Genomic DNA, 57,671 nt, shown 5'->3' on the forward strand with positions numbered 1-57,671 from the left:
TTTCTGTAGTCAGGATTTTCATGGTTCCTGGTAGAGACCCTCTAGCCATATTCTAGAAGTTATACAGGTAATATATAGTTTAATATAATCAACTTGATAATTTTACTACGCTTTATTTTTTTTATCAAGTGTAAAATTTTGATATATGAATAGCATAAAAATTATCTTTAGTGTAAATTCCTCGTGTCCATTATAACCACAAGCCTTTATCCATATAATAAAAAGGTATGTAGTAAATATGAACTCCAAGCCTTTTTTTAATTAGTCTCGTGAAGTTTTTTTCGAAACATGTTGCACTGATTCAATTTAGGGGATAGACGGATTTGAAAAGGGGGAAGCCACGATAGGAGCTTTCCTCCTTTTTTATTTTGGAAAAATGAATTCTATCCATTTTTCTGATGCATAAGATTTGAATTAGTTATGCTAAAATAATAAAAAACACGAGAGTAGGTACTTAAATGCTGAAAAAACTAACAAATAAAGTGTATTTTATGCCGCATTATTCGGAAACGGATCGTCCGGCATTAGGTTTAATTTGTGGGGATGACTTTAGCGTGGTCGTTGATTCAGGGAATTCGCCTGCACATGCAAAGGATTTTCTCAATTTAGTCGAAAAAATGGATATCCCGCCGGTCAAGTTCGTTGTTATTACACATTGGCATTGGGATCATATCTTTGGCATAAAAACGATGGGGTTATTAACGATTAGCCATGAGCAAACAAAAGAAAAAGTAGAATATTTGAAAACTCTAAAATGGGATGATGCTTCATTAGATGCACGAGTAGAGACTGGTGAAGAAATAGAATTTTGCAGTGAGATGATTAAGCGTGAAATGCCTACACGGGATCATTTAGAACTGCAGGTGCCAGATTTAACATTTAGTGATAAGTTTGAAATGGATTTGGGCGGGGTAACTTGTGTAGTTGAACATGTTGGAGGCGTCCATGCACAGGATTCTTCCATTATTTATATTCCTAATGAAAAAGTGATGTTTCTAGGAGATTGCATCTATCAAGATTTTTATAGTGGCGAATGGAGCTATGATCTGAACGAACTCACCATTTTATTAGAAAAAATCAAAAAATATGATGTCGATACCTATGTGACTGGACATCAAGATCCGAAAACAAATGAAGAAATGTGGAGCTTCTTGGGTGATCTCGTTCATATAGGGGAAATTGTAAGTGAAGAGACATCTCTTGATAATGCTGTTACTAAGTTTAACGTGGTTCGAGGAACAAAGCCAAACGAAGAGCAGCTTGAGTTTATACAAAACTTTGTAAGTGGCAATCAAAAGAAAATGTAGAAGCAATGACATTGACCCCCAGTAAGTATCTTACTGGGGGTCATGTTTTTTACTCAGGAATTGTTTTATATGCTAACTTCTTAATTATATCTTTATAAGCAGGATATTTTGGCAAAAGGTCGTCTTGTGTAAACAATTCAAAGTCCTGAAATTCAAAACCTGGAGAAACCATACAGCCTACTAAGGAGAAGGTATCTTCTTCCATAACAGACGATCCGAAAATAGCATTTTTCGGAACTAAAGCTTGAGGGACTTCTCCTTTATCCAAATTTAATCCTAATTTAATCTCTTCATATTCTCCGTTTTCGTGAATAATATGAATCGTTAATGAACTGCCAGCATGATAATACCATAGCTCATCCGATTTTAACCGATGAAAATGGGATACGTCATTAGAAGTTAATAAAAAGTAAATACTCGTATAAAGCTTTCGTTTTCCTTCAAAATTCACTGTTAATTCTTGATCAGAAGTTTTTTCATTCGATTCAAATGTTCTTTTATAATATCCGCCTTCTGGATGTGGTTCTAGTCCAAGTTTCGATACAAAATATTGTGCATCACGATTGTTCAAAGTAAAATACCTCCAAATAATTCAAATCCCTACAGCTTACCAAACAAATAATCCTACGACCATCGCAGTTAAACTAGAATCAAGAATCCTGCTGATTAGCAATAACCAAGCTTGCAGACCCTATCCCTGTGACTATATGAGTAAAACTAGTGGTTTTAAAATGAACTAGTGAATTATATCAAAAAATATCCCACTAATAAAGTTATTTTAATATGATAAAAAATCTCGGTGTTCCTGCCATTTAAAAGGCTACTAAATGCATAGCAATGACTTTCTCCGATTTAAATGCCTGATAATTGATGCAGTGGAACTTAAATTATAACAGAAACTCTAATACACCGGTGAAAGCATCCTAAACCATTATCTTTATTAAAACTTATTGTCTGGTAACCTCTCTAAAATTATTTACTCAGCAATTTCACATTTTATTGTTGCATTATTCTGATATTTGATTATATAATCAAACCTGAGAGGTGATTCATATGTCAGAAAAAGTGATAGCTGAGGAAAAGGTTTTGACACAAAAAGGATTGGAAACGAGAGAAAAACTTTTACGAGCGGCAGAAGAGGTATTTGGACAAAAAGGTTATTATGAAGCTTCTATTGTGAATATTGCACAAGAAGCAAAGGTAGGACAGGGAACATTTTATAATTATTTCCCATCTAAAAAGGACATATATGATGAGTTAATTCGCATGTATAGCCGCGAGTTGCGCTTAGCGATAAAGGAGGAAATGGCTAATGCAGCTAGCTATGAAGAGGCACAGCGAAAAGGATTTCAAGCATTTTTTAATTGGGTGAAAGATCGTCGTAATTTATACAGTATCGTTCAGCAGGCGGTAGTAGTGGACCAAGAGCTGTACCGGTGGTATTACGACAAACTTGCAGCTGGATTTTTAAAAAGCTTGTCAGAGGGGATAAATGCTGGGGAATTTAAAGAAATTGACAAGGAAACGGTTGCTTATTGTTTAATGTCTATTGGTCAATTTCTTGGTATGCGCTGGGTGTTCTGGGAAGGGAAAGATGTTCCTGAGGAGGCATTTGATGCTGCAATGACACTGATTTTTAAAGGTTTAAAAAAATAATAGAGGAAGGGGATCCTTATGCAAGGCATTGCCTATTGGATAGAAAAACGAGCAAGCATCAATCCGGATCGCATTGCCATCATCACAGAACATGAACAGATCACTTACAAAGAACTGGAGCAGCAGATAAATGCAACCGCTTCTTTTTTAAAAAGAGAGCTTCGAGTAGAGACGGGGGATCGCATTGCCATACTGTCGCAAAATAGAGATGAGTATATCATCTTGTTATTCGCGATCGCGAAAATTGAATGCATCGCTGTCCCTCTGAATATTCGATTAACCGAAAGTGAACTTAACTATCAGCTAAAAGATAGTGGAACAAAACTATTAATTGTAGAAAAGCCGTTTCAAGAATTATCACTTTTACTTCAAGGGGAAACTGGGATCGAAGAAGTAATTGAAATTGAAAAAGTAAAGAGTTTACAAAATCATCCAAATGAAATATTTGATCCTATCAATGAAAACGCTTCCTATATTATTTGTTATACTTCGGGAACAACTGGGAAACCAAAGGGGGCGGTATTAACACAAAAAAATATGTTTTGGAATGCGCTTAATAACATGCTTTCAATTGATTTAACGTCAATTGACCGTTCGCTGGTTTTGCTTCCACTCTTTCATATTGGTGGAATTGGTTTGTTTGCTTTTCCAACTTTATTTGCGGGTGGGACAATTATTATTCCTGATAAGTTTGAACCTTTTAAAGCTCTTTCCATGATTGAAAAACATAAAGCTACCATTGTCATGGGAGTACCTGCTATACATCAAGCGTTGTTAACTTGTCCGACTTTTGAAACAACGAATTTACAATCTGTTCGCTGGTTTTATAATGGGGGTGCCCCATGTCCTCATGAACTTATCCGAGCGTTTTTAGAAAAGGGATTATTATTTGGGCAAGGGTTTGGGATGACTGAAACATCGCCAACTGTGTTTATGCTTTCTCGGGAAGATGCCAAACGAAAAATTGGGTCAATTGGAAAGCCAGTTCTTTATTGTGATTATAAACTTGTAGATTCCGAGGGGGCTGTTGTTGGTGCTGGGGAGATTGGTGAATTAGTCGTACGTGGCCCTAATGTGATGAAAGAGTATTGGAATAAACCAGAAGCAACAGATGAGACAATTCGTGATGGATGGCTTTACACTGGAGATTTGGCAATAGTTGATGACGAAGGCTTCTTATATATAGCAGGCAGAAGAAAAGATATGATTATTTCAGGCGGGGAAAATATTTATCCTCTTGAAGTAGAACAGGTAATTGGACAAATATCAGATGTAGTTGAGGTAGCTGTTGTAGGCGTTCTGGATCCTAAGTGGGGGGAAGCAGCTGCAGCTTTTGTAGTAAAAAAGAAAGAAAGTTTACTAACCCAAGAGGAAATTATCGAATACTGCAATAAATTTTTAGCAAAATATAAAATTCCTAAAAAAGTAGAATTTCTCGAGGAATTGCCGAAAAATGCGACAGGAAAGATTCAAAAAAACCGTCTAGTGACTATGTAAAAAGCAGGTGAAGATATGGCTGAGCTTTATATTGGGCAGCAGGCATCATGCAGTAAAACAATAACTGAAACAGATTTTGTTTTATTTGCGGGGATAAGCGGTGATTTCAACCCAATTCATATTAACAGTGAATATGCAAAGAAAACAAGATTTAAACAGCGTATTGCCCATGGTTTATTAACCTCAAGTTTATTATCGCAATTATTAGGAGTACATTTGCCAGGGAAAGGGTCTGTATATATGGAACAGACGATACGCTTCAAGTTCCCGGTTTTTATCGGGGATACAATTACTGCGACAGCCACTGTTCAGGAATTCATTGAAGAGAAGAAAATTATTAAGTTATTAACGGAATGCCATAATCAAAATGATGAACTTGTGCTAACTGGATCAGCAGTAATGATGGTACCGGCAAAAGGAGAGCTGATATGAAGGCGATTGGAATCGAAGCAACCAGCGTTTATTTTCCAAAGGGGATTGAAACAGCAGAAGCATTAGCCTCCAAGACTGGTATTCCCGAAAAAATTATTATTGAAAAGTTTGGTTTATACCAGAAACATGTAGCAGATGATACGATGCACGCTTCGGACTTAGCAATTGCTGCAGCAAGGCCAATTTTATCAAAAGTAGATCCTTTATCTATTGATGTTGTTATTTATTTTGGAAGTCCGCACAAAGACTATTATGTTTGGTCAAGCGCACCAAAGATACAGTATGAGCTTGGAACGAAAAATGCGTATGCATTTGAAATGATGAATGTAAGCTCCTGCTTCCCGATTGCTTTAAAGGTCTCTAAAGATATGCTAATGGCTGACGAGTCTATTAAAAATATTTTACTAGTAGGCGGATGTAAAGAATCACAAATTATTGATTATGATAATCCTCGCTCGCGTTTTATGTTTAATTTTGCCGATGGAGGAACTGCCGCTTTAGTAAAACGAGATGCAACTATGAGTGAAATTTTAGATAGCGTCATCATCACAGATGGATCATTCCATGAAGATGTACGTGTTCCAGCAGGGGGATCTAAGCACTTTGCAAGCTTGGAGTCGGTTCAAAACAGACAGCATTATATTGATGTTGTTGAACCGGCTAGCATGAAAGAGAGACTAGACCCTGTGTCCATTCCAAATTTTGAGAAAGTTATACTTCAAGCATTACAAAAAAGCGGATTAGCACTTCAAGACATTAACGTTCTCCTGCCACTTCATTCGAAACGCTCCATGTTTAGAGAACTCCTTCAACGATTAAACTTACCAGAAGAAAAAGCAGTGTATTTAGATCATCATGGTCATATGTCTGCACTTGATCCATGTATTGGACTGCATTTTGCAAGTCAACAAGGAAAATTAAAAACCGGCGATATTGCTGTAGCGGTCAGTGCTGGCACAGGGTATACATGGGCAGCCACAGTCATTGAATGGAAAGGAGGAAAAGGATAAGTATAAGGTTGTGTTAGTAATCTTATTTTTACAATAAATTAGCAATTACAGGGAGATGAGGATTATGTTCAAGAAAAAATCTTTTGGTAAAGTATTGTTTCTATTTATGTTAACAGTGCTTATGGTTTTTACATCAGCTTGTAATTCAGAATCGGCCAGTAAGAAAGAGAATAATTCCGGGAGCTCAAACAATTCAGATGAAGAAAAAAAGGATCCAATTAAAATTGGGGTTCTCGCTTCATTAAGTGGAGCTCTTGAATCATATGGAAAGCAAACAGTTAATGGCTTTAAGCTCGGTCTTGAGTATGCAACAGATGGAACAATGGAAGTAGGAGGCCACAAAATCGAGTATGTCATTGAGGATACAGAAACAAAGCCTGAGGTTGCGATCCAAAAAGCAACGAAAATGATTGAAGAAGATAAGGTCGATTTCTTAATTGGATCTTCAAGTTCTGCCGATACATTAGCTGTTTTACCACTTGCTGAAGAATATGAAAAAATTATGGTCGTCGAACCAGCAGCAGCGGATAGCATCACGGGAGCTGATTGGAATAAATACATTTTCAGAACAGCACGCAACTCATCACAGGATGCGGTTGCTGGTGCTGCAGCTATTGCAGGCAAGGGTGTAAAAATTGCAACGCTCGCTCCTGATTATGCCTTTGGCCGAGATGGGATAGCTGCATTTAAAGAAGCTGCGGAGAAACTAGGGGCTGAAATTATCCATGAGGAATACGCCGACCCGGCTGCAACTGATTTTACCTCCAATATTCAAAAAATAATCGAAGCAAAGCCGGAATACTTATATGTTGTTTGGGCTGGAGCAAACACTCCATGGAACCAAATTGCCGATATGAAGGTTCAAGAAAAGGGCATAAAAATTTCAACAGGTACCGCTGATATTGCAACTCTTGCGACAATGGAAGCATTGATTGGAATGGAAGGGTTTACAGTCTATTTTCACGCTCTGCCAAAAAATGATGTCAATGATTGGTTAGTAGCTCAGCATAAAAGTGCGCATAACGGGGAAGTGCCAGATTTATTCACGCCAGGTGGCATGAGTGCAGCCATTGCTATTGTTGAAGCGATAAAAAAGACAGAAGGCAGCACAGATGTTGATAAGCTAATTAGCACAATGGAAGGAATGAGTTTTGATACGCCAAAAGGGAAAATGACATTCCGGAAAGAAGATCATCAGGCACTACAAACATTATATGCGATTCGTTTAGAAAAAGTGGATGGGATCGATTATCCTATTCCGGTGCTAATGCGGGAATTAACACCAGAAGAAACAGCACCGCCTGTTCGGAACTAATTGATTAATTAATAGTAAGCTTCGGTAGCTATCGTACCGAAGTTTACTATTCTAGCAAAATCGCAAGTGCTAGGACAAAAAATTCGACAGGTGACTGGTACTTGTTGAAAAAAGAGGTGAAATAAATGATGACTCCTATTATCGAAACTAGGGACTTAACGATTACTTTTGGTGGACATGTTGCAGTCGATTCAGTAAATTTTTTTGTCCCATCAAACCATTTTAAGTCCATTATCGGGCCTAATGGCGCAGGTAAAACAACCTTTTTTAACTTGTTAAGCGGTCAGCTTTCCCCTATAAAAGGGCAAGTATTTTTAAAAGGAGAAGATATCACAAAACTGTCTCCAACAGAAAGAACAAGAAAGGGGATTGGACGCTCTTTCCAAATAACGAATGTATTCAGCAATTTAACGGTTTTAGAGAATGTAAGACTAGCCGTCCAATCTGCAGCAGGAGTTCGCTATCAAATGTTGAAGCATTTCCGAAAATATCGTCCATTCGAAGAGAAAGCATTAGAAATATTAACGCTTGTCCTCCTTGATAATAAAGCAGATGCGGTGGCAAAAAATCTTGCTCATGGAGAAAAAAGAAAATTAGAAATTGCTATGCTTTTAGCGCTTGAAACGGAGGTTCTTCTTTTAGATGAACCAACTGCCGGAATGTCACTTGAAGAAGTACCGGCTATTTTAGATGTTATAAAAAAAATCAAAGAAGCGGGTAATCGGACAATCATTTTAATCGAACATAAAATGGATATGATTCTCGATCTCTCGGACAGTTTAATGGTTTTATTCAATGGAAGATTTCTAGCAGATGGTACGCCTAGAGAAATTATGAATAATGAAACAGTTCAAACTGCTTATTTAGGAGGCCTGTATGATGACCACGCATCTTAAATTAGAGGGGATTGAAACATATATTGATCAATTTCATATTTTACAAGGTGTTTCATTGGAGGTTAAAAAAGGTGAAGTAACTGTATTATTAGGCAGAAATGGAGCAGGAAAGACAACGACACTTCGATCAATTATGGGTTTAAACCCGCCGACAAAAGGCAGGATTGAATACAAAGGTGAGAACATTACAGGACTCGCAACCTATTTAATTGCCGCTAAAGGAATTGGCTATGTTCCCGAGGATCAAGGAATATTTGGTGAATTGACAGTGGAAGAAAACATGAAGGTTGCTATGAAAAAAGAAAATGAGCAAACGATGGAGCGGCTGGATTACATTCTGAACTTATTTCCTGATTTAAAGAAGTTTTGGAAGCGAAAAGGGGGTCATTTAAGCGGAGGTCAAAAACAAATGCTATCTATTGCAAGGGCATATGTGAATGATAATGATCTGCTGCTAATTGATGAACCAAGTAAAGGCTTAGCGCCAATTGTTGTTGAAAAGGTGATGGAGTCGATTCAGGAAATGAAAGCAAAAACAACGATTGTTTTAGTGGAGCAAAACTACATGATGGCAAGCACGATTGGCGACCATTTCTATATTATTGATGATGGCCGAACGATTCTTCATGGAGAAATGAGAGAGTTGAAAGAAGATGAAAAAGTTCGAAAACAATATTTAGGTATAGCGTAAGGCAAGTCATTGCGACACTGATTGACAAATGGGAATTTCAATAGGAGGGCTAGTACGTGATACGTATCGAAGAGAGGAGGAACTTGATTGGATGTATTAATTAATTTATCTATTAATGGACTTGCAACAGGAATGTTAGTTTTCCTTTTGGCGGCAGGGTTAACGCTGATTTTCGGGCTTATGGATGTATTGAATTTTGCCCACGGCGGATTGTTTGCTTGGGGAGCATATGCAGGTATTTGGACATATACATCGACTGGAAGCTATTTAATTGGAATGATATCTGCCTTACTGACAGGACTTATTTTGGGTTTATTTATGGAGAGAATCATAATAAAACCCGTCTATGGAAACCATATTCAACAAATATTAATCACACTGGGGGTCATGATTGTACTCTCAGAAATGTTAAAAGTGGTATGGGGGCCAAACCAGCTTAGTGCAAAAACACCTTCTTACTTAGCAGGAAGCTGGGAGTTTGGCGGAGTCATTATGATTAAATATCGCTTGTTTATCATCGCTATTGGATTCCTTGTGTTTTTTATCGTTTATTATATTTTGAAAAATACAAAGATCGGTTTAATTGTACGTGCCGGTGTGATTAATAAAGAAATGGTGCAAGCACTTGGAGTAAACATAAAGAAAATCTTTATGCTAGTGTTCATGGTTGGTTCAGCGATGGCTGCACTAGGCGGAGTATTGCTTGGGCCGTACTCTGGCGTTATTTATGCGGAAATGGGAATGGAGTTTGCAATTTTGGCCTTTATTGTTGTTGTCATCGGAGGAATGGGAAGTATTACAGGGTCATTATTCGCTGCTATATTAGTGGGATTGTCAGGGGCATTCATGGCTTATTACGTTCCGGACTTATCACTTGCCGTAAATATGCTGCTTATGGCTGTTGTATTAATTTTTAGACCACAAGGATTATTCAAAGTAAAGGGGTGAGAAGATGAAGCTTCCTATGAATTCCTCGAAGGCGAATATTATTTATAGTGCAGTTGCATTTCTATTAATTTGTTTTCCATTTTTGAATGATACAAAAAGTATGCTGATTTTGTTTACGCAAGTCTTTATTTTTGCCGTATTTGCTATGAGCTATGATATTTTACTAGGTTTTACAGGCATAGTTTCATTTGGCCATGCGATGTTTTTCGGAATTGGTGCGTATACGACAGGAATATTTTTAAAAAGATTTGACCAAACCATCTTAGTCCTACTCCTTTCAATCTTAGTGGCTGCCATTATAGCAGGCGCAGTTAGCTATATCGTTGGACTTCTTTCTTTACGATTGAAAAGTCATTTTTATGCCATGTTAACACTTGCCTTTTCAGGATTGTTTTTAGTGGCTGCTGAAAAATGGCGTTCCTTAACGCATGGGAATGATGGCTTTACCTTTCAGATTCCAGATGTACTTAAAGATCGAGTAATACTTTATTTTGTCACACTGTTTCTTATGATCTTTATTTTTCTTGCGTTAAGACGATTTACAGAATCTCCTCTTGGCCGCGTCCTGCAAGCCATTCGAGAAAATGAACAGAGGGTAGAGTCTTTAGGATATACTGTGATTCATTATAAAATTATTGCTAGTGTTGTTGCAGGGGTAATCGCAAGCTTTGCTGGCTCCATGTATGTGCTGACACTTCGCTTTGTCAATACGTCTGTATTTGCTATTGATGTGACATTGGATGCACTGCTAATGACAATTATTGGCGGGGTTGGGACTTTAGCGGGTGCGATTATCGGTGCTGGATTAATAGAATTTGCGCATCATTGGTTAACAGGTCTAGCTAAAGTCCATTGGATTTTTGAAAGGTGGATGATCTTCTTTGGAATCTTATACATTTTAGCAGTTATGTTCTTCCCATTAGGAATTGTAGGCACGATTAAATCTTGGTCATTTAAACGAAAAGGGAAGAATTCTAAGGTAGCTGATCATGAAAAAATAGCTAGCTGAAGGGTGAAAGTATATATAAAAAAAATAAAGGAGGGGGCAAGCTTAAATATGAAATCTTTTTACTAATGATTAGAAATTCATCCACAGAATATTGGGTGCCCGCCCTCCAATAACGGTATTGCTCTCATATATCAGGCACCCTAATCCAGAAGCAAGAGATCCGTCCCTGTGTTTTTCCATAAGATACGAGCTACTTTAAGGGAATAGTCACAGTAGCGGATCCCTTTAAATAATTTTCGTAGCTATTGAAATAAATTCGAATTGGATTTGTTTTATTGCTTGTGTCAAATGTGTAGGTTGATTCAACCATTCCATTACTATTTGTATTAGTAGAACCATTAGTATCAACAGTTTCGCCGTTTGCATCGACCGCTTGGAAAAACATTTGATAGAAATGATTTTCTTCTTTTGACTTATAGGTAGCACGAATTGTATTATTACTTTCAATCTCAATATTTACATTTACATTGTCGGGAATATAGAAGACTTTCTTCTTTAGAAAATCGACTTCGATATAATCCTTTCCTTTTGGCAATGCCTGCACATCATTGATTTCCAACGTCAAGCTTTTGGGTTCTCTAAAATAGTTGCTTTGAAAGAAGAGAGCTGCATCTCCGTCTCGCATACCTCCAAAGCCTGATACTCCATTTGTAATTGTGCCCCATACTTCGCCTTTCTCATCCAATAAACGCATGCTTTTTATTTGCAAAATTTGCATGGTGTTTGCAGAATCGACTGCGATATCAAGCTTTGCCCGAAGTGGAGAAATCCTCAGTGATTTTACGGTCAATTTTTGATCATCGATTTCTACAGTTTGATCCAATTTGTAATTTTTACTTTTTGCGATTTCCTTTTGCAAAGAAAAAGGGATGTTGAATGTTGTCTCATGTTCGTCTTTAAATGTAATGGATAATTCGAAATTCGGATTTGTGAAATCGATATTTTTACTAGCGGTTACCTCTATAGTATCTTCTATATGATTTGTCGGCTCCTTGGCATACCAACTAAATGTTAATCCAGCTTCCAGCCCTTTTTTATTTTGTTTAATCTCAACACCTTTTGTGTGGAGGTCATGAATCTCGAAGGGAGCTTCAAGCTCATAGTTAATAATCATTCCTGATTCATCTGCAATAATGCCGAGCAATGTAAATGTTAAATTATTCTTTGTTTCTGTTATATTAAGCTCTTCATAATAATCATTTTTTAATATATCCTCAATTCCTTTGTCATAGGCAATCATCTCAACGAGCGGAGCAAAGCCTGGTATTTTCGCAACTGCTTGTGCAAAAGCAGGAGATACGCGAATCGTTGTAATCAGGATTAAGATAAGAGCGGCTGTAATTGTTAACATTCCTGTCCATTTTTTGCGGCTATGTCTTTCATTTTGTACTCTCTTTAAACCGTTTGTCCTAGCATAGGAGAGTGCTTCTTTCGGAACTGGAATCGAATTAAGTTCATCTTTTAAAGCGGCATATTCTTTTTCATTCATTTAAAATTCCCTCCTCTCGCTAAAATAATGGCGCAGCCTCCGTAGTACTGTGTGCAATCTGGATTTAACTGTTCCTTCGGGAATATTTTGCGCGCTCGCAATCTCATTGTTTTTCATATCCTGAAAATATTTCAAATAAATTAATTGCTGCTGTTCATGTGGCAATTGCGAAATCGCTTCAAAAATCTCTAGATTAGGAGAATCATAATACTGTCCTTCGACCTCCAACGTTTCCCTCAGCTCAATACGACTTTTTCTCTTATGCATATCGTGGCAAACATTGAGCAATATTCGAACGAGCCATGTTCCGACATAACGCGGCTCTTTAAGCGTATGAATTTTTTTATAGCTTCGGTAAGTCGTTTCTTGGATGGCTTCAATCGCATCGTGCTCATTTTTTAAATAAGCAAACGCTGTCCGATACAATACATCTTCATATGCTTCCAGCACTTGTAAAAGAGCGTGTTCATCCCTTTTTATTGCTTTTTTTATAATATCTATCTCAACCACAGCGTTGCCTCCTTCCCCCTGCTACTTATTAGACTTAGCAGCAGGTGAAAACGTTCATCTTCTTTTTTGTAATTAATAATGGTCATTAGTGGGTTCCTAATTCTAATTGAAGTTAAGAAAAAGGTTTGATAAAAAGGAATTGATTGGAATACTATTAAATACCAATTTTAACATGTAAAGTATTTATAAATACTTGGAGGCGCCTAAAATGTATGCGAAGCGTCCCTAGAACGGAAGGAGTTGAGGTTTGATAAATGTTCACATACTTATTTCTCTTTTGTGTAGTTTTAATTTTAAACTTAATTATTGGTGTTTTATTGGGAATGTCAGGAATATCAGGCTTTTTGCTTCCTTTAATTTATGTAGGTTTTTTAGTAATGCCTGTGCATGATTCCCTTGCGCTGAGCTTTCTATCGTTTGCAGTTTCCGGTATTATTGGTGCATACTCCTACTGGAAATCTAAGAACATGGATCTAAAATTAGCACTATACTTGAGTATTGGCAGCCTGCCTGGTGCATTTATGGGTGTCCAAATCAATGTGCTAATTTCTGACTTTCTAGCAAAACTTCTCCTTTATATTTTTATTCTTATAGCTGGCCTATCCATTTTGCTTAAGAAAAACAATAGAAATGGAGATAGGCAATCGAAAATACTAAATAACCATTTAGTAGTTATTTTGATTGGATTAATAACAGCAGCGGTCTGCTCATTAACCGGAGCGGGCGGCCCTATTTTACTCGTTCCGTTATTAGCAAGTTTGGGGGTAAATATAAGGGTAGCCGTTGGAGTGAGTTTGTTAAACTCAGTTGTTATTGCCATCCCATCTGTATTTGGGTACTTTGCTCATGCAAGTATGGGAAATCTCACCATGTTAATTATAGCAAGTTTGATAGGTACGATTGTTGGGATATTAATAGGGGCACACTTTGCAAATAAGGTACCTATTCATCATTTGAAACTATTTATTGCTATCATAACTATTCTATCTTCTATGTATATGCTTATTTCTTTAGTTTTATCTTTTTGACATTTGTCATTTACATAGCACATTGAAAGCTGACCGAAATGAAAAAATAAGAGAGGAGAGAAGCGAAAATACATTTTTTTGGAGAGAGAATCCTTTATTTCCATAAAACCAGCATCTTTAGGGTTTGAATAGGACAGAGAATCTCTTAATTATAAAAACAAGGGAAAATAGCATTCTTTTTCATGCAATAGCGGAAACAGGGTCTGATAACCTCAAGAAAAACAATCGATTCGAATAAATAACGGAATGAGGATCCTCGAAGATAACACCCCCTACTAATGAAATGCAAATGAGTAAAATAGTTTATCCTGACATATGGGCTTAGGTGAAGAGGAGGAAACTAATCATCCAAAATTGCTTTTGATATTCCGGATTGATAAACTAATTTTGTCTATCATGATTTATGAAAAGGAGTTTTTTGGATGATAAACAAAGTTGGAAAAGTGACGGTTTATGTACAAGATCAGGAAGCAGCAAAAGACTTTTGGATCAATAAGGTTGGATTTGTTTTAAAATTTGAACAGCCAATGGGGCCAGATGCGTTTTGGATTGAGGTTGGGCCAGGCGAGGATGAATTTACGACTTTAGTGCTTTATTCTAAATCGGCAATGGAACAACATCAGCCATCTAAGGTTGCACATCCATCTATACTTTTCAGTACAACTGATATCGAATCAGCATATGAGAAAATGAAACAAAATGGAGTACAAGTGGAGGAAATGATGAGACTGCCATTTGGAACGATGTTTTCATTTAAGGACCAGGATGGAAATGATTATTTATTAAGGGAAGATAAGTAAAATAATTGAAAGCAGTGCCTGCTGCATCTTGAATTTTACTTTCCGTGTTCAGGCACCTTTGTTTACACTCAACTATTTTGTATATGAAAATATTCTATAACCCACAATTCTTTGATACTTTGCTAATAGATAAAAATGCTGATAGATAACCCTCGAAAGATCAGGTTCAATATTCAAAAATGATTAAAAATACTTTGGGAGGTTTTATATTATGAAAATTGTTACGATCGTTGGAAGTATCCGTAAGGGTTCTCTGAATAGACAGCTCGCTGAGACTATGAAGGAACGTTATGTCGATAAAATGGATATGTTTATTACTGATATTCGTAGTCTGCCTCATTATGACCAAGATGAAGAAAACAATCCGCCGCTTGCTGTAAAGGAATTTAAAGATACAATCTCAAGTGCAGATGGGGTTATCATCATTACTCCAGAATACAATTGGTCGGTTCCTGGCGTATTAAAAAACGCCTTAGATTGGGCTTCTAGGGTGGACAAGGTTTTCATTGGCAAACCAGTAATGACATTGGGGGCGACTCCTGGAATGCTAGGTACTATTCGTGCCCAAATGCATTTACGTGAAATTCTATCATCGCCTGGTGTTCAAGCTAAGATACTTCCTCCAGGTGGAAACGAGGTATTGATTGGTCTTGCAAATCAGAAATTCGATGAGACAGGTCAGCTTGTAGATGAGGGGACTCTAAAGTTCTTAGATGAAAAGGTTGCCAAATTTATAGATTTCGTAAAGGCAGTATAAGGGAAGGGCATTTTCGTAAAACTGTTTCCGGCATTCAAAAACGTTAATAAAATCAAGAAACTAAGGAGCTCTATTCATATAGGGCTCTTTGACCTATAAGATCATACTTTCCTCTTTTTAAGGAATCATATTCTATACAAATGAAATCAAGCATAGATGTGCGAATAAGATACATATGAGAGGAGGCTCCTGGCAAAGTTAAATGGACAATTATACGAATGACAATACGGCCAGTAAGAGAAAAATTTAAGTTTTATTATTGCTGCTAAATTCATACACTCTTCTTAATTAAGTTACTGATAATAAATAATTGGGAGAGTGGAAAATGAAAGTTAATTTCGAAATGGAAAAAGCGAAGATGCTGGCTAACCAAATAATGACATTTATTAAATATGTTCATAAAAGCTATGAGAATAGGAACACTGTTTATTCAAATTCTGACAAATTGTATCAAATAAAACTTCTCTCAGTTGAGTTTAAGTTCCAAATAATTGCAGAGGAACTACTAAGAATTAATCAGTTTTCATGGGATGAAAAGTACACTCACTATTTAGTGGATGAATTTCAGAAGGGGTTAAATATAATGGAGGAATATGTGAGAAAAAATTATGATGATTTATTCATCTTATCGGCCAGACTATATACATTAAACAGCCATAGTCTATTAATTAGGAGTAAGAAGTAAAAAGCCTGACTTCAGCAGTGATAAGCGAGTCAGGCTTTTAATTTTATATGCAAATGCTCTCAACTAAATTGAGCCTGATGCAGCCTGCTGTATATTCCTTCAGATTCCAGCAGTTCTTGGTGGTTGCCCTGCTCCGCAATTCCATCTTTCGTTACAACGAGAATTCGATCAGCATTTTTAATGGTGGCCAATCTATGAGCAATAACTAGCGTGGTTCTGCCTTCGGTGAGTTCCTCCAATGACTTTTGAATCGCTGCCTCTGTTTCTGTGTCAAGGGCGGATGTAGCTTCATCCAAGATTAGAATTGGCGGATTTTTAAGGAACATTCGGGCAATGGCGAGCCTCTGCTTTTGTCCGCCGGAAAGCTTAACGCCCCTTTCACCAATAATCGTATCAAGACCTTGAGGCTGACTTTGGATAAAGTCATCAAGCTTCGCTTTTTCAGCAGCATCTAAGATTTCCTCATCAGTTGCATTCAATTTCCCATAGGCAATATTTTCGCGAATAGTACCAGAGAATAGAAACACATCCTGCTGGACAATCCCAATTTGTCTGCGCAAGGATGATAGTTTAATATCCCGAATATCTATTTGATTTATAGATATGGAGCCTTCTTGAACCTCGTAAAATCGCGGAAGGAGGCTGCAGAGGGTTGTTTTTCCAGCACCAGATGGGCCAACAAAAGCAACAGTTTCTCCGGGTTGAATGGATAGATTAATATTATTAAGCACAGGTTGATTTCCTTCATAACCAAAAGAAACATTGTTGTACTGGATTGTTCCAGCGAGTTCCATCTCAATAGCATCCTCGGAATCTTCAATATCAGGCTCCGTGTCGATAATTTCTGTATATCGCTTAAATCCAGCAATTCCCTTCGGATAACTTTCAATAACCGCATTAATCTTTTGAATGGGGCCGATCAAAATATTCGATAACAAGATAAAAGCAACGAACTCCCCATAAGTTAATTCTCTAGATATAACAAAAAACGTACCAAATAGTAGGGTAAAAAGAGTTATGGTTCTCATAAACAAATAATTAGCCATCACATTTTGCGCCATAATCTTATAGGATTGCAGCTTAGTTAGACGATAGTTTTCATTGTTTTCTTTAAACTTTTTCTGCTCATACTTTTCGTTAGCAAATGCTTGAACGACGCGAATACCCCCGATGCTGTCCTCTATTCGTGAATTAATCTCCGCTACATCCTGGAACATTCTTCGAAAGGTTCTTGTCATTTTTTTATTAAAATAAATCGCAAATATAATCAGAAGAGGGATGACGATAAAAGAAATAACCGCAAGCTTCCAGTTAATGCTGACCATCAAGGTAAAAGAGCCAACAAGTGTCATGATGGCAACAAATACATCTTCTGGACCGTGATGGGCCACTTCCCCAATCTCCTCAAGATCCTTCGTCAGCCGAGAAATGCTATGTCCTGTCTTATTGTTGTCATAATATCCAAATGAAAGCTTTTGCATATGCGTAAACAGCTTTTGGCGCATATCTGTTTCAATATTAATACCTAAATTATGTCCCCAATAAGTAACAATATAATGTAATCCTGTATTAAGAAGATAAATCAGAAGCAGTCCCGCACAGGCTAAAAGAATAATGCTCCAATTTCCTTCTGGGAGCAGCCGGTCAATGACCTGATTAACGGCTAAAGGAAATGCAAGCTCTAATATGCCCACAATAATTGCTGATACAAAATCAAGGATAAACAACCATTTATATGGCCGATAATAAGAAAAAAAGCGTAATAACAAATCAAAACCTCCAGAAAAAAATATACTGAGCAATATAGTCTGAATTGAAATTCATTCTCAATTATAAGTGTTATTTCCTTTTTATTCAATATAAATGCAGCTAATCTCGCTACTCATCCAATAATAAAAAATACCCTCATGTCAGAGGGTATACAAGTTTTGACCATTACGGGATAGAGGCCCCTTGGTTGCTATTAATAAACACGATCACCGTTAAATATAGAGTTCTTCACAATAACATAGTCAACATTGCGAATGGAGCTTAGTTTGCTTCCTCCAGAATAAGAAATGGAAGACTGGAGATCCTGCTCCATTTCCGTTAATGTCTCTTGTAAAGGACCTTTGTATTCAACAAACATTTTTTTGCCTTCTACATTTTTCTTTTCGCCTTTTTGGAATTCGGAAGCAGAACCGAAGTATTCCTTGTATAGTTTACCGTCTTTCTCGACCGTTTCACCTGGTGATTCTTCGTGGCCGGCAAATAAAGAGCCAATCATCACCATAGTGGCGCCAAATCTTACCGATTTTGCGATGTCTCCATGTGTACGAATGCCACCATCTGCGATAATAGGCTTGCTGGCCGCCTTTGCGCACCAGCGTAAAGCAGCTAATTGCCAGCCGCCAGTTCCAAAGCCAGTTTTGATCTTCGTGATACATACTTTACCTGGTCCAATCCCAACCTTTGTTGCGTCTGCACCAGCATTTTCTAATTCCCTTACTGCTTCTGGTGTACCAACATTTCCTGCGATCACAAAGCTGTTCGGCAAGTGCTTTTTAATATGTTGAATGATATTGATTACAGCATTAGAGTGGCCGTGCGCAATATCAATTGTGATGAATTCTGGGACAAGCTTAGCCTGTGCTAAATCTTCAATGAATCCATATTCCTCTTCCTTAACACCTACACTAATAGATGCAATTAATCCACGAGCCTTCATATCTTTAATAAAGGAAATTCGTTTTTCTGGATTAAAACGATGCATGATATAGAAGTAACCATTTTCAGCCAAATAAATAGCAATCTTCTCATCGATAATTGTTTGCATATTTGCAGGAACGACAGGCAGTTTAAATGTATGTCCTCCTAAAGTTACAGTTGTATCACATTCAGAACGGCTATTTACAACACATTTCGCCGGAATCAATTGAATATCTTCATAATCAAATACGTTTTCCATATTATACACCCCTAAAAACGAATATTTAAGCAAGGACACCTAATAAATGTTCGTCCATATAGTAATTTACATGATTGCCATTTGAATGTCAAAGTTTTTATTATTATTTGCTATAACATTAAATAAATTAAAAAAACCTCTTTTTTTGATAGAGAAAAGTACGATAATTTCGCCGAATAGTCTAAGTAAGTATGCTTTTTAGCAAAATGTGTAGAATTTTGTATATAGAATTTCAATTTTATAAGCTATCTGTGTTAATATTAGATGGGCCTCTTTATAAAACTTATGAATTGGACATGCATGAATAAAGAGGATTTTGCTATCATTTTTTGAACTAAGTCATGGGGGGAGGATATAAGATGAGTACGGATAGAACACCTTCTCCGCAAAAGTCTTTCTTATCTGATCTAAGGTCACTTTTCAAAGCGAATGTATTAATAGCCAATGTTCTGCCGGTGTTTACCGGATTCTGGTTAGCACTGTACTTTTCAAATGAATCCTTTATGGAGCAAATACCGTTATTTTTACTGACTATGGTTGGAAGTACATTTGTAATGGCAGGGGCTCTTATTATTAATAATTGGTATGATGTGGATATTGATAGAGTAATGGATAGGACGAAAAACCGTCCGACCGTAACAGGCCATTTTACTTTAAAGGCTGTATTATTTATGGGGATTACCTTTTCCATATTGGGTTTCCTCATTCTCTTTTTTACAACTCTTGAAGCTGTCTTCTATGCATTTATCGGGTGGTTTACCTATGTTATATTGTACACGATGTGGTCCAAACGAAAATTTACTCTGAATACAGTAATTGGAAGTATCTCGGGGGCTGTTTCTCCTTTAATTGGATGGGCAGCTATTGCGTCTAGCATTCATATAATTCCAATTGTATTGTTTCTGATTTTATTTATTTTCCAAATGCCGCATACATTCGCCATAGCTATAAGGAAACATGATGAGTATAAAGCAGCAGGTGTAGCCATGCTGCCAGTTGTTCATGGGTTTTCTATGACGAAGCGGCAAATTCTTGTATATGTAGCATGTTTGCTTCCGCTGCCATTTTATTTAGCTCCGCTCGGTACAGTGTTCCTATTCGTTGCTACCTTGCTTAATATCGCATGGCTAGTGATTAGTATAAGGGGATTTTTTGCGAAAGATGATCAGAAGTGGGCTCGGGTCATGTTTCTATATTCGGTTAATTATATTGCCATCTTGTATTTACTGATGGTTGTAGTAACCTTACCGATATTTGAATAACTCACTACATTTTTTAGTACAATTAAAAAGGGGAATCATGGCCAATCGTGAGCCGTGTTTCCCTTTTTTGCTTTTCAGACAAATATTTTTATCAGTGAATTTTGCTTGTTTCTCTAAGAATCAACCCATTATCAGAAGCAGCCCGAACCCAACCAGGATACTCGGCCATAAGCAAATCATATAACTCATGATCGGAAATCGTTTGCGGATCTTCCACACTGAAGAAGTTAGCATTATCCAGATAACGTCCTGTTAAGTTATCTAACTCCTCCAGGAAGGAAAAATCGGATTGGAACGCTCTGAAGAATCCTCTAGCCTTTGTCCCTTTATTTGATTTTCCGATCGCCATAAATTGCCAAAAAATTGGTTCGTAAGAGGAGCTTTGAATATGGCTGATTGTTTCCTTTTCATCAAAGGTTGCACCATCAGTCACAAACATTACATAGACTGGTACGTCATTAGGCAGAGGATTATTCCGCCTATCTGCTGAACCAAAGTAATGATTGCGGATTGTTTTCATGACCTTCCCATAATACGTGCTGCCCTCTAATGGATATTGTCTAATTAACCGATTGACAAAGCCGTTAAAGTTATCAATCGTCAATTCTCCAGCATCATGAGCTTTTGCCCCAAATAAGAAAATATCAATGGAGCCATCATCATCAAAGCGCGTACCGAGTGCTAATATCCTTTCTGCAAATTCTTGGATTTTTCCGGAGCGGTACAGATTTGCCATTGAGCCTGATATGTCTAAGCAAAGTGCAACCTTGGCTTGATGGTTTTGTAAGCCAACCTTTTGTAAGCTGACTGTTGCTTTTTTGGAAAGGTCCAAAATTTTTGGTGCCTGCTGCTCCATCTTCTTTTCTAACATAATTCTTTTAGTATTGATTGGCTGAGGGGGAGGAGTTGGTGCAGCTTGTGTAACTGGCGAAGATGCAGGCTGCTGTGGGCTCTCCTCAGCCACTTCACCGCCAAAATCCTTCAATAAGGCAGCTAGTCCACCATCAAAGCCTCGACCAACAGAAGAAACCCTCCAAAGCGATTTATAATAGATTTCCGATATAATAACTGCTTTTTCATTGCTGAAATCGGATCCTTGAAAAGAATATTCCATGATTGGCTGTCCATTTGCTTTTACGACAAAAGATCCGGAAGAAATCATCCCCATTGTTCCATTTCCGTCAATGGTTGCTGTAAAGACTAAATATTGAGAAGTGGGTGGCAGCTTGGATAAATCGATTAAAAAAGTTCCGCTGCCGCTGTTATGGGATTGCAGCTGAATTTCATTTAAAGGTGAATGAAGCTGGTTATAGAAGATCATATATCGGTCATCGGCAATTTTTTTGTTTTCGTTTAACCCAAAGCACGTAATGTCAACTTCAAAACCGGACGCAACATTTATTTCGACCTGAAGCTGAGTGGAAGGGGTGAAATCGGACAATTTAACCTTTTCTCCACGAATTAAAGATTTCATAAGTGCTCCTCCTTTAAGCAATGGTATTATTTGTATTGTATAATAAAATCGTTCACCATGAACGCTGTTTTTATTGGAAACCACCGAAACTTTCGTCATGAGGCTTCAGAGTACGCTTTTACATAAGAGTTCACACAAATCGCTCGTCATGACCACCTCTGAAAAGGGAAAAAGTATTTGGATGATGCAATGTGGAATGAAATTACATGGGAGGAAATAAATAGAGGTTTCTTATAGAATAGATAAAGGACAATTATTTGTGTTTATAATCGTCCTTTATGTCTTTTAATTATTTTATTGCTTTACTAACTTTTAATTTCTTTCCTTTGACTGTTGTATTCTCCATTGCTTGTAAAACTAGTGAGCCTTTTCCGTTAAGAATATCAACATATGACAGATGATCCTTGACCGTAATAATTCCAATATCATTTGCTGTGACTCCAGGGATTTTTGCAATCGTTCCAACGAAATCTACAGCTCGAATCTTTTTGTTTTTTCCGCCGCTGAAATGAAGTTTCATGATATCTTGGTTTATTCGGGCAGTTTTATTATTTTTAACGGCTCTGCGGCCACTCATTTTTTCTTGGAAGGCAGCTTTTCCTGCAGCCACTTCTTGATATTTAGGAGCTTCCATAACAGGTATCTCGAAGCCAATATACTTTTCAATTGATTTCAGGAATTTTCCTTCATAAGGTGTTGCAAACGTGATCGCTTTGCCTTTGCTGCCGGCACGTCCAGTCCTACCTGTACGGTGGACATAGCTCTCTTTTTCCAGAGGAACGTCAAAATTGATCACAAGTGTCACATTATCAATATCAATTCCTCTTGCAGCTACATCGGTGGCCACTAGATAACGGAAATTTCCCATTTTGAACCCATCCATAACGGCAAACCGCACTTCTTGTTCTAACCCTCCATGGATTCGTTCACAAGAATAATTGGATTCTTCTAATTCGGTAAACACTGTATCTACATTTTCTTTCGTTCTGCAAAAAATAAGACAGCTATCTGGATTTTCAACGATCGTAACATCTTTAAGAAGTGAAATTTTCTCTTCTTCTTTCACCTCGATTAACTGATGTTCAATGGTATCCGATGTTACCCCAGTAGACTCAATCTCAATATGAATAGGATCCTTCATATATTTATGACAGAGATTTTCAACATCCTTAGGCAGCGTTGCGGAAAATACCATCGTTACTCTATCTAAAGGAAGTTCATTTATTATCGCTTCTACTTCATCGATAAAACCCATATTGAGCATTTCATCCGCTTCATCTATGATTAGAAACTTTATTTGGTCTAAAACTAAGGTTCCTCTTTCAATGTGGTCTATGACACGGCCAGGTGTACCTACGACCGCATGAGTTTTTTGTTTTAATTCGTCTTTTTGTTTCGAAAAAGGTTCTTTTCCATATAGGGCGGTAGCTTTGATTCGTTTAAACCTTCCGATATTCGTGATATCTTCACGAACTTGAACAGCAAGCTCCCTCGTTGGTGTTAGAACTAATACCTGTGGCTTTTTTTCCTCCCATTCAATCATTTCGCAAATAGGTATGCCAAAGGATGCAGTTTTCCCGCTGCCTGTTTGAGATTTAACAACAAGATCCTGCTTTTCGAGTGCTAATGGCAGGACATCAATCTGAACCTGTGTGGGAGTTTTATATTTTAATACAGCTAGTGCTCTCTTTATTTCATCACTTAAATGGTAATCAGCAAAACTTTTTTCATTCATGTATTAACCTCATTTTTCATTTTTTCCAATTCATGTATAGGATTCTCTCAAAGAATGATCATATGCATGATGTGAATATCGTTCATTATACTTGAAATAGAGGCCAAGTTGGATTTTATTTTTAAAAAAACAACTGGTTATCAAAATGAAGCTTCATGAGGAGGTTGCTCCATTTAAGCCTAAAATGGCGGCTTTTGTTGCTTATATTCCGCGAATGCATTTTACAGAATTTGTCTTTAAATTGATCTTGTACATTACGTTTGTCATGCCGTGTATATGACACCTGCTACTAACAACTCCAAATCCCTTACTTTATAATTTAAATTAACAAGGGAAACAAGGAAGGAATTAAAATAAATGACCTTACAAAATACGAAGAACTTGAGAAAACAAGTAGCTCCATTTGAAAAATCAACGACAAAAGAAAGTGTATGGCAGCTCATCAATACGGTCGTTCCATTTATTACATTATGGTATCTTGCTTATTTAAGCCTGTCCGTTTCTTATTGGCTGGCTTTAGTACCTATTGTGATTGCAGCAGGTTTTTTAACAAGAATTTTCATTATTTTTCATGATTGCACCCATCATTCCTTTTTTAAAGATCGCCGTGCTAATCGAATAGTTGGAACAGCCATGGGTGTTATAACAATATTCCCTTTTGATCAGTGGGGGCATGAACACTCCGTTCATCACGCAACAAGCGGGAACTTGGATAAACGGGGCACTGGAGATATTTGGACGCTTACAGTAGATGAATATTTAGCGGCGCCGCTTAGACTTCGCTTAGCTTACCGTTTTTACCGTAATCCTTTCGTTATGTTTGGATTAGGACCTATTTATGTATTCCTCCTTAAAAATAGATTTAACCGTAAAGGTGCCAAAAAGAAGGAGCGCATGAATACTTATTTGACGAATGTTCTTATCGCTGCTCTAGTAGCATTGCTCTGCTGGGCTGTAGGATGGCAGTCATTCCTTCTTGTTCAAGGATCGATTTTCCTACTTTCTGGTTCAGTAGGCATTTGGCTGTTTTATGTACAGCATACGTTTGAGGATTCTTATTTTGAAGAAGATAAAGATTGGGAATATGTGAAAGCGGCAGTGGAAGGAAGCTCCTTTTACAAGCTTCCAAAACTTATGCAGTTCTTAACTGGAAATATTGGTTTTCACCATGTTCATCATTTAAGCCCGAGGGTTCCAAATTATAAACTAGAAGAGGCACACAATAATACGCCTCCTTTACAAAACGTTCCAACGATCTCTCTTGCCACAAGTTTGAAGTCACTGCGATTCCGTCTATGGGATGAGAAAAATAAGAATTTCGTTAGTTTTAAAGAAGTTAAAGCTTTAGTTGAAAAGAGAGTTTCCGTTCAAGTAAAACCTGAATTGTAACTTTAGCTGGCTCCCCAATTATAGGGAGCTTTTGTTTAATGGTGCATATAGATAAGGGGAGAACGTAAATGATTCGAATTGTCATTGCTGAGGATCAGGAAATGCTGTTAGGGGTTATAGGTTCGCTTCTAAATATGGAAAGTGACATGGAAGTGGTCGGTCAGGCAAGGAATGGAGAAGAGACCCTTATCCTTATACAACAATTGCAGCCCGATGTTTGTATTATGGACATAGACATGTCCGGAATGAGCAAACTTGAGGTAGTAGATGCCTGCATGACAACAGGGTGTAAGGTAATTATTTTATCAACCTTTGCAAAAACAGGCTATTTTGAAGGTGCCCTGAAAGCGGGTGTAAGAGGTTATTTATTGAAGGACACCCCAAGCGAGGAGTTAATCGCCTCGATACACAGCATTATGAAAGGGGAATACATCTACTCCTCCGAGCTACTGGATAAGGATTCTAGAGATAACGAACAAGGAATAGAAATGTTTGAACGGTTGACAGATAGTCAAATCATAAATGAAGGCTCTGATCAAAAAAGCAACAAAATTGTATCCTTCAAAAGCTTTTTTTCCACAATCATGGATAAAATGAAGTTGCCGGCAGGATAGGTATTAATAGAGAATATTCAAAGTCCAATCCCTCAGTATACTAAAGTATTTCTGTACTGGGGGATTGGACTTTGTTTTTCAATCCTGGGGTCGGTCTTCTCTAATTGGAATTTGAATTATGTTTTATTTGCTCATTATACAATTCAGTTCTTTTGATATTTACCCCAACAAACGTTTCCAAGATGGCTTGTCCACCTGCAATGGCAAGGATGAAAATAATAAATTTAGCAATGGAGGGAAGGAAAAGATAACTTGTACAGAGCAGGATTGCAGACCAAATTCCTGTGCACCAATAACAGGTTAAGAGGTAACCAATCATGGATTTTGGTACCTTTTTGATTTCATGGTCGGGAGTTTCCTTTTTCGTTAAAAAAAGATTTCTTAAAGGTTCTGCTATTTTATCAAAAACGATTAAATGGGTTAAACGATAACTTGCTAAAATAATCATCATAAAAGCCATCCATGATATATCCAATAGGGAATCCTCCTAAATGTTCCTGTTTTTAGTATCACCGGATAGTATCCATATTATTTTAAGAATCATGAGAGAATTTTATGCAGTCTAAGAGGTTGAGAGTAACGGGTATTTATGTCGAGAAAAAAGTTTTCTATAAATGTCTGAATATATTTACAATTCATATAACGATAAACTACAATAGCGTTATAAAGGTGTAATATAATTAATCATTTCCTATAGATTTAATAGGAGGGGCAGAAATGCCAATCTTACAATGGTGGCTGAAAAGAGAAATTAGAACAATTTATCAGGCGGAATGAGGCAGGGGATAAGATCGAAGCAATGTTTTGTAGGAATCGAGGCAAAAACCCTCACATGGAACTGTTCAATGTAAGTGTTTTATAGGAGGCAAGGAAAGAAAACTGAATTATAAAGGAAAGTAGGGGGGAATTGCATGTTTGAAACGATCCGTTATGACGTTAAAGATGGAGTTGCCTGGCTTTACTTAAATAGGCCAGACAAACTTAATGCGTTTACTGCGCAAATGAACCGTGAAATAAAAGACGCCGTAAGAAGCGCTTCAAAGGACGATAAGGTACGCTGCATAGTTATTACAGGCGAGGGCCGGGCGTTCTGTTCCGGCCAAGATTTATCAGAAGTCGATGAAAAAATGGATCATGGCGATGTGCTAAGAAACCATTACGGCCCGATGGTTAAACAATTGAGACAATGTGAAAAGCCGATTATCGCAGCAGTAAATGGAGTAGCTGCTGGAGCAGGATTTTCCCTTGCACTTGCGTGTGACTTTAGACTAGTTTCAGAGAAAGCGAGTTTCGTAAATGCTTTCATACATGTAGGGCTCATTCCAGACTCTGGAAATCTCTATTTTCTAAGTCAGCTCGTTGGTCATGCAAAGGCGGCAGAGCTCGCTATATTGGGAGAAAAAGTGCCCGCTGAGGAGGCCGTTCATATTGGCCTTGCGAATCGGATGATCCCAGTGGAGGCTTTCGAGAAAGAGGTAAGCAGCTTTGCTTCACGCCTTGCATCTATGCCAACGAAGGCGATAGGTTTAATCAAACGCTCACTGAAAGCAGTTTCCACTCTATCCTTTGAAGACTATCTAGAACACGAAGCACAAGGCCAGAGAGCGGCTGGATTAACAGCTGATCATCGTGAAGGCATTGAAGCATTTTTGCAAAAAAGAAAGCCTATTTTTTTAGGAAAATAATAAGGTTAGTTACACAAGTAATACACGCAGAGTAAGAAGCTTTATTTTGAGGAAAAATTCGCCAAGGTAAATATAAATATATTAGTTAAGACCCAGAGAAATAAGGTTATCTTTCCATACTCATTGAATGCATAAGGAGGAGAATCGATATGATCACCCGCATTGTGGTTGTAGGGTCCGGCGTAATGGGCAGAGGCATTGCCTATGTTGGAGCAGTTGGCGGATATTCAGTCACATTAGTAGACATTAATGAATCAGCTTTGCAAAATGCCAGGCAGGAAATTGGCTCGATTTTTGAAAAAGGCCTGTTACGGGGGAAAATTTCTCCAGAAGAAGCAGTAAAAGCCCGTGCTAATTTAGGCTATGAAAGTAACTTGTCTAAAGCAGCTTCAGTTGCTGATTTAATCATTGAAGCTGTCCCTGAAATAGCAGCAATCAAAAAACAAGTGTTTGAAATAATGGAAGAGCATGCATCTGAAAGCTGCATCTTTGCTACTAATACATCCACAATGAGTCCAACAGAGATTGCTTCTTATGCCAAACGACCAGAAAAAACAATCGCGATGCACTTCTTCAATCCTGTACATAAAATGCCTCTCGTAGAAATTGTCCGCGGCTTGGAAACGAGTGAGGAAACAGCAAATGTCATCAGGGAAGTAGCTGTCAAAATGGGGAAAGAAACAGTCGTAATTAATGAATTCCCAGGATTCGTAACGAGCCGGATTAGTGCCCTTGTCGGCAACGAAGCGTTTTATATGCTTCAGGAGGGACTCGGAACACCTGAAGAAATTGATAAAGCGATTAAACTTGGCTTGAACTATCCAATGGGGCCATTTGAACTCGTTGACCTTGTCGGCCTTGATGTCCGTTTAAACAACCTAAAATATTTACATGAAAAGCTTGGCGAGAAATACCGCCCGGCACCGCTACTAGAACAGTACGTCAAGGCCGGACGTCTAGGTCGAAAAAGCGGAAAAGGTGTTTATGACTATACGAACAAGGAAGAGATGGTAAAAAAATGAGAGAAGTAGTCATTATTGATGCTGTCCGTACACCGATAGGCAAATATAAAGGAGCTTTAAAAGATGTAAGACCAGATGACCTAGGTGCTGTTGTTATTAAGGCACTTATCGAAAGAAACCCTAAACTTCCCCCAGAAAAAATTGAAGAGGTTATTTTTGGCAACGCGAATCAGGCCGGGGAAGATAACCGAAATGTAGCGAGAATGTCTGCTTTGCTTGCGGGCCTTCCAGTGGAAGTCGGCGGTACGACCATCAACCGCCTGTGCGGATCTGGCTTGGATGCGGTCCTGTATGCAGCAAGATCCATTGCTGTTGGCGAAGGTGATATTTTTATCGCGGGCGGAACAGAGAGTATGACACGTGCACCGCTCGTGATGGCAAAGCCTTCTCAGGACTATCCGCGCGGCAATATGGAATTGCAGGATACAACGATTGGCTGGCGCTTTACGAATCCAAAGCTGAAAGAAATGTACGGCACGGACTCCATGCCGCAAACGGCTGAAAATGTCGCACAGCGATATAATATTTCACGAAGAGACCAGGATCAATTTGCCTTTGAAAGCCAGCTGCGTGCGAAAAAGGCGATGGAGGAAAATCGTTTTTCAGAGGAAATTGTCCCGGTTATTTACAAAGACCGTAAAGGAAATGAAATTATTGTAAATACAGACGAGCATCCACGCCCAGATTCTACACTGGAAAAGCTCGGCAAACTCAGACCGCTCTTTGAAGGCGGTACAGTAACAGCTGGCAATGCCTCAGGAGTAAATGACGGAGCTTCTGCCCTGCTATTGATGAGCGCTGAAAAAGCTAAAGAATTGGGCTTGAAGCCGCTGGCGAAATATGTGACAGGTGCAACAGCGGGGCTTGAGCCAGCCGTTATGGGACTTGGTCCGATTTATGCATCAAGAAAAGCGCTTGAACGGGCAGGTTTAACAGTAGATGATTTGGGACTGGTCGAATTGAATGAGGCGTTTGCATCTCAATCGCTTGAATGTATTCATCGGTTGGGACTTGATCAAAGTAAGGTGAACGTTAATGGGGGGGCGATTGCTTTCGGACATCCGCTTGGCGCAAGCGGTGCCCGCATTTTAACGACACTTCTTTATGAAATAAAGAAACGTGATGAAAAATATGGCCTTGCGACAATGTGTATCGGTGTTGGCCAGGGAATTGCTGCTATTGTTGAGAATGTAAATGAATAGTCCTATTTATTGAACAACACTTTCAAACAGGCTGTCCAGAACCGCCCATTATATAGGCAGGCGATGGGCAGTCTTTTTATAGAGAAAGGATGAAGGATAATGATGAAATCTGTTTGTGAATTGCTTCAAATCAAATACCCGATTATCCAGGGTGGAATGGGTAATATCAGCAATGCACAGCTGACAGCGGCTGTTTGCGAAGCGGGAGGTCTTGGGACAATTGGCTGCGGCACGATGGCACCAAATGAAGTAGAAAAAATTATTCTTGAAACGAAGCAGTGCACGAATAAACCTTTTGCTGTAAATATCGCGGTTAGTGTATCTCCTTATACGAAGGAGCTAATTGAACTCGTGATTAATCACCGTATTCCAGTTGTATCCTTATCAGCGGGAAATCCTGCTCCTTACATTCCAGTGCTTCATGAACATGGTGTGAAGGTAATTGCCCTCGTTGCATCAGTAAAGCATGCCAAAAAAGCTGAAGCGGCTGGAGCGGATATTTTAGTAGCGGAAGGCTATGAGGCCGCAGGGATTAACTCTAGTCTGGAATTAACAACATTTACGCTTATTCCGCAAATTGTGAAGCATGTGAGCATACCAGTATTGGCAGCTGGTGGCATCGGAGACGGCAAAGGCCTAGCGGCAGCACTGATGCTGGGTGCAAGCGGAGTGCAAATGGGTACTAGACTAATCGCGACAAAAGAAGCACCATTTCACGATTTATATAAACAGAATCTTGTTAACGCAGGCGACACAGAAACGATGATTTTTGGCCGCAGTGTTGGTCAGGTCAGAAGAATTTTAAAAACACCATACGCGAAGACTCTTCATGATCGGGAAAAAGCGGGAATGACATTAGAGGAATATGCAGAATGGACATCGGAAGAAAAACATATTAAAGGTGCGATTGAAGGCGATTTGGAAAATGGATTTATGAACAGTGGCCAGATTGCGGGGTTAATCGAAGATGTTCCAAGTGTGAAGGAACTGCTTGTTGACATGATGGAGGAAACGGAAAGACGGTTAACCGAATCAGCACAAGAATTTGCAGCGTTTCGAAAAAGCAATCGGAACAAAAGCGTGTAAGAGTTCAAATTCTATGGGAATCTACGAAAAAGTGGAAACGAACCCGTACCCCGCCCCACTTGTACCTCAAACTTGCTATAATGATAACTACTAGAACAGACCTAAGCGGAATAAGGGGCGTTAACATACAAATGAACAAGACAATTGGAATATTAGCTCATGTCGATGCGGGAAAAACCACTTTTTCAGAACAGCTGCTTTACCATACAAAAACGATCAAGAAACGGGGACGGGTTGACCATCAAAGTACCTTTCTTGATAGCCATGAAATAGAAAGGCAGCGTGGTATTACCGTTTTTGCTGATCAAGGGATCTTTGAATTTGGGGATGCTACCTACTATTTAATTGATACTCCGGGGCACATCGATTTTTCTCCAGAAATGGAACGAGCTATTCAGGTGATGGATTTGGCCGTTATTATCGTCAGTGCTGTTGAGGGGGTAGAAGGTCATACGGAGACGGTTTGGAATCTGTTGAAAAAACACAGCATTCCAACCTTTTTCTTTATTAATAAAACTGATAGAGCTGGTGCGGATATTGACCGAGTGTTAGATGAAATACGCAGTAGTTTAACAGTAGATATTTGTGACATAACATCCTCTTTAACTGATGGAATAATGGAGGATGAATTAATCGAATTCCTAGCTGAGAGGGATGAGGAATTACTAGCATACTATTTGGATAAAGGATACGAACCTCAATTATGGATCCAAAAAATGCAAACAATGGTTCAATCAGCTCAAATTTCTCCCCTATCAAGTGGGTCAGCTCTTCAGGATATAGGTGTGAAAAGCTTTCTAGAGAAATTGGAATTACTATCAGTGACGAACTTCCCTCTGAATACGCCTTTTTCCGGCAGGGTCTATAAGGTTCGTTATGAAAAAAATGGGACAAGAATCACTTTTATAAAGGCCTATACTGGTACGCTACGTGTACGGGAAGAGATGAATTATGGCGATGGAATAACGGAAAAGGTAACACAAATTCGCCGTTATAATAGCAGTCAATATGAACAAATCGATCAAGCTTGCGCTGGAGAACTTTTTGCAGTTACAGGAATTACAGGCGCATCCGTTGGTGATGGAGTTGGGGCACTAAAGGAAAAAGCTGTATACGAAATAGTGCCAACTCTTCGCTCAAAAGTCGTGTTTGAGTCTGGAGTGAATGTGAAAGAGGTTTTGCGATATTTTCGTATGCTTGAAGCAGAGGACCCTTCGCTTAATGTAAAGTGGGAGGAGAGTTTGCAGGAAATTCACCTGCATGTTATGGGAGCCATTCAGCTTGAAGTGCTAGAGGAATTAGTTAGAGATCGGTTTCATTTAAACATTGCTTTTGAAGAGCCTGAAGTTCTTTATAAGGAAACTATCGAAACAGAAGTGATTGGGTACGGGCACTTTGAGCCGCTTCGTCATTATGCAGAGGTTCATGTGAAATTAGAGCCAGGAAAAAGAAATAGCGGGATTGTTTTTGTAAGTCAGTGCCATACTGACCATTTATCCATTGGCTATCAAAATTTAGTCGGCCAGCATGTTCAAGAACGGGAGGTTCATGGTGTGCTTACCGGCTCGCCTCTTACAGATTTAAAGATTACGCTGCTGACCGGGAAAGCTCACAATCAGCATACCCATGGGGGTGACTTTCGGGAAGCCACTTATCGGGCTTTAAGACAAGGATTAGAAAAGGCACGCAACGTATTGCTTGAACCTTACTATCAATTCAAAATCAAAGTGGATTTAGACCAAATGGGCAGGGTGTTATCGGATATTCAAACGGCATACGGCCGCTTTGATCCGCCAGTGACGGAGGGCGAAAAAGCAATTTTGACGGGAATTGTTCCGGTTGCAACCTTTATAGATTATGGAACAGTGCTGGCTTCTTTTACTCATGGCAAAGGGCGTATTGCATTAACGTTTGCAGGCTATGACCGATGTCATAACGAGCAGGAGGTCATTGAACATATCGGGTATGATAAAAATGCGGATCCTGATTTCACATCCGCCTCTATATTTTGTGCAAAAGGACAAGGCTATTCGGTGAAATGGGATGAGGCTGAGGGTATGATGCATTGTTTATAGGGCAATTGGGGGAGGGCCCCGCCTATCGGGCAGCGATGATCTCCCCACATCCCCCTACAAAGCCTAAATTTGTTTCTGTCTGGAATTCTCACATATTGCTTTAACAACTTCTATTGTCTTCTCGACATCATCATTCGTGATACCTCTATGTGTCACAAATCGGATTCGATATGGACCAGAAGAGGTTGCTAGAATCTCTTGATATCTTAAATGCTTGATAAATTCCTCGGAGTCCATTCCGAGTCGATCAATATCCACCATGATAATATTGGTTTCCACACTATCTAAATCGATGTCAATTCCGTCAATTAGGGCTAGTCCTTTAGCAAGGGCCTTTGCATGAATATGGTCTTCTTTCAAACGGTCAATCATTTCTTCTAGAGCCACAATTCCTGCCGCACCAATGATACCTGCCTGACGGGTTCCGCCTCCGAGCATTTTTCTCCACTTTCTGGCCCTTTTGATAAACTCCTTTGTTCCTACTAATAGTGAGCCCATTGGAGCACTAAGTCCTTTAGATAAACAAAACTGAACGGAGTCTGCATATTTGGCCATTTCCTTAGGATGAACGTTTAAACGAGTAGCTGCATTGAATAATCTTGCCCCGTCTAAATGGATGGGAATCTGATACTCTCTTGAAAGCTGATAAACCTCTTCCATATAACTAAGCGGCAAAACCCGCCCGCCTGAAAATGCATGAGTATTCTCTAAGCAAATTAAGCTAGTTCTTGGAAAGTGAATGTCATTCCCGCGAATGGCTTTCTTTATTTCAGATAAAGGCATTTGCCCATTTATCCCTTTAATTGTCTTTGCCTGTACCCCTGCGATGGTTGCGAGGCCGCCAGTTTCATAGTAAAAAATATGGGAGTTCTCCTCTAAGATAACCTCATCTCCCCGCTGTGTATGGGTCAATACTGCTACCTGATTTCCCTGTGTTCCACTTGTGACAAATAAAGCGGCTTCTTTTCCGAGTAAGTCTGCCGCTATTTGCTCTAAACGATTGATAGTAGGATCATCATGATATACATCATCCCCAACCTCGGCATTGCGCATTGCATCTCTCATCTTTTCGGTAGGCATTGTAACAGTATCACTTCTTAAATCTATCGGCATTGTGTTTCCTCCTCGTAAATTTCTCTATAATGTAATTTAAGCATAAAGTTTGCATAGAAACTATCAAACTATTTAAATATTGCCATAATCTGCATAAAAGGCTAGAATAGATTCACTATTGAAAATAGATTAGAGGAAACAATATGACAGCACTTAAAAATTTGCATCCACTTGTATGGAATATTGTCATTGGAACGGTTTTCGGAAGAATGGCAACCTCCATGAGCATTCCGTTTTTGGCTATTTATTTAACAAATGTAAAAGGGGTATCACCTACTCAAACAGGGCTTATTATCGCCGTGAGTTCACTGGTTGGGATTGCAACGAGCTTTTTTGGCGGCTATTTTTCCGATCGATTTGGCAGGAAAAAGGTTTTATTAATTTCAATTTTTCTATGGGCTTTTGTTTTTATCGGCTTTGGCTTAGTGGAAGCGGTTTGGGGATTTTTTCTTATGAATGCGCTAAATGGATTCTGCCGTTCTACTTTTGAACCGGCATCAAGAGCCTTGCTGGCGGATTTAACAGAACCGAAAAATCGACTTCTTATTTTTAACCTTCGCTATACGGCGATTAATGTCGGCGTGATTTTCGGTCCGCTTCTTGGATTTTACTTAGGTTCATCTAAATCCACCTCTGCCTTTTTTATTGCGGCTGGTGTGTATGCCCTATACGGATTATCGCTTCTGTTAACCTATCGAAAAACTTCGAATCAAACAGTATCAAAAGAAAATATAAGCTCTGGTAATCGTGTGAAAATCATCGATGCATTTAGGATTACCAAATCAGATTCCATTTTATTATGGTCATTAATTGGGTTTATTTTGGCGATTACTGGATATTCCCAATTGTCGTCCACTTTGCCTCAATTTCTCTCGAACACATCTCTTATTGAAAATGGAGCCAAGACGTTTTCGATTTTGTTAGCATTTAATGCGCTTACTGTTATTTCCATCCAGTATCCGCTATTATCGATTGGAAAAAAATACTCGCCTTTAACTTCCATCATGTTAGGCAGTATCATGATCAGCTTGGGTTTAATTGGCTTTGGTTTAGCTAGAGGAATACTCGTGTGGATGATTGTCATGTTTGTTTTCACTGCTGGAGAAGTGTTAATGTTCAGCATGACAGATTTATTCATGGATAATATCGCAAAGCCACATTTGCGGGGTACGTATTTCGGGGCGATGGGGTTTACACAGATTGGAAATGTCATCGGGCCAGCGCTTGGCGGATTTCTGCTCGAAACATATGGGTATGACAAACCAATTCTTGTTTTTGGATTATTGTGCTTTTCCTCATTACTAGCTATCCCGATTCTGCTAGGCCTCAAGGCGAAAATGAAAAAACAGTCACTTCGTGAGGCTTAGGGGAATTAATGATTGAAACGGATTTGTTATTACACAAGCTGAACGCCCTTCCTCTATTCTTGAGGGAGGGCGTTCCTTTAACCTAAAATTGCCGGCAATTTAATTTTTACTGTGAATTCATGCTCCTTATAGACGAAATCCAGAAATCCTTCGTGATCCTTGACAATATTATGAATGATCTTTGTTCCGAACCCTTCATGATCACCTGTTTTCGTTGTCTTTCCATATGTTTGGAACAATCCATCCAAAATATCGGCTGGGATTGGCAGACTATTATTTTTACAGATTAATAGATATAATCCGCTTCTTTTGTAAAATTGCAATGTGATGCAAGCTTGTTCTTTATGCTTCTTTTGCCAATCGATGCATGCATCGATACTATTTGATAAAAGATTGCCTATCAAAGCAACTACATGCTGGTCTGATAGGGGGAGTGTTGATAAAGGCAGATCAAAATCGTAAACAACCTCTATATCTGATGCTTTAGCCTGCTGGTACAGTTTATGCAGAACTCCTGCGACTACAACACGTTCCCCTTTTATAGATAAATTCGTCTCTTCATACCCATCAACAAGTTCATCAAGATAAGCCTTTGCCTCCGAATACTTTCCATCCTCCAGTAAATAGTGGATAGCCGAAACATGCTTTAAAAAGTCATGTCTCTCGGTTCGAACAAGGCGAAATGTTTCATTGAATTGGTTATTTTGCTCTTCAAATTCCTTTAGCTTTTTAGTAAAAGATGTGAGCTGGTTTGCCCAAATTATTCGCACGGTTTCAATCCCGATAAAAATAAGAAAAGGAACGAGAAAAATCCAGGAAGGTTTATCAGTTATATAAATTAATACAAGCAATGCCTGCATAACAAAAAGGCTAGAATTCCAAATATAGCTTAAAATTGAAACTTTGACAGGGACTTTTTTATATAAGAAAAAAATGAAACAGACAATAAATAGGCAAATAATGATAATTGGAAATTGAAAAGAAAGGTTCAGCAGCACTGAGCGCAGGTGAACGAATCCTAATACAGCGATGGTTGCCCAATATATTTTATTCAGTATCAAGTCTTTTCCACCTTTAAAAATAATTTTGCTGTAAAAAATCTACTTTCTCCTTTGTAATCATCGCTTGTTCCTCAATACCTTCAAAGGTAACAATATAGGAATTCTTTGCGTAGAGAGAGAAGTTCAACACATAGTGAATATTGATGATAAATGATCGATGTGAACGAATGAAATCACGTTCACGCAGCTCGCCCTCTAATTCATTCAATGTTTGGTATGTTTTGATCTGCCCGGATTTTGTATAGATGGTCGTGGACCTTCCGGATCTTTCTATAAAAATGATATCCTTCTTTTGAATGATATGAATATTGTTTTTCTGTTTAATATAAAGCCGTCCATTAATCTCGGCAGATTTTGTTTTCTCCTTTAGCCGTTCAATCGATTGGATGAGCCGTTCCTTTGGGTATGGCTTCATAATATAATCATGTACATTGATTTCAAAAGCATGAACAGCATAGCCGCTATTTCCGGTAACAAAAATGACTGAAATATTCAGGGCATGTGAATGAATAATATCTCCCAGTTCATAGCCGGACAGGTCCGGCATCTCAATATCTGCAACTAATAAATCAATTTCTTCTTTTTTAATATGTTCATAGGCTACTTCTGCTGATGTGGTGGAGAAGATAATTTCCACACCTTCTATACCTGAAATGATTCCATTTAATTTGTCTAAGTCAATTTTGCGATCATCTACAAGACCAATCCTCATAATGAACTCCTTTACGATAAAAAGCTCGGTTCATCCTCACAAGTGAGTCTGCTTTCATTATTTTACCATTCTTAATAGAGAATTTGTCATTTTCGCGACACGAAAAGGAATATTCGCGACATAAGTGCAGATTCCCTTTTTGTTTCCTTGTAAGATAAATACAAGAAATGAAAACAGACGGAGTGATGAAGACGATGATTCAAATTCATGAAGTGACAAAACAATTTAAGGATAAGAAGAAATATGTAACGGCTTTAAAGCATGTTTCCTTTAACGTTTCTAAGGGAGAAGTACTAGGGCTGCTAGGTGAGAATGGCGCAGGAAAAACAACCTTGCTTCGGACAATTGCTACATTACTTACTCCTACAGAAGGCCGTGTAACTGTAGGGGAATATGATACAGTAAAAAATCCAAATGAAATTAAGAAACGAATCGGCGTGCTTTTTGGAGGGGAAACAGGGCTGTATGACCGGTTAACCGCTCGTGAAAATCTTGAATACTTTGCAAGCCTTTATGGCTTAGGAAAGCATGAAACAAAAGTACGGATTGATGACCTGACGAAAATGTTTGGCATGAGGGATTATCTCGATCGAAAGGTTGGCGGGTTCTCTAAAGGAATGCGGCAAAAAGTAGCCATCGCCAGAACGCTTATTCACAATCCTGAAATCATTCTTTTCGATGAACCAACAACAGGATTAGATATTACTTCATCCAATGTATTCCGTCAGCTTGTTCATCAGCTGAAACGTGAAGGAAAGACGATTGTTTTTTCCAGCCATATTATGGAGGAAGTTTCGCTGCTTTGTGATTCGGTTGTGATGATGCATAAGGGAGAACTGGTATACAATGGAAATCTTGAAACCCTTTATAAGTCTGAAGAAAGCCGAGATCTTAATTATATTTTTATGAGCAAGCTTGTTAGAGGAGGAAACCACTATGCTTCGTAAAATTTACCTTAAAGAATTAAAAGACTGCTTCCGAGACAGCAGAACTTTAATATTGACCGTAATGATGCCGATTATTATGATGACTGGAATGACCTTTTTCTATGAAAAAATGATATCTAATGACGAAGGAAAGACATATACGCTGGCTGTAGATCAATCATTTGGGGCAGAAGAGGAGAGTCTATTTTCTGGATTTGAAAATATTGAATTTGTTAAATCGGCAAATCCTGAAGAAATTCTGAATGACGGCGAGGCTTTAGCTGCACTTGAATTAAGTCCTAATTTTATGAGCAGTATTGCGAACGAAGAGGAAGCTTCTGTAACGATAATTGGCAATTCCTTTAGCCAGAACTCCTCGAATTTGATGAATCTAGTAAATAACGCTTTAACAGCTTACGAAAAATCGGTCACTTCAGAACGATTAGAGAAGCTAGGAACAGAAGCTTCGGTCATTCAGCCTTTTGCCATCAATCAAAAGGAAATGTCTGCAGAGGATCCTAATATTAATTTAATTGCTATGCTCATTCCATTAATTTTATCAATTGCGATTGGGGTCGGTGCCGGTCCGGCTGCTTCAGATTTATTTGCTGGCGAGAAAGAAAGAAAAACAATGGAAGCTCTATTAATGACACCAGTCAACCGTTCAACACTGCTTTTTGCAAAATGGATGACTATTGCAACTGTTGGAGCAATAACCGGAATTATCACTCTAATTGTCGTAGCATTAGAAATTGGCTTGTTAACTGAAAATCTGAAAAAGGCTGTCACTTTTGGAGATAACGCAGGAATTATCATCGGCTTGGCTATCCTAACATCGATTATTTACGCCATGTTCAACGCATCAATCCTTATGATTACGAGCATTATTGGCAAAACGGTAAAGGAATCGCAAAGCTACAGTACGCCTGTTATGATGCTGGCCATTATTCCAACGATGGTTATATCTGGAATTGGAATCAATGAATTAGGCTTTGAGCATTTCGCTATTCCAATCATGAATCTATTCAGTATATTGAAGGAATTAGTTTTCGGTATTGTCAATATAGAACATATTTTAATAACGATTGCAAGCAACGTCATTTGTATGATTGTACTCTTTATTATTGGAAGAATCTTATTCATGAAGGATAAGTGGGTTATGAATTAATGAAATTAAAAGGGACGGTTCCTATTCTTACTTGGTAGAACGGTCTCTTTCTTTATTTCCGATAAAGGTTTTTTAGCTTTTTTCATAGAATATTAGGGTATATAACAAAATTTGAAAAAAGGGATTATGATGCCTAAATATAAATTTTTGGAAAGATTATTATTTCCGCCAACATATTTAAACAAGGTGAAGCTGCAAAGCACATTGCATGGAAAGACAATCCTTATTACGGGTGCAAGCTCAGGAATAGGGGAGCAGTTAGCCTATATGCTAGCGGAGCTAAATGTCCATTTACTATTAGTAGCAAGAAGAGAAGAGAAGCTGTTGACGATGAAAAAAGAAATTGAAAAGTCAGCAGCAATAGTTAGTATTTTTCCAGCAGATTTAAGGGTGGATGAAGAGATGCAGGGACTGCTGACATTCATTCGGCACCTGCCAGCCGGATTGGACATCGTTGTTAGCAATGCGGGAATATCAATTAATCGATCTATTATGCATTCCCTGGATCGGTACCACGATTTTACCCGTACGATGGCCATTAATTATTTTGCGCCGGTTCAACTACTGTTGTCAGTTATTCCGATACTTGAAAAAAATAAAGGTCAGATCATTAACGTTTCTACCATAAACGCTTTGCTGCTGCCATTTCCCTTTTGGGCTGCATATCAGGCATCCAAGTCAGCCTTTGATACATGGCTTCGGTCTGCAGCACCTGAATTGAATGCAAAGATGATTTCAACCACAACGATCTATCTGCCATTAGTTAAAACACCAATGATCCTGACAACAGCTGCTTATCAAAAAATGCCTGCCATGTCCTCCGAGCATGTTGCCAAAATCATTTGCCAAACGATGTATACAAAAAGAAAAAGGTACAGGCCGTGGTGGCTAATATTTGGACAGCTTGCATCCATAGTTTTTAGAGGAATGTGGGAACGATTCAGCCCAATTATTTTAAGAAAAAAGAGGAAATGAAACATGAAAATATTAAAACTTATATTCGTTTTATATAAAATCAAATTACTTTCCCCTTTAGGCTTATATAGGTTACTGGCAGCGATTTCAAAGAACGGAATCAATATCATGACTCTCCTGCAAATTGCAAAAGGGACATACGGGAACAAAGTTGCATTAGTAGACGATAATGAAACAATAAGCTACAACCAATTATTCTCCCAATCTGAAAAGCTTTCTATGGTTCTATTAGAAAAATACGGGCTTAGGTGCGGTCAGAAAGTAGGTTTTCTGTGTAAAAATCACGCTTCATTAGTCAGATCTATTTTTGCTGTTTCTCGATTAGGAGCAGATATTTATTTACTCAATCCAGAAATGAGCAAAAATCAGTTTAAATCACAATTGGAAAAACATCATTTTGACTTCCTTGTATATGATCCGGAGTTAAGGACGATTATCGAACATGCAAACTACACAAAAGAAATGGTTATGAGTTATCATGATCATCTGCCTGCAATCAATCAATTAATGACCACAAATCTAATTAAGGAAATAAAATTGCATAGAACTTCAATGGGAAAAATCATGCTGCTGACAGGCGGCACGACAGGAAAATCAAAGGAAGCCCCTCATAAACTATCACTATTCAATTATTTAAATCCATTTGTCAGTTTGCTCGTTAGACTTAAGCTTATAAAATACAATCCTGTTTATATTGCTACTCCTATCTACCATGGCTATGGTGTTGCTGTATTATTTTTATTTATCGCATTAGGGGAAAAAGTGGTGATCAGCAAAGGGTTTCATGCCCAAAAAGCCTGCCAGCTTATTCGAGAGCACAAGGTTCAAGTCGTAACGGTCGTGCCTCTAATGATCCATAAAATGTTAAAGCATAATGCTGAGGATTTAAAATCTCTTGCATGTATAGCTTCCGGCGGTGCACAGCTTAATCCTAAACTTGCAGATGAGGTTTTTCATAAATTAGGAAATGTCTTGTGCAATTTGTACGGCACTTCGGAAACGGGCTTAAATATTATTGCAGCCCCGCAGGACTTAAAGTATTCAGTTCATACGATTGGAAAGAGAATAAATGGCGTCCGCTTAAAAGTACTGGATCAAAATAAGGATGAGGTAGAATTCGATACAATTGGACAATTTTGCGTGAAAAGTAAGTGGTCATTTAAGAATAGGAAGGCTTCTTGGATTGAAACAGGTGATTTAGGTTATTGTGATCAAAATGGGTATTATTTTTTATGCGGAAGAAAGGATGATATGGTGGTTTCAGCTGGAGAAAATGTGTACCCGATTGAATTGGAGCAGGTTCTTATCCAACATAATCTTATAGAAGATGTAGCTGTGATCGGCATGAATGACGAACAATTTGGACAGAGGTTGAAAGCATTTGTGAAACCAATGAGACATGCTAACCTTACAGAAGAGGAGATTTTTGAATGGCTGCGCCCTAGGGTTGCAAGGTTTCAAGTTCCAAAAGAGATCGTTTTTATCGATCAGATGCCATATACTCCTTTGGGAAAACTTGATAAAAAGCGGTTGAAAAATATGGAAGGATAAGTAGTCTTGTCTACTAAGCTTTTGGATAAAATAATAGGTCTACCTGCTAGAAATTTGAAAATTGAGGAGAGAATGCATATGAACAATCTGACAAAGTTTAAAATATTTAAACCGGCAAATGAAGTATTTGAAGCCTTCGTGGATCCATCAAAAATTGGTAACTTTTGGTTTTCGTCAAGTTCTGAAAAATGGGAAGCGGGTAAGATCATTACATGCAGATATGATGAATACAATGCCGAAGGTGAACTAAAAATGATAGAAATCATTGAAAATAAAAAAATTGTGTTCCAATGGGGTGCGAATGGAGAGGGGCATATTGTCACCATTTCACTAGATGAACTAGATGATTCAAGTACAATTATTGAAGTTAATGAAGAAGGTTTTAATGAGGAAGCTGATGATTTCATCAGCCAATTGATCGATAATAAGGAAGGCTGGGTTTATATGCTTACCTGTTTAAAGGCTTATCTTGAATTTGGTGTGAATAAATTAAGAGCCGGAATAGTTAAATAATAACCCTTCGAGTTTCATTGCCCCAACGATCTGTTGGGGCTTTTGAATATCATAAATTTAAATAATCAATAATGCACTTACCAAATAAAGAACAAACGCTATAGCCCCGCCAATAGCAGAAACCTTCAATTTATAGCGGGCATAGTCGACAAGAGAGAGGTCGAGAATGGATGCAGTTGTAATGGTTGTATCACCAAGCGGCGAGGTGATTGCGCCAAATGCTCCGCTGGCAAATACAGCCCCTACGGTCAAAGGGATAGAAGCCCCGGTGGAAACGGCTAAGGTGATTCCCAGAGGCATAAATAATCCCCAAGTTCCCCACGATGACCCTATAAAATAGCCGACTACCGATCCGATCAAAAATATCGTTGCAGGGGTCATAAAAGCAGGTAAAAAGGTTCCTAATGTTGACCCAATAAATTCTGAAAAGCCAAGATCTTCGGCCGACAAAGTCAATGCCCAAATCAAAATAAGGAGACTGATGGCCTGCATCATTTGATTACCTCCATCGTAAAAGTGATACAGGACTTCACTCAATTTTTGTCTCCTAATCATATAAAAGGTGAAGGTTAAAATAAGTGTAATAAAAACTGCCAAAAGCATGACAAAAGTGGCATCTGCCATGGAGAATGCTTCAAAAATGGTTTTGGCCCCGAGGGAAGTTCCGTTTTGCCATAATAGAAATAACGATAATGCCAGCAAGATAAAGACTGGGAAGATTAAATGCCATGGCTGTGCTTTTACTAAAGACAGTTCCTTTTTGATGCCCATTCGATGGAATTCATGTTCTTCATGCTCACTATGTTCCTGATCCGCCGTTGCTTTGGGATTCATCATTATTTTAGAAGGCGGCAAAAAGGTTTGGATAATTCCAATGATTAACATGATGATGGCATAAAAATTAAATAAAATGCTTAGTAAAAATATTTGATAGGGTGACATCCCTAAGTCTAAACCTTGGATTCCCCCGGCCACTAAAGAGACCATAAATCCGACAAAGGCTGTGGCTACTGGTAATAAGACGATTACGGACTCTGTCGATATATCTAGTGTCATGCCCACCTTTTGCCTTGAAAGATTCATTTTATTAATGAGAGATTTAACAATCGGTCCAATCATCATAATCCGAAACATTGGCATCATAAACGTAAACGGAAGGGTCAGCCAAATAAGCCCAAGCAGCCCGCGTTCCGTCTTTATACGTCTTCCAATCCATTCTGAAAATCCTTTAATGCCTCCTGCAATATTCATCATTCCAACCAGACCGCCAAATAAATATAAAAACCCGACAATCTTAATATTTGTATCGTTAGATAAAGTTTTGACGACATAGGAAATCGCCTGCTGAGTACCGATTAATAGATCAGATGATACTAGGATAGCTCCAACCAGAAGCCCAACAACAAGTCCCGGCAGAATGTCTTTTAACCATATAGACATGGAAATGACAATGATAAATGGTAATAATGAAAGCCAAGCGTGCTCCAAAATGGTTCCTCCCCTTAGCCTGTTTCTATTTAAACGTTAGAGATATACATAAAGCCCAAGTTACTCATTCACTAAGCTAGTATTGCCAAATCCAGCTGGTGATTATTACTAATGGTTTTAAGAGGCCCCTTAAAAAAATAAAAAAACCAGCAAGGAGTTTTGGTTCTCCATTACCGATTTTTTCGTTTTATACTTTATTCTCTTACGCCAATGAAGGGCTTAAGTTGGTAATATACTAATGCCATAATTACGTCTACTAGGGTAATTCTTGGATTAAACGGACATACGTTCCGTTATTTTGCTAAAATGCTTCATTATTACGTGATTTTTATTAATTAACGTACTCAGTGTCCGACCACACCTCCAAAATAGCGTTATTATGAAAATAATGTCCTCAGTGTCCGCAAAAAGTTAAAACTTTTGAGAACGGGTGCCTGAACTGAACAGAACAAGTAAAAAAAACGCATGGATTTCATTATTAGCCATGCGTTTTTGGAGAAACTACTTCAATTAGATATCACGAAACACACTTTCTAAGTCATCATAACCACGATGATCCTTCAAACTAGGATTATCAGATTCAAGTGTCCACTCATCATTTTCTTGTGCTAATTCACCTTGATCATTTTTAAGATAAGGGCTATGAATATGGAACGTTTTCCCCTCTTTATTCACAGTATATCCTAGGTAGTACCGATCACCTTCACCATGTTCCTCAAAAATACCAATATCATCAATACCATATTTTTCGATATAGGATTGAAACGGCTGCTGTAATTCATTAATGATTTGTTCTCGTGGTAAAAATTCCATAGAAATTTGCTCCTTCCAATTAATCCTATACTTAATATGGCATTCTTTAGATCTTTTCATTAATAAAAGGAATGAAATTCTTCCGTAGTTGTATTTTTAGTCGTTCAGTAAATGATGAAGGATTCTTTCTCGGTTCTCAAAAAATTGTTTCATCATTCGGTAATGTCCCGTTTCTTCAAGCTGAGTTTCTTTTGCGCCATCCTCTGTAAATTCGATAATGGCAGCATTCGGATAAGACATGATGATGGGTGAATGAGTGGCAATAATGAATTGGGAATTTTGACGGACTAATTCGTGAATTCTTGCCAGCATGGATAATTGTCGCAGGGGAGATAACGCTGCTTCTGGTTCATCCATAATGTAAAGGCCGTTTCCCCCAAACCGATTCATGAAAGTTGCCCAAAAAGATTCCCCATGTGACTGTTTATGAAGTGACACGCCTCCGAAAGAATCGATAACTTTCGGGCTTGTCCCGAATTCCCTATCCATTTCCTCAATATTAGACGCTACATTATAGAAGGTTTCTGCTCGAAGAAAGAATCCATCACTAGGTTTTATAACTCCCTTCACCAACCTAATATAATTGTCTAATTCCGAATGGGAATCATAAGTAGCAAAATTGAAATTAAATGAACCGCCTTCCGGATTAAATCCAGCCGCAACCGCAATCGCTTCCAATAAAGTTGATTTCCCCATGCCATTATCACCCACAAAATAAGTTACATTCGGATGAAAGGATAGCTCATCCAGCGTTTGAATGCTAGGTAAATTAAATGGGAATTTGTTAAAGGAAGGGATATGATCACGTTTAAGTTTAATCCCTCTTAAATAATCATTTTCTATAAAATGCTCCATGCCTAATTCTCCTATGATTTGAATTTGTTTTATTTTAACAAACAATTGGAAATTATTCCTTTAAAGGATAGTAAAATGTAATAAAAGAAATCAAACATAAAAAAAGGATAAATGAAATGAAAATTTTAGCTTTAGACATTGGGGGTACTTCTATTAAGACGGGGGTATGTGATCAAAACGGGCATCTGGGTCATGTATATTAGAGTATTGCCTTTAAAAGAATGGAGATGAAACATGAAAATCATTAAAGTGAAGAATTATGAAGAGATGAGCAAAGAAGCGTCAAAATTCATTATTGAAAAAGTTCGAAAGACTCCAAAAATGAAACTGGGCTTTGCCACAGGGGAGACTCCGGAAGGGCATGGTACTTCTCTAATTGAAAACAATTTATCCCGGTTAAAAGACTATCTTGATTTTGCGGCTGATAGAATAATCATTTTGCCAGGTGAAAGCGAGGTTGAATAAATGAAAATATTAGCAATTGACATTGGGGGCACTTCAATAAAAATAGGTTTATGTAATAAGCATGGGCATTTTGAAGTGATGAAAGAATACGAAACTAAAGTTAGGAATAGTGAAGGAAACTTAGTTGAAAAACTAATTAATCTAATCTCAGAATTCCATGAATTTGATGCAATCGGGATTAGTACGGCAGGTCTAGTAAATAGTGAAGAAGGTTATATATATTCTAGTGAAAACATTCCAGATCTGTCGGGAGTAAACGTAAAGGATATTTTAGAGAAGGAATTTAGTATCCCCGTTTTAGTAGAAAACGATGTGAATGCAGCTGCCCTAGGTGAAAAGTACTTTGGTGTAGGTAAGGGCTTAAATGATTTTCTTTGTCTAACTTATGGTACCGGAATTGGCGGGGCAATTGTTCTAGAATCTAAGTTATATAAAGGGAATAAGGGGATAGCCGCTGAATTTGGCCATATGATTACGCATCCACAAGGTCATAAATGCGGATGCGGTCGTTTAGGATGCTATGAAACTTACGCATCGACTTCTGCATTAGTCAAAAAAGCAAAAAAAATAAATAAAGATTACCTAAATGGAAGAATTATTTTTGCTGAGGAAAATCAAAAAGATCCAAAACTAGCAAAAGTTATACAAGATTGGACCTTTGAAGTTGCTCTAGGCCTAACCTCCCTTATTCATATATTTGATCCCCCTGCTATTATTATTGGCGGCGGGGTAATGGAACAGGAACACCTCATTAAGAAGATTTCGATGAAAGTAAAAGAATTAATCATGGAAAATTATTCAGATGTATCAATTATAAAAGCATCTCTTGGAAATAAAGCTGGGATATATGGTGCTGCTTCATTGCACCTGAAAAGCGAAAATTGAAAAGTCAGGAACCTAACAAGGGTGTGATGAAGTGAACAACCTAGGTCGTGAAAAATTATTGTTGAAGAATATTAATATTTATTCCCAGACAGGAATAATCAACAATGGATTTATCAAATTAGAAGCTGGAAAGATAGCTGAAATTGGCGAAATGGCAGATTTAAAAAGTGTTAATGTCTATGGCTTTCAAGAACTAATTACACCTAAAAATTATACAGTGATACCGGGGCTGATTGATGTTCATATTCACGGAGTAGACGGGGCAGATTTCATGGACGGAACGAAGGAAGCCCTTGATACGATGGCAGCTGCACTTCCAAAGGAAGGAACAACTAGCTTTATTGCCACAACTATAACCCAGTCAGAGGAAGCAATTGCAAATGCATTAATCAACGCGGGAGAATATATAGAAAACCAGAATAATAGGAATCAAGCTGAAGTACTTGGCGTTCATCTTGAAGGCCCTTTTATTAATAAAAAAATGTCGGGTGCTCAGCCCGTTCAATATATTATTGAACCTAATGTAGAAATATTTAAAAAATGGCAAGAGCTAGCGAAAAATCATATTAAACTAGTTACTTTGGCCCCTGAAATTGATGGAGGAATAGAGCTTATCGGTCACTTGAAAGAAACAGGCGTCATTGCTTCAATTGGCCACTCAGATGCTACATATGAAGTGGTTATTGGGGCAATTGAGGCCGGAGCAACTCATGCCACGCACCTTTTTAATCAGATGAGTGGATTGCATCATCGCGAGCCAGGTGTCGTAGGTGCGGTATTTTTAAGAAAGGAATTAAGAGTAGAGTTAATTGCGGATGGAATACATGTTAAACCTGAGATTGTGAAACTAGCCCATAAAATGATAGGCTCTGACCGGATTATCTTAATCACAGATTCTATGAGAGCCAAATGTTTAAAAAATGGAAGCTACGATTTAGGCGGTCAAGAAGTTACTGTACAGGATGGAAAAGCTGTATTAAGCAATGGCACCTTGGCTGGTAGTATATTGAAACTAGGACAAGCGATAAAAAATATGATGTCCTATACGGGCTGCACACTAGAGGATGTCATCCGAATGGGATCAGCTAATCCTGCAATACAATTTAATGCCTTTGATAAAAAAGGCAGCCTTGCTGTTGGGAAGGATGCTGATTTAGTCATTTTAGATGAGAATTATGATGTGTATATGACACTTTGCCATGGCACAATTGCATATAGCAAAGGCGCATCTCCTTGAAAATCATAATCAGGATTAAATTAAACGAGAGGCCATCTTTTAAGGTTTCCTACCTTACCAGATAGCCTTTTTACATTTATCCAATCCTCTTTTCCGTTTCATCATCAAAAAATTGGACCTTATTCATATCAAAAGCAAGCCTAATTCTTTCTCCGCGTTTAATATTAGCGTCTGAATCAAGACGTGCGACAAAACCTTGACCCTCTAAACTCGCATTAATCATTAATTCAGCACCAGTTAGCTCGGAACCCTCAACTTGAGTCAAAATAACGGATCCATTTTCTATGGAGGTAGAAACATGATGAATATTTTCAGGACGAACCCCAAGGATGATATTTTTACCTAAATAGCCTCTTTCACAAAGGAGTTTCATTTTTCCCTCAGGTAAAGAAAGGATAGTACTTCCTGCTCTAAATCCGCTCTCTTCAAGAACACCATTAATAAAATTCATTGCAGGAGACCCAATAAATCCTCCAACGAAAATATTTTCAGGATGATTATAAACCTCCATAGGAGTTCCGACCTGTTGAATGACTCCATCCTGCATAACAACAATTCTAGTTGCCATCGTCATGGCTTCTGTCTGGTCATGAGTCACATAAATGGTCGTCGTTTGTAATCGCTCGTGCAGTTTGATAATCTCTGAACGCATTTGAACACGCAGCTTTGCATCGAGATTAGAAAGTGGCTCGTCCATAAGAAATACCTTGGCATCACGAACAATAGCCCTCCCTAATGCAACACGCTGACATTGTCCTCCAGATAGAACGTTTGGCTTTCGATCTAAATAGGCTTGAATACCAAGAATATGGGCTGCCTCATTTACACGCCGGTCGATTTCAACTTTTGAATATTTCCGGCGCTTTAATCCAAATGCCATATTTTCATAGACGCTCAAATGGGAGTATAAAGCATAGTGCTGAAAAACCATAGCCATGTCTCGATCTTTTGGAGGGACGTCATTAACCCTTTTTCCATCTATATAGAAACTCCCGTGTGTAATCTCCTCAAGTCCAGCAATCATACGCAAAGTAGTTGATTTTCCGCACCCTGAAGGCCCAACGAAAACGATAAATTCCTTATCATAAATATCAAGACTAAAGTCCTTAACAGCAGTAAATTTCTTATTATAGACTTTGAAAATATGCTCGAGTTTTAATTCAGCCATTTTTTAAGCCCCTTTTTGTATAGATTCATGTCTATTGTAACATTTACATTTAGATCCGATTATGGAAAATGTGCGACAACTATGAATAAATAGTCATCAACGCGAAATATGGTATAATCATGGGAAAAGTGCCTAGGTAAACAACCCATCATCACAATAACCTTCTTAATATTCAGTAATACTCGATGGCGTGTGAGGATATTTTTCAGAAGGTTCTTGCATTTTAATATAATCCATTCATGCTAATTTAGCAAAAAGGGGGAGGAATCATGGCAATAGCATTTCAGAATAAAGAAGAATGGTTTAAGTTTTATGATAGCAAGGGAAATCTGATTGAGCGGAGGACTGAGATCCGTTTTGATCCGATCACCGGGGAATCATCTCGTCTTATTTATGATTCTGGATTAGTATTTACACCGCCAGACTACACAGAAATTGCTAAGCAAAATGGGGGGGCTAGATGTCCCTTTTGCCACGAAAACTTATTGAAAATGACCCCGCTCTTTCCGAAAGAAATTACTCAAAATGGGCGAATTATTAAAGGAGAAGCGGTAGGCTTTCCGAATCTGTTTCCTTATAGTAAGCATAACGGGGTTGTTATTTTCTCCGGACAGCATTATGTTCGCCTAGAAGAATTTACAACAGAGTTAATTACGAACGCATTTCTGGCTGCACAGGATTATTTAAATAGAATAATGGAGTCTGATCCTGAAGCAGGCTATGCATCTATCAATTGGAATTATTTGCCCAACTCTGGTGGGAGTGTTCTTCACCCTCATATTCAGGTTTGTGCATCAGATTCACCGACAAACTATCAAGCTCAGCTCGAGGAAAAAACAAAAGACTACGAAGGCAATAAGGATGTATTTACCAATCTTTATGAAACGGAAAAGGCAATTAGAGAAAGATGGATCGGAGAAAAAGGAAATGTAGCTTGGATGCATGCCTACGCTCCGAAAGGTCAAAATGATTTTGTCGCTATATTTCCCGAAAAATATTCAATAAATGATCTCAATGATCAGGATTGGACAGATTTCGCAGTTGGATTGAAGGCAATCTTCCAAACGCTGATAGAACAAGGATTTGCAAGCTTTAACTTAGCGTTAAATTTTTCGTTAAATGAGGATTTAAAGCAAGCCATTCATGTCCGTCTTATACCGCGTTTCACTATTGGCATGATGGACACGAGCGACATAAATTTCTATCAGGCCCTCCACCAAGAACCACTTACATACAAAGTCCCAGAAGAGGTAGCAGCAAGAGCCCGTGAATTTTTTTATAAAATTAATGACTAATACTAAAAGCATGAATTCGAACGGGTAAAAGCCCAAATGATTCATGCTTCTTTTAGCCTGTTAAGCGGACGGGGAGGAAATTGTCGATTTTTAGCGAAAAGAGGTATAATAAGTATTATTATTTATTGTGAGGAACTCTGATGAACAAAGTGAAAGTAGACTATTTACTGCAAAATGAGGAAAAGCGGGCACTTTCTGCCTATTTACTATCCTTTTATATCACCTTAGCTTTGTATGATATTTTTTATTATTATCTTTATCCAAAGTTTATTTCGAACACCGAACCTGGGCTAATCGGCCCATTAAGCTATTGGAACTATGTAATCTATATTAGCTTAATCCCTGTTTCGTATCTGCTGATGAAAAGAAATAGGCTTCATATCATTAAGTACTTATATATTCTCGTTTATTTGGGAATCACGGCATTAAGTGATATTATCATGTTTTTGGGGGAACCTGGCGAGTATAGAAGCGGAAATGCGGCTGAGCTTATCTTGCTTTTATTTTCTCCTATATTTATTAACCAACGTTTTTATTGGACGGTGGTCGGCGTTTCGTTATGCAGATATTTAATAGTAGGAATCTATATAAAATCGGCAGCAGTCGTCATTCCGATGGCCATTATTAGTATTTTATCTGTGATTGCATATATTTTTATGAGACGTTTTTCTTCCTATATTTTCGCATTGACTTCAATACACGAGGAGATGCGGCATAAGGAAAAGCTAGCATTTATTGGGCAAATGGCTGCTTCAATAGGACATGAGATAAAAAATCCCCTAGCTTCCTTAAAGGGTTTTACCCAGCTGCAAAAAGAAAAGTACGTAGATGACCAACAGTATTTTTCCATTATGGATCAAGAAATAGACAGAATTAATTCGATCGTAAATGATTTATTGGTACTTGGCAAACCGCGATCTCCTCACTTTCAATTGAAAAATATAAATGAAACTCTTTCCTATGTAATATCTATAAATCAGCAGCTGGCCAGCCAAAAAGGGATAGCGCTTACATTAGAAATTGACGAGAATATTCCTTTAGTTGTTTGTGATGAGAATCAGTTAAAGCAAGCATTTATTAATCTTATTAAAAATGGTATTGACTCTATGCATAATGGGGGTCAGCTAAAGGTAGTTTCTTCGTTTCAGACAAGCAATACATTATCTTTTAGCTTTATTGATCAGGGGTGTGGAATTAGTCAATCTGATAAGGAAAATCTATTCGCCCCATTTTACACAACAAAGATTGATGGTACCGGTTTAGGGCTGATCGTGACCAAAAAAATAGTAGAAGATCATCAAGGTCAATTAAAGATTGAAAGTGAAATGAACAAGGGAACTAAGGTAGAAGTGATTTTACCGATTGAACAATAAGCAGTCGTTGGAGAGTTTAATGTAAGGATTTTATTCCAAACTTTCTTCTCCTATTTTAAAAGCCAGTGCATGGATTTTACTATTCCCCTGCACAGGCTTTAATGTTTAAACCCTTTTAGTTGGCTGACTATATAAAATAAACAGCAAAATGAGCATCACAATGTCTAACCGAGCATTGGCTGCAAATTGAAAAAATCCAGTATGCAAGGTTGGAATCTTCGTTAAAATAATAGCGACAATCATGATGCCAATTAAGGGCAATGCTGCATTTGCTGCACTTCTATTTAATAAAATTAAGACGCCGCAGATTAATTCCACTATGGCAACGATATACATCACTGAAATCGGATAAGGCAGTCCTAAGTTTACAAAATAAGTCCCCATCTCAGGATTAATAAATTTTATTATTCCAGCGATGATGAATACGTAGGCCACAGCATATCGAATTAATTGGTCCGTTGAAATGGATGTTTTAATGGCCAACCCCTCCTTTATACAACTGTATGCAGTTTAAAGGACAAACAGTCTCAGAAAATCAAAAGACCCTTTTAGTCACAAAATTGTTGGAAGATGAACCGTAGGGTTTGAAGGACTAAGTATGGTACACTTTTTATAATCAGGATTAAAAACAGGGGTGTCAAAATTGAAAACAGTATTAGTCATTGGCGGAGGAATCACTGGATTATCTGCCATATATGAGTTACATAAATGGAAAAAAGCCAATCAATCTGATGATAGGCTTATTCTTGCAGAGGCTTCTCCAGAGCTCGGAGGGAAAATTCGCACGGTTAAAGATCGTGGCTTTATTATGGAGGCGGGAGCTGACTCGATTGTCTCCCGTAAAGTCAATACGATGACATTTATTAAAGAACTTGGATTAGAAGATGAAGTTGTCTATAATGCCTCCGGACGGTCATTTATTTATACCGAGAATGAACTTAAGCAGATTCCTGCTGATGCAGTGTTTGGAATTCCGACAAGTGTTGAGTCCTTAGCAAAGACTACGCTTGTGTCTGCTGATGGAAAAGTAGAAGCACTGAAGGATTTATATACAAAAAACGATACATTTACAAAAAATGATTCCATTGGTGATTTCCTAGAATATTTCCTAGGGAAAGAATTAGTTGAAAAACAAATAGCCCCTGTACTATCAGGTGTATATTCAGGAAAATTAAGCGACCTCACAATCGGCTCAACTCTTCCATATGTTTTGGATTACAAAAAGGAATACGGCAGCATTATAAAAGGGTTTGAAGCCAATAAGGAAAAATTTCAAAGCGGGGGAGGAAAGAAGTTTTTTTCCTTTAAAAGCGGCTTAGGGAAGCTTATTGATACTTATGAAGAAAAACTCGGTGATGCTGAAATATTAAAAAATACAAAGATAAATAAAATAGAGAAAAGCGGCGAGCGATATCAAGTCATATTGCATAATCAAGAAATAATTGAAGCAGATTATGTTGTTCTAAGTATACCTAGTAATGAGGCCGGGGAGTTATTTAATGATTCAGAGCTGGAAAAGTGCTTTTCCCAATTTAGAAATAGCTCTCTCATTAGCATGTATGTTGGTTTTGATGTTCCAGACAGTATTCTTCCTGAAGATGGAACAGGGTTTATTACTTCGGAAAGTCATGATGTACTATGTAATGCCTGTACATGGACTAGCCGGAAGTGGGAGCACACATCTCAAACGAAAAATTTGCTCGTCAGACTTTTTTATAAAAGCAGTATTCCTTCATTCTCATCTTTATCAGAAATGAAAAAAGACCAACTTCTGCATACAGCTCTTTCGGATATTCACAAAAGCTTAGGGATCACAGCTGAGCCTGTTAGTTGCGAGATTACAAAATGGACAGACAGTATGCCGAATTATTTAATCAGCCACCCGCATATAGTAGAAAATTTAGAGGAAAAACTGTCAGCATTCTATCCAGGAATCATGCTTGCAGGCTGTTCTTATTACGGTGTGGGTATTCCAGATTGCATTGAAAATGGGGCAAATATAGCAGAGAAAATTATTCTTAAACTTCAATAAGATTGGTTTTTTAATAAGAACAGCCTTGGCAGCTGTTCTTTTTTAACCTACAAAGACGATCTATCTATTTGAAAAAGATTTTATGGAAAGGAATTAACGCACTGTCCAAACAAAGCATAAATTGACAGGATTCTATTTCCTGCTTTTGTTAATATGAAATCAAGGGAGTGAGACGATGGCTTGGATTGAATCTATTCAAAAGGCGATAGACTATATGGAGGATCATTTGCATGAGGATATTACAATTGATGAGATAGCTAAACAAGCAAATGCCTCGGCATTTCACTTTCAGCGAACTTTCACGATCTTAACAGATATATCTGTTGGTGAATATCTAAGGCGAAGGCGACTAACTTTAGCAGCTCAGGAGCTTTCTAGAACAAACTGCAAAATTATTGATCTAGCCTATAAATATGGCTACGACACTCCTGAGGCTTTCACAAAGGCATTTCGCCGACAGCATGGTGTTTCACCAACTGAAGCGCGAAAATATATGGGAAAGCTGAAATTCTATGAACGCCTGATCATACAGGTAATTCTGAAAGGAGCAGAACCGATGAAGTATAATGTATTAGAAAGAGATGGTTTTCAGGTGGTTGGCATTAAGAGGGAGTTTTCCATTGTCAATGGGGAAAATTTAATAGGCATTCCTAAACTGTGGGATGATGTTCTTAATGATGGAACAAGTGAAAAGGTAGCACGTCTGAACAATGGGCAAATCAAAGGTGTGCTAGGTGTGTGTGCTGATAAAAAAGGAGATGGGCCATCTGGGGCAATTGATTATTGGGTGGCAGCCGAATACGATGGAAATGCACCTGAAGGGTTTTTAACATTGGATATTCCAGCTGCCAAATGGGTTGTATTTGAAGTACATGGACCGATGCCTGAGGCGATGCAGAAGACATGGAAGAAAATCTACTCGGAGTGGTTCCCTACAAGCGGCTATGAGCATGCAGAAGGTGTACCACAATTAGAAGTATATCCTGATGATGACGCATCTAGTTCTGATTATTATTCGGAAATCTGGATTCCAGTAAAATAGGGCATAAGAGCAGGAAGCTATTCACATTTATGAAAAGCTCCTGCTCTTATTTTTAAGTATTTTGTGCATGACTAATTGAATAATAATTGATTAAATCCTCTAACACTCCATCTAAATCAGCAAAGGTGAATCCAAGATCTTCTGCCTTACTTGTATTAATAGACCAAGAGCCTTCAAAAGAATAAGGAGAGGCATTTTCCTTTGTTAGTTTATCCGTAATTTTTGCCTTTAGATTTAATTGCGACTCGATTTTTCCTAGCAGTTCCTTAAGTGAAATATCCTTTTTACAGCCAGGATTGATAGAGCCAGTGAAAGAGGATGCGCCTATATCAAATAAAAATTGGGCAGCATCATCAGATAAGATAAAACTATATCTGGCTTCAGGATTGGAAAGGCCGATTTCTTCATCTTTAATGATTTTATCTATATGGAACTTTAATCTGTTTGTAAAGTCGTCCTTGCCGATAACGATTGGAAAACGGACAGCTGAGACCTCGATTTCATTCTGAGAGAATAATAGAGCCTCAGCTGAACGCTTTGCTTCTTGATAGCCGGAATATCCACTATATTCTTCTCTCGGCCGTTGCTCATAAAGAAACTCGTATGGATTAAAATTCTCTTCCCTATGATTAATCCCAAAATCATAGACTGCCTGAGTAGATGTGAAAATGTATCTTCTCACTTTTCCTGTTAAGGCCTCCAATATATATTGTACCTCAAGCGGGGATTGGCATGTTTGGTCATAGACAATATCCCATTGACGACCCGCAAGTGTATCGTAAATCGACTCTTTATTTCGCCTATCCAATTTTAATCTTTCCACCTGATCTCCAAATGGGTCCGGTGTTATTCCTCTTGTGGCAACTGTAACCTTATCGCCATTCTGCAAAAGCTTCATAACTAATTTCTTTCCGAAAAACTGGGTTCCTCCTAATACTAGAACTCTTCTATTCAAGTAGCTACCTCTTTTCTATTATGGATAATAATAAAATACTAGATATAAGGGAAAATTCCTGCATTTATGATAGTTCTATTTTAAGCAATAGTGGAAGGGGCTTTCTTATGCTCGTGTGTGTTTGTTTTTTCCTGTAAAACATATAAATTTCGTCCGGCTCCAATTCCAGCTATCGTGTAAATAACTGTAATGATAACAAGCAGAATTAACGGAATCGTCCAAGTATGAAAGAAATCAAATATGAAACCAATCATAAATGGTCCAAGTGCTGCTAATAAATACCCAACAGATTGCGCCATCCCAGAAAGATCAGAGGCTTGCTTTGCATTTGCCGCCCGCAGCCCAATAAGAGTTAGACCGTGGCTAATAGCTGCTCCAAGGGATATTCCAAGCATAATAATACAACAGATAATAAGGGCTTTATTCGTGACAAACATTAATCCGAATAAACCAGTTAAGCATAGGAGGCCAATGCCTAAGGCAATACTTTTTTGGTTTGGAAGCCGATCAGCAAGAATAGGAATAATGATGTTTGCAGGCAACCCAGAAAATTGGAATATAGTAAGCATCCAGCCTGCAATAGCAATATTAAATCCTTGAGTATGCAGAATTTCTGGAAACCAGGCGGTTATACTGAAATAAACCATTGATTGCAATCCCATAAAGAGGGTTACCTGCCATGCTATAGATGAAAACCAAATGCGCGAGCCGGTTTGTTTTTGTTTGGGGCTATCAAAGGTTATGTCTTTCACTTTAAGTTGAGGCAGCCAAAAGCCGATAGCTATTAAAATGATTAGTGCCCACATTCCAAGGGACATTTTCCAGCCTAAGCCAACCGAATCGGCAAGCGGGATGCTAAGACCAGGTGCTAAACCAGCAAAAACTCCCATTGAGAGAGTATAAATACCAGTTAAAAGCCCGACTTTTCTTGGAAAGGATTGTTTGACAATTCCAGGTAGCAGTACATTGCAAACGGCAATTCCTAAGCCGATCAAGATTGTTCCAGAAAACAGGAGAGAAAGTGTGCCGGCAGAGCGAATCATAATTCCTGAACCTAAAATACATAATCCAATCATAACACTCATTTCATTTCCAAGCCTTCTTGCGATTTTGGGCACAAAAGGCGAAATCAGTCCGAAGGCAATGAGCGGCAAGGTAGTTAGCAGCCCTGCTATCCCATTAGAAATTCCTGTTTCATCCCGGATGTGCCCTGTTAAAGGGCCAATCGAGGTAATCGCAGATCTTAGAGTAAATGCAACGAAAATAATACCGATCATTAGCAACGTATTTTTATTTCTTATTTGAATATTTTGCATGGATATTAATTCCCCCAGTATTCAGAACAAAATAGATCCTTCATGGTGTTTCTATTCAATTGTTGAAAAATCAGCAGGAGAATCTTTCATATTCGCATTATTATAATGAATATTCAGAATTTTGTACAGGGAGGAATGTAAAAAAGTACCTGTCCTGAAATCATTTGCAATAGGGCAATGGACAGGCACTCATATGATTATCGAATGTTTGAGAACAGAATAACTGGAGCCTATTCGTTATTAGAAAAATTCTCATGCAGATGGCAGGCTAATAATATTTGTAAATAGTCATCTGGATCATTGAAATCAAGCTGGAGCAGTTCCTCAATCTTTTTTATGCGATGATAGAGTGTGTTTTTATGAACATGCAGCCTTTCAGACGTTTCGATTATCGATTTGTTCAGTCTTATATAGGTGAAAAGTGTTTTTTCTAAATCATTGCTTTGTGCTCTTTCCGATCGCAATGGAGCCAAAATATCATTGGCAAATTGCTCAATTTCCGGGGAAGGCTGTGCGAGAAATAGTCGATTGATCCCCATCTTTTTGTAATTCATGACTCCTGTTTTATGCCGGGTGATTAAAAAAGCAAGTGATTTTTTTGCCTCGTCATAGCATTTCGAAATGGCGTGCATTCCCTTATAAGAGGAACTAAGACCGGCGTAAAGAGGGATGTTTTCTTGGTTTCCCCATTTCAATAATAAGGAATCGAACATCGATGCCAATTCATCAAGTTCACTTGGGTGATTTGTGGAAAAGAGAATCGTGACTTTATTATGAAATCCATATATGAGTGTTCCTTTTTCAGGGATCCTCCGCTTTATTCTAGAAATGAGACGATGA

General features: G+C 38.2%; 54 protein-coding genes and 1 riboswitch (1 of these 55 cut by a window edge). Of the genes, 35 read left to right on the forward strand and 19 right to left on the reverse strand.

The window, feature by feature from the left end:
* A riboswitch (purine riboswitch) is annotated at positions 1 to 87 on the reverse strand.
* Between the two features lie 371 nt (positions 88 to 458).
* The gene (locus V7122_RS17575) at positions 459 to 1,307 is read left to right on the forward strand and encodes an MBL fold metallo-hydrolase (protein WP_335527879.1); all 849 of its coding nucleotides are present in this window, start codon (positions 459 to 461) and stop codon (positions 1,305 to 1,307) included.
* Positions 1,308 to 1,356: 49 nt separating this feature from the next.
* On the opposite strand, the gene V7122_RS17580 is transcribed toward V7122_RS17575, so the two are convergent.
* Positions 1,357 to 1,878, reverse strand: coding sequence for a cupin domain-containing protein (locus V7122_RS17580; protein ID WP_335346841.1), 522 nt, complete (start codon positions 1,876 to 1,878; stop codon positions 1,357 to 1,359).
* 482 nt (positions 1,879 to 2,360) lie between these two features.
* Here V7122_RS17580 and V7122_RS17585 point away from each other — a divergent pair, with 482 nt between their 5' ends.
* The 9 genes from V7122_RS17585 to V7122_RS17625 all read left to right on the forward strand — a co-directional run bounded on the left by V7122_RS17585 (position 2,361) and on the right by V7122_RS17625 (position 10,761).
* On the forward strand, positions 2,361 to 2,963 hold the full coding sequence (locus tag V7122_RS17585; protein ID WP_335346840.1) for a TetR/AcrR family transcriptional regulator: 603 nt from the start codon (positions 2,361 to 2,363) through the stop codon (positions 2,961 to 2,963).
* 18 nt (positions 2,964 to 2,981) lie between these two features.
* On the forward strand, positions 2,982 to 4,460 hold the full coding sequence (locus tag V7122_RS17590; RefSeq protein ID WP_335527882.1) for an o-succinylbenzoate--CoA ligase: 1,479 nt from the start codon (positions 2,982 to 2,984) through the stop codon (positions 4,458 to 4,460).
* 15 nt (positions 4,461 to 4,475) lie between these two features.
* The gene (locus tag V7122_RS17595) at positions 4,476 to 4,892 is read left to right on the forward strand and encodes a MaoC family dehydratase (protein WP_335527884.1); all 417 of its coding nucleotides are present in this window, start codon (positions 4,476 to 4,478) and stop codon (positions 4,890 to 4,892) included.
* Complete coding sequence (locus tag V7122_RS17600) at positions 4,889 to 5,902, forward strand: 3-oxoacyl-ACP synthase (RefSeq protein WP_335527886.1); 1,014 nt, start codon at positions 4,889 to 4,891, stop codon at positions 5,900 to 5,902. The genes V7122_RS17595 and V7122_RS17600 overlap by 4 nt, the downstream gene beginning before the upstream one ends.
* Positions 5,903 to 5,966: 64 nt before the next feature.
* Positions 5,967 to 7,217 carry a substrate-binding domain-containing protein gene (locus V7122_RS17605; RefSeq protein WP_335527889.1) on the forward strand — a complete coding sequence of 417 codons (1,251 nt, stop codon included), beginning with the start codon at positions 5,967 to 5,969 and terminating at the stop codon, positions 7,215 to 7,217.
* Positions 7,218 to 7,345: 128 nt separating this feature from the next.
* Complete coding sequence (locus tag V7122_RS17610) at positions 7,346 to 8,113, forward strand: ABC transporter ATP-binding protein (RefSeq protein ID WP_335528031.1); 768 nt, start codon at positions 7,346 to 7,348, stop codon at positions 8,111 to 8,113.
* Complete coding sequence (locus tag V7122_RS17615; protein WP_335527891.1) at positions 8,097 to 8,804, forward strand: ABC transporter ATP-binding protein; 708 nt, start codon at positions 8,097 to 8,099, stop codon at positions 8,802 to 8,804. The genes V7122_RS17610 and V7122_RS17615 overlap by 17 nt, the downstream gene beginning before the upstream one ends.
* Positions 8,805 to 8,891: 87 nt before the next feature.
* Entirely contained in the window at positions 8,892 to 9,752 is an 861-nt protein-coding gene (locus tag V7122_RS17620) for a branched-chain amino acid ABC transporter permease (RefSeq protein WP_335345900.1), read from the forward strand.
* A gap of 4 nt (positions 9,753 to 9,756) precedes the next feature.
* On the forward strand, positions 9,757 to 10,761 hold the full coding sequence (locus V7122_RS17625; RefSeq protein WP_335527894.1) for a branched-chain amino acid ABC transporter permease: 1,005 nt from the start codon (positions 9,757 to 9,759) through the stop codon (positions 10,759 to 10,761).
* Between the two features lie 190 nt (positions 10,762 to 10,951).
* Here the strand turns inward: V7122_RS17625 and V7122_RS17630 are convergent, their stop codons facing one another.
* Together V7122_RS17630 and V7122_RS17635 are read right to left on the reverse strand one after the other, a co-directional pair.
* Positions 10,952 to 12,250: a DUF4179 domain-containing protein gene (locus V7122_RS17630; protein ID WP_335527897.1), complete on the reverse strand. Its 1,299-nt coding sequence runs from the start codon at positions 12,248 to 12,250 to the stop codon at positions 10,952 to 10,954.
* Positions 12,251 to 12,760 (reverse strand): sigma-70 family RNA polymerase sigma factor, encoded by a 510-nt coding sequence (locus tag V7122_RS17635; protein WP_335527900.1) that lies wholly within the window; start codon positions 12,758 to 12,760, stop codon positions 12,251 to 12,253.
* A 254-nt stretch (positions 12,761 to 13,014) separates the two neighbouring features.
* Between V7122_RS17635 and V7122_RS17640 the strand changes: the two genes are divergently transcribed.
* The 4 genes from V7122_RS17640 to V7122_RS17655 all read left to right on the forward strand — a co-directional run bounded on the left by V7122_RS17640 (position 13,015) and on the right by V7122_RS17655 (position 16,030).
* Positions 13,015 to 13,788, forward strand: a complete 774-nt coding sequence (locus V7122_RS17640; protein WP_335527904.1) for a sulfite exporter TauE/SafE family protein — start codon at positions 13,015 to 13,017, stop codon at positions 13,786 to 13,788.
* 422 nt (positions 13,789 to 14,210) lie between these two features.
* On the forward strand, positions 14,211 to 14,588 hold the full coding sequence (locus tag V7122_RS17645) for a VOC family protein (protein ID WP_335345895.1): 378 nt from the start codon (positions 14,211 to 14,213) through the stop codon (positions 14,586 to 14,588).
* Between the two features lie 211 nt (positions 14,589 to 14,799).
* Complete coding sequence (locus tag V7122_RS17650) at positions 14,800 to 15,345, forward strand: NADPH-dependent FMN reductase (RefSeq protein WP_335527908.1); 546 nt, start codon at positions 14,800 to 14,802, stop codon at positions 15,343 to 15,345.
* A gap of 325 nt (positions 15,346 to 15,670) precedes the next feature.
* Positions 15,671 to 16,030: a hypothetical protein gene (locus V7122_RS17655; RefSeq protein WP_335345893.1), complete on the forward strand. Its 360-nt coding sequence runs from the start codon at positions 15,671 to 15,673 to the stop codon at positions 16,028 to 16,030.
* A gap of 59 nt (positions 16,031 to 16,089) precedes the next feature.
* Here V7122_RS17655 and V7122_RS17660 read toward each other — a convergent pair whose 3' ends face one another.
* Positions 16,090 to 17,799 carry an ABC transporter ATP-binding protein gene (locus V7122_RS17660; RefSeq protein ID WP_335527911.1) on the reverse strand — a complete coding sequence of 570 codons (1,710 nt, stop codon included), beginning with the start codon at positions 17,797 to 17,799 and terminating at the stop codon, positions 16,090 to 16,092.
* 194 nt (positions 17,800 to 17,993) lie between these two features.
* Positions 17,994 to 18,977, reverse strand: a complete 984-nt coding sequence (gene guaC, locus V7122_RS17665) for a GMP reductase (RefSeq protein WP_335527914.1) — start codon at positions 18,975 to 18,977, stop codon at positions 17,994 to 17,996.
* A gap of 359 nt (positions 18,978 to 19,336) precedes the next feature.
* On the opposite strand from guaC, the gene cyoE reads away from it, so the two are divergent.
* Positions 19,337 to 20,239, forward strand: coding sequence for a heme o synthase (gene cyoE, locus V7122_RS17670; protein ID WP_335484062.1), 903 nt, complete (start codon positions 19,337 to 19,339; stop codon positions 20,237 to 20,239).
* Between the two features lie 91 nt (positions 20,240 to 20,330).
* Here the strand turns inward: cyoE and V7122_RS17675 are convergent, their stop codons facing one another.
* Positions 20,331 to 21,713 (reverse strand): VWA domain-containing protein, encoded by a 1,383-nt coding sequence (locus V7122_RS17675; protein ID WP_335527916.1) that lies wholly within the window; start codon positions 21,711 to 21,713, stop codon positions 20,331 to 20,333.
* Between the two features lie 289 nt (positions 21,714 to 22,002).
* On the reverse strand, positions 22,003 to 23,448 hold the full coding sequence (locus tag V7122_RS17680) for a DEAD/DEAH box helicase (RefSeq protein ID WP_335527919.1): 1,446 nt from the start codon (positions 23,446 to 23,448) through the stop codon (positions 22,003 to 22,005).
* Positions 23,449 to 23,805: 357 nt separating this feature from the next.
* On the opposite strand from V7122_RS17680, the gene V7122_RS17685 reads away from it, so the two are divergent.
* Both V7122_RS17685 and V7122_RS17690 read left to right on the forward strand, forming a co-directional pair.
* Positions 23,806 to 24,837, forward strand: coding sequence for a fatty acid desaturase (locus V7122_RS17685; RefSeq protein ID WP_335527923.1), 1,032 nt, complete (start codon positions 23,806 to 23,808; stop codon positions 24,835 to 24,837).
* 68 nt (positions 24,838 to 24,905) lie between these two features.
* Complete coding sequence (locus V7122_RS17690; RefSeq protein ID WP_335527927.1) at positions 24,906 to 25,451, forward strand: response regulator; 546 nt, start codon at positions 24,906 to 24,908, stop codon at positions 25,449 to 25,451.
* 100 nt (positions 25,452 to 25,551) lie between these two features.
* Here the strand turns inward: V7122_RS17690 and V7122_RS17695 are convergent, their stop codons facing one another.
* A complete protein-coding gene (locus V7122_RS17695; RefSeq protein ID WP_335344186.1) occupies positions 25,552 to 25,911 on the reverse strand; it encodes a DUF1360 domain-containing protein in 360 nt (119 codons plus the stop codon).
* A 451-nt stretch (positions 25,912 to 26,362) separates the two neighbouring features.
* On the opposite strand from V7122_RS17695, the gene V7122_RS17700 reads away from it, so the two are divergent.
* From V7122_RS17700 to V7122_RS17720, 5 genes are all read left to right on the forward strand, one after another.
* Entirely contained in the window at positions 26,363 to 27,136 is a 774-nt protein-coding gene (locus V7122_RS17700; protein ID WP_335344179.1) for an enoyl-CoA hydratase-related protein, read from the forward strand.
* 149 nt (positions 27,137 to 27,285) lie between these two features.
* Positions 27,286 to 28,158 carry a 3-hydroxyacyl-CoA dehydrogenase gene (locus V7122_RS17705; protein WP_335344180.1) on the forward strand — a complete coding sequence of 291 codons (873 nt, stop codon included), beginning with the start codon at positions 27,286 to 27,288 and terminating at the stop codon, positions 28,156 to 28,158.
* Positions 28,155 to 29,360 carry an acetyl-CoA C-acyltransferase gene (locus V7122_RS17710; RefSeq protein ID WP_335344181.1) on the forward strand — a complete coding sequence of 402 codons (1,206 nt, stop codon included), beginning with the start codon at positions 28,155 to 28,157 and terminating at the stop codon, positions 29,358 to 29,360. The genes V7122_RS17705 and V7122_RS17710 overlap by 4 nt, the downstream gene beginning before the upstream one ends.
* Before the next feature lie 102 nt (positions 29,361 to 29,462).
* Positions 29,463 to 30,446: an NAD(P)H-dependent flavin oxidoreductase gene (locus V7122_RS17715; protein WP_335344187.1), complete on the forward strand. Its 984-nt coding sequence runs from the start codon at positions 29,463 to 29,465 to the stop codon at positions 30,444 to 30,446.
* Positions 30,447 to 30,577: 131 nt separating this feature from the next.
* Positions 30,578 to 32,521 carry a translation factor GTPase family protein gene (locus V7122_RS17720; RefSeq protein WP_335344182.1) on the forward strand — a complete coding sequence of 648 codons (1,944 nt, stop codon included), beginning with the start codon at positions 30,578 to 30,580 and terminating at the stop codon, positions 32,519 to 32,521.
* Between the two features lie 63 nt (positions 32,522 to 32,584).
* Here the strand turns inward: V7122_RS17720 and ltaE are convergent, their stop codons facing one another.
* On the reverse strand, positions 32,585 to 33,634 hold the full coding sequence (ltaE, locus tag V7122_RS17725; RefSeq protein ID WP_335344183.1) for a low-specificity L-threonine aldolase: 1,050 nt from the start codon (positions 33,632 to 33,634) through the stop codon (positions 32,585 to 32,587).
* A 143-nt stretch (positions 33,635 to 33,777) separates the two neighbouring features.
* On the opposite strand from ltaE, the gene V7122_RS17730 reads away from it, so the two are divergent.
* Entirely contained in the window at positions 33,778 to 35,001 is a 1,224-nt protein-coding gene (locus tag V7122_RS17730; protein WP_335344184.1) for an MDR family MFS transporter, read from the forward strand.
* A 77-nt stretch (positions 35,002 to 35,078) separates the two neighbouring features.
* Here the strand turns inward: V7122_RS17730 and V7122_RS17735 are convergent, their stop codons facing one another.
* Positions 35,079 to 36,062: a sensor histidine kinase gene (locus V7122_RS17735; RefSeq protein ID WP_335344185.1), complete on the reverse strand. Its 984-nt coding sequence runs from the start codon at positions 36,060 to 36,062 to the stop codon at positions 35,079 to 35,081.
* Between the two features lie 13 nt (positions 36,063 to 36,075).
* Positions 36,076 to 36,777, reverse strand: coding sequence for a LytR/AlgR family response regulator transcription factor (locus V7122_RS17740; RefSeq protein WP_335348007.1), 702 nt, complete (start codon positions 36,775 to 36,777; stop codon positions 36,076 to 36,078).
* Positions 36,778 to 36,968: 191 nt separating this feature from the next.
* Between V7122_RS17740 and V7122_RS17745 the strand changes: the two genes are divergently transcribed.
* From V7122_RS17745 to V7122_RS17765, 5 genes are all read left to right on the forward strand, one after another.
* The gene (locus tag V7122_RS17745) at positions 36,969 to 37,721 is read left to right on the forward strand and encodes an ATP-binding cassette domain-containing protein (protein WP_335348006.1); all 753 of its coding nucleotides are present in this window, start codon (positions 36,969 to 36,971) and stop codon (positions 37,719 to 37,721) included.
* A complete protein-coding gene (locus V7122_RS17750) occupies positions 37,711 to 38,868 on the forward strand; it encodes an ABC transporter permease (RefSeq protein ID WP_335527931.1) in 1,158 nt (385 codons plus the stop codon). The genes V7122_RS17745 and V7122_RS17750 overlap by 11 nt, the downstream gene beginning before the upstream one ends.
* 129 nt (positions 38,869 to 38,997) lie before the next feature.
* On the forward strand, positions 38,998 to 39,843 hold the full coding sequence (locus tag V7122_RS17755) for an SDR family NAD(P)-dependent oxidoreductase (RefSeq protein ID WP_335527933.1): 846 nt from the start codon (positions 38,998 to 39,000) through the stop codon (positions 39,841 to 39,843).
* A gap of 3 nt (positions 39,844 to 39,846) precedes the next feature.
* Positions 39,847 to 41,394, forward strand: coding sequence for an AMP-binding protein (locus tag V7122_RS17760; RefSeq protein ID WP_335527936.1), 1,548 nt, complete (start codon positions 39,847 to 39,849; stop codon positions 41,392 to 41,394).
* A gap of 78 nt (positions 41,395 to 41,472) precedes the next feature.
* Positions 41,473 to 41,907, forward strand: a complete 435-nt coding sequence (locus V7122_RS17765) for an SRPBCC family protein (RefSeq protein WP_335527937.1) — start codon at positions 41,473 to 41,475, stop codon at positions 41,905 to 41,907.
* A 57-nt stretch (positions 41,908 to 41,964) separates the two neighbouring features.
* On the opposite strand, the gene V7122_RS17770 is transcribed toward V7122_RS17765, so the two are convergent.
* The 3 genes from V7122_RS17770 to V7122_RS17780 all read right to left on the reverse strand — a co-directional run bounded on the left by V7122_RS17770 (position 41,965) and on the right by V7122_RS17780 (position 45,063).
* Positions 41,965 to 43,395 (reverse strand): Na+/H+ antiporter NhaC family protein, encoded by a 1,431-nt coding sequence (locus tag V7122_RS17770; protein ID WP_335527941.1) that lies wholly within the window; start codon positions 43,393 to 43,395, stop codon positions 41,965 to 41,967.
* 510 nt (positions 43,396 to 43,905) lie between these two features.
* Positions 43,906 to 44,208, reverse strand: coding sequence for a DUF5634 family protein (locus tag V7122_RS17775; RefSeq protein WP_335354873.1), 303 nt, complete (start codon positions 44,206 to 44,208; stop codon positions 43,906 to 43,908).
* 96 nt (positions 44,209 to 44,304) lie between these two features.
* Complete coding sequence (locus tag V7122_RS17780; protein ID WP_335354874.1) at positions 44,305 to 45,063, reverse strand: AAA family ATPase; 759 nt, start codon at positions 45,061 to 45,063, stop codon at positions 44,305 to 44,307.
* 234 nt (positions 45,064 to 45,297) lie between these two features.
* Here V7122_RS17780 and V7122_RS17785 point away from each other — a divergent pair, with 234 nt between their 5' ends.
* The 3 genes from V7122_RS17785 to nagA are packed head-to-tail and all read left to right on the forward strand — an operon-like array spanning position 45,298 to position 47,650.
* Positions 45,298 to 45,528, forward strand: a complete 231-nt coding sequence (locus V7122_RS17785; protein ID WP_335354875.1) for a hypothetical protein — start codon at positions 45,298 to 45,300, stop codon at positions 45,526 to 45,528.
* Positions 45,529 to 46,413, forward strand: coding sequence for an ROK family protein (locus V7122_RS17790; RefSeq protein WP_335354876.1), 885 nt, complete (start codon positions 45,529 to 45,531; stop codon positions 46,411 to 46,413).
* A 31-nt stretch (positions 46,414 to 46,444) separates the two neighbouring features.
* Complete coding sequence (gene nagA, locus V7122_RS17795) at positions 46,445 to 47,650, forward strand: N-acetylglucosamine-6-phosphate deacetylase (protein WP_335527944.1); 1,206 nt, start codon at positions 46,445 to 46,447, stop codon at positions 47,648 to 47,650.
* A gap of 76 nt (positions 47,651 to 47,726) precedes the next feature.
* On the opposite strand, the gene V7122_RS17800 is transcribed toward nagA, so the two are convergent.
* A complete protein-coding gene (locus tag V7122_RS17800; RefSeq protein WP_335354878.1) occupies positions 47,727 to 48,818 on the reverse strand; it encodes an ABC transporter ATP-binding protein in 1,092 nt (363 codons plus the stop codon).
* A gap of 269 nt (positions 48,819 to 49,087) precedes the next feature.
* Here V7122_RS17800 and V7122_RS17805 point away from each other — a divergent pair, with 269 nt between their 5' ends.
* Positions 49,088 to 50,113, forward strand: a complete 1,026-nt coding sequence (locus V7122_RS17805; protein WP_335527947.1) for a hypothetical protein — start codon at positions 49,088 to 49,090, stop codon at positions 50,111 to 50,113.
* Positions 50,114 to 50,253: 140 nt separating this feature from the next.
* Positions 50,254 to 51,486 (forward strand): ATP-binding protein, encoded by a 1,233-nt coding sequence (locus V7122_RS17810; protein ID WP_335527951.1) that lies wholly within the window; start codon positions 50,254 to 50,256, stop codon positions 51,484 to 51,486.
* 105 nt (positions 51,487 to 51,591) lie between these two features.
* Here V7122_RS17810 and V7122_RS17815 read toward each other — a convergent pair whose 3' ends face one another.
* The gene (locus V7122_RS17815) at positions 51,592 to 51,969 is read right to left on the reverse strand and encodes a DoxX family protein (RefSeq protein WP_335527954.1); all 378 of its coding nucleotides are present in this window, start codon (positions 51,967 to 51,969) and stop codon (positions 51,592 to 51,594) included.
* A gap of 160 nt (positions 51,970 to 52,129) precedes the next feature.
* Here V7122_RS17815 and hemG point away from each other — a divergent pair, with 160 nt between their 5' ends.
* On the forward strand, positions 52,130 to 53,518 hold the full coding sequence (hemG, locus tag V7122_RS17820; protein ID WP_335527957.1) for a protoporphyrinogen oxidase: 1,389 nt from the start codon (positions 52,130 to 52,132) through the stop codon (positions 53,516 to 53,518).
* A gap of 175 nt (positions 53,519 to 53,693) precedes the next feature.
* Entirely contained in the window at positions 53,694 to 54,560 is an 867-nt protein-coding gene (locus tag V7122_RS17825) for an AraC family transcriptional regulator (RefSeq protein WP_335527960.1), read from the forward strand.
* 52 nt (positions 54,561 to 54,612) lie between these two features.
* On the opposite strand, the gene V7122_RS17830 is transcribed toward V7122_RS17825, so the two are convergent.
* The 3 genes from V7122_RS17830 to V7122_RS17840 form a co-directional block, all read right to left on the reverse strand.
* Positions 54,613 to 55,515, reverse strand: a complete 903-nt coding sequence (locus tag V7122_RS17830) for an NAD-dependent epimerase/dehydratase family protein (protein ID WP_335527963.1) — start codon at positions 55,513 to 55,515, stop codon at positions 54,613 to 54,615.
* Positions 55,516 to 55,595: 80 nt separating this feature from the next.
* The gene (locus V7122_RS17835) at positions 55,596 to 56,831 is read right to left on the reverse strand and encodes a CynX/NimT family MFS transporter (protein WP_335527966.1); all 1,236 of its coding nucleotides are present in this window, start codon (positions 56,829 to 56,831) and stop codon (positions 55,596 to 55,598) included.
* 230 nt (positions 56,832 to 57,061) lie between these two features.
* On the reverse strand, positions 57,062 to 57,671 hold the 3' end of the coding sequence (locus V7122_RS17840) for a helix-turn-helix domain-containing protein (protein WP_335527968.1). It continues 1,499 nt past the right edge of the window; only the last 610 of its 2,109 coding nucleotides appear in the window; its start codon lies off the right edge, out of view — the gene reads right to left on this strand; it ends in the stop codon at positions 57,062 to 57,064.

The sequence above is a fragment of the Bacillus sp. JJ1532 genome, assembly GCF_036965085.1.
Taxonomy (GTDB): domain Bacteria; phylum Bacillota; class Bacilli; order Bacillales; family Cytobacillaceae; genus Cytobacillus.

Bases quoted from the DNA above. Each gene is read 5' to 3' on its own strand.
- V7122_RS17575 (WP_335527879.1), top strand. From the start codon at position 459: ATGCTGAAAAAACTAACAAATAAAGTGTATTTTATGCCGCATTATTCG.
- V7122_RS17585 (WP_335346840.1), top strand. From the start codon at position 2,361: ATGTCAGAAAAAGTGATAGCTGAGGAAAAGGTTTTGACACAAAAAGGA.
- V7122_RS17590 (WP_335527882.1), top strand. From the start codon at position 2,982: ATGCAAGGCATTGCCTATTGGATAGAAAAACGAGCAAGCATCAATCCG.
- V7122_RS17595 (WP_335527884.1), top strand. From the start codon at position 4,476: ATGGCTGAGCTTTATATTGGGCAGCAGGCATCATGCAGTAAAACAATA.
- V7122_RS17600 (WP_335527886.1), top strand. From the start codon at position 4,889: ATGAAGGCGATTGGAATCGAAGCAACCAGCGTTTATTTTCCAAAGGGG.
- V7122_RS17605 (WP_335527889.1), top strand. From the start codon at position 5,967: ATGTTCAAGAAAAAATCTTTTGGTAAAGTATTGTTTCTATTTATGTTA.
- V7122_RS17610 (WP_335528031.1), top strand. From the start codon at position 7,346: ATGACTCCTATTATCGAAACTAGGGACTTAACGATTACTTTTGGTGGA.
- V7122_RS17615 (WP_335527891.1), top strand. From the start codon at position 8,097: ATGACCACGCATCTTAAATTAGAGGGGATTGAAACATATATTGATCAA.
- V7122_RS17625 (WP_335527894.1), top strand. From the start codon at position 9,757: ATGAAGCTTCCTATGAATTCCTCGAAGGCGAATATTATTTATAGTGCA.
- V7122_RS17630 (WP_335527897.1), bottom strand. From the start codon at position 12,250: ATGAATGAAAAAGAATATGCCGCTTTAAAAGATGAACTTAATTCGATT.
- V7122_RS17640 (WP_335527904.1), top strand. From the start codon at position 13,015: ATGTTCACATACTTATTTCTCTTTTGTGTAGTTTTAATTTTAAACTTA.
- V7122_RS17645 (WP_335345895.1), top strand. From the start codon at position 14,211: ATGATAAACAAAGTTGGAAAAGTGACGGTTTATGTACAAGATCAGGAA.
- V7122_RS17650 (WP_335527908.1), top strand. From the start codon at position 14,800: ATGAAAATTGTTACGATCGTTGGAAGTATCCGTAAGGGTTCTCTGAAT.
- V7122_RS17655 (WP_335345893.1), top strand. From the start codon at position 15,671: ATGAAAGTTAATTTCGAAATGGAAAAAGCGAAGATGCTGGCTAACCAA.
- guaC (WP_335527914.1), bottom strand. From the start codon at position 18,977: ATGGAAAACGTATTTGATTATGAAGATATTCAATTGATTCCGGCGAAA.
- cyoE (WP_335484062.1), top strand. From the start codon at position 19,337: ATGAGTACGGATAGAACACCTTCTCCGCAAAAGTCTTTCTTATCTGAT.
- V7122_RS17675 (WP_335527916.1), bottom strand. From the start codon at position 21,713: ATGAAATCTTTAATTCGTGGAGAAAAGGTTAAATTGTCCGATTTCACC.
- V7122_RS17680 (WP_335527919.1), bottom strand. From the start codon at position 23,448: ATGAATGAAAAAAGTTTTGCTGATTACCATTTAAGTGATGAAATAAAG.
- V7122_RS17685 (WP_335527923.1), top strand. From the start codon at position 23,806: ATGACCTTACAAAATACGAAGAACTTGAGAAAACAAGTAGCTCCATTT.
- V7122_RS17690 (WP_335527927.1), top strand. From the start codon at position 24,906: ATGATTCGAATTGTCATTGCTGAGGATCAGGAAATGCTGTTAGGGGTT.
- V7122_RS17695 (WP_335344186.1), bottom strand. From the start codon at position 25,911: ATGGCTTTTATGATGATTATTTTAGCAAGTTATCGTTTAACCCATTTA.
- V7122_RS17700 (WP_335344179.1), top strand. From the start codon at position 26,363: ATGTTTGAAACGATCCGTTATGACGTTAAAGATGGAGTTGCCTGGCTT.
- V7122_RS17705 (WP_335344180.1), top strand. From the start codon at position 27,286: ATGATCACCCGCATTGTGGTTGTAGGGTCCGGCGTAATGGGCAGAGGC.
- V7122_RS17710 (WP_335344181.1), top strand. From the start codon at position 28,155: ATGAGAGAAGTAGTCATTATTGATGCTGTCCGTACACCGATAGGCAAA.
- V7122_RS17715 (WP_335344187.1), top strand. From the start codon at position 29,463: ATGAAATCTGTTTGTGAATTGCTTCAAATCAAATACCCGATTATCCAG.
- V7122_RS17720 (WP_335344182.1), top strand. From the start codon at position 30,578: ATGAACAAGACAATTGGAATATTAGCTCATGTCGATGCGGGAAAAACC.
- ltaE (WP_335344183.1), bottom strand. From the start codon at position 33,634: ATGCCGATAGATTTAAGAAGTGATACTGTTACAATGCCTACCGAAAAG.
- V7122_RS17730 (WP_335344184.1), top strand. From the start codon at position 33,778: ATGACAGCACTTAAAAATTTGCATCCACTTGTATGGAATATTGTCATT.
- V7122_RS17745 (WP_335348006.1), top strand. From the start codon at position 36,969: ATGATTCAAATTCATGAAGTGACAAAACAATTTAAGGATAAGAAGAAA.
- V7122_RS17750 (WP_335527931.1), top strand. From the start codon at position 37,711: ATGCTTCGTAAAATTTACCTTAAAGAATTAAAAGACTGCTTCCGAGAC.
- V7122_RS17755 (WP_335527933.1), top strand. From the start codon at position 38,998: ATGCCTAAATATAAATTTTTGGAAAGATTATTATTTCCGCCAACATAT.
- V7122_RS17760 (WP_335527936.1), top strand. From the start codon at position 39,847: ATGAAAATATTAAAACTTATATTCGTTTTATATAAAATCAAATTACTT.
- V7122_RS17765 (WP_335527937.1), top strand. From the start codon at position 41,473: ATGAACAATCTGACAAAGTTTAAAATATTTAAACCGGCAAATGAAGTA.
- V7122_RS17775 (WP_335354873.1), bottom strand. From the start codon at position 44,208: ATGGAATTTTTACCACGAGAACAAATCATTAATGAATTACAGCAGCCG.
- V7122_RS17780 (WP_335354874.1), bottom strand. From the start codon at position 45,063: ATGGAGCATTTTATAGAAAATGATTATTTAAGAGGGATTAAACTTAAA.
- V7122_RS17785 (WP_335354875.1), top strand. From the start codon at position 45,298: ATGAAAATCATTAAAGTGAAGAATTATGAAGAGATGAGCAAAGAAGCG.
- V7122_RS17790 (WP_335354876.1), top strand. From the start codon at position 45,529: ATGAAAATATTAGCAATTGACATTGGGGGCACTTCAATAAAAATAGGT.
- V7122_RS17800 (WP_335354878.1), bottom strand. From the start codon at position 48,818: ATGGCTGAATTAAAACTCGAGCATATTTTCAAAGTCTATAATAAGAAA.
- V7122_RS17805 (WP_335527947.1), top strand. From the start codon at position 49,088: ATGGCAATAGCATTTCAGAATAAAGAAGAATGGTTTAAGTTTTATGAT.
- V7122_RS17810 (WP_335527951.1), top strand. From the start codon at position 50,254: ATGAACAAAGTGAAAGTAGACTATTTACTGCAAAATGAGGAAAAGCGG.
- V7122_RS17825 (WP_335527960.1), top strand. From the start codon at position 53,694: ATGGCTTGGATTGAATCTATTCAAAAGGCGATAGACTATATGGAGGAT.
- V7122_RS17835 (WP_335527966.1), bottom strand. From the start codon at position 56,831: ATGCAAAATATTCAAATAAGAAATAAAAATACGTTGCTAATGATCGGT.